Source organism: Variovorax pasteuri (assembly GCF_051216435.1).
Lineage (GTDB): Bacteria > Pseudomonadota > Gammaproteobacteria > Burkholderiales > Burkholderiaceae_C > Variovorax.
Window position 1 is genome coordinate 57,007 of the sequence record NZ_JBPJZS010000016.1, and the last position, 56,721, is coordinate 113,727.

At 64.3% G+C, this 56,721-nt stretch carries 43 protein-coding genes and 2 pseudogenes (1 of these 45 only partly in view); 36 read left to right on the forward strand and 9 right to left on the reverse strand.

The genetic code is table 11. The features are described from left to right. The 15 genes from tssA to ACSFBM_RS32960 form a co-directional block, all read left to right on the forward strand. Positions 1-594: the 3' portion of a type VI secretion system protein TssA gene (tssA, locus tag ACSFBM_RS32890; RefSeq protein WP_435488135.1), read on the forward strand. 504 nt of this gene lie to the left of the window's left edge; 594 of the gene's 1,098 nt are visible here — the last part of the coding sequence; its start codon lies off the left edge, out of view; it ends in the stop codon at positions 592-594. Positions 595-681: 87 nt separating this feature from the next. After that, positions 682-1,260 (forward strand): type VI secretion system contractile sheath small subunit, encoded by a 579-nt coding sequence (gene tssB / locus ACSFBM_RS32895; RefSeq protein WP_435488136.1) that lies wholly within the window; start codon positions 682-684, stop codon positions 1,258-1,260. Between the two features lie 24 nt (positions 1,261-1,284). Further along, a complete protein-coding gene (tssC, locus tag ACSFBM_RS32900; protein ID WP_435488137.1) occupies positions 1,285-2,793 on the forward strand; it encodes a type VI secretion system contractile sheath large subunit in 1,509 nt (502 codons plus the stop codon). Positions 2,794-2,840: 47 nt separating this feature from the next. After that, positions 2,841-3,323: an Hcp family type VI secretion system effector gene (locus ACSFBM_RS32905; RefSeq protein ID WP_435441482.1), complete on the forward strand. Its 483-nt coding sequence runs from the start codon at positions 2,841-2,843 to the stop codon at positions 3,321-3,323. Positions 3,324-3,470: 147 nt separating this feature from the next. Further along, complete coding sequence (locus tag ACSFBM_RS32910; RefSeq protein WP_435488138.1) at positions 3,471-4,334, forward strand: type VI secretion system accessory protein TagJ; 864 nt, start codon at positions 3,471-3,473, stop codon at positions 4,332-4,334. Then, positions 4,331-4,870: a type VI secretion system baseplate subunit TssE gene (gene tssE / locus ACSFBM_RS32915; protein WP_435441484.1), complete on the forward strand. Its 540-nt coding sequence runs from the start codon at positions 4,331-4,333 to the stop codon at positions 4,868-4,870. Before ACSFBM_RS32910 ends, tssE begins: the two co-directional genes overlap by 4 nt. Further along, positions 4,871-6,751: a type VI secretion system baseplate subunit TssF gene (gene tssF / locus ACSFBM_RS32920; protein WP_435488139.1), complete on the forward strand. Its 1,881-nt coding sequence runs from the start codon at positions 4,871-4,873 to the stop codon at positions 6,749-6,751. A gap of 152 nt (positions 6,752-6,903) precedes the next feature. Next, on the forward strand, positions 6,904-7,956 hold the full coding sequence (tssG, locus tag ACSFBM_RS32925; RefSeq protein WP_435488175.1) for a type VI secretion system baseplate subunit TssG: 1,053 nt from the start codon (positions 6,904-6,906) through the stop codon (positions 7,954-7,956). Continuing rightward, positions 7,953-10,703, forward strand: a complete 2,751-nt coding sequence (gene tssH, locus ACSFBM_RS32930) for a type VI secretion system ATPase TssH (protein WP_435488140.1) — start codon at positions 7,953-7,955, stop codon at positions 10,701-10,703. Before tssG ends, tssH begins: the two co-directional genes overlap by 4 nt. 20 nt (positions 10,704-10,723) lie before the next feature. Further along, positions 10,724-13,093, forward strand: a complete 2,370-nt coding sequence (locus ACSFBM_RS32935) for a type VI secretion system Vgr family protein (RefSeq protein WP_435488141.1) — start codon at positions 10,724-10,726, stop codon at positions 13,091-13,093. Positions 13,094-13,107: 14 nt separating this feature from the next. Beyond that, the gene (locus tag ACSFBM_RS32940; RefSeq protein ID WP_435488142.1) at positions 13,108-13,536 is read left to right on the forward strand and encodes a hypothetical protein; all 429 of its coding nucleotides are present in this window, start codon (positions 13,108-13,110) and stop codon (positions 13,534-13,536) included. A 17-nt stretch (positions 13,537-13,553) separates the two neighbouring features. Continuing rightward, positions 13,554-16,265: a DUF2169 family type VI secretion system accessory protein gene (locus ACSFBM_RS32945; protein ID WP_435488143.1), complete on the forward strand. Its 2,712-nt coding sequence runs from the start codon at positions 13,554-13,556 to the stop codon at positions 16,263-16,265. Next, complete coding sequence (locus tag ACSFBM_RS32950) at positions 16,262-17,311, forward strand: pentapeptide repeat-containing protein (protein WP_435488144.1); 1,050 nt, start codon at positions 16,262-16,264, stop codon at positions 17,309-17,311. Before ACSFBM_RS32945 ends, ACSFBM_RS32950 begins: the two co-directional genes overlap by 4 nt. A 53-nt stretch (positions 17,312-17,364) precedes the next feature. Then, a complete protein-coding gene (locus ACSFBM_RS32955; RefSeq protein ID WP_435488145.1) occupies positions 17,365-18,009 on the forward strand; it encodes a DUF3540 domain-containing protein in 645 nt (214 codons plus the stop codon). A gap of 15 nt (positions 18,010-18,024) precedes the next feature. Beyond that, positions 18,025-18,405, forward strand: a complete 381-nt coding sequence (locus ACSFBM_RS32960) for a DUF4150 domain-containing protein (RefSeq protein ID WP_435488146.1) — start codon at positions 18,025-18,027, stop codon at positions 18,403-18,405. A gap of 12 nt (positions 18,406-18,417) precedes the next feature. Here ACSFBM_RS32960 and ACSFBM_RS32965 read toward each other — a convergent pair whose 3' ends face one another. From ACSFBM_RS32965 to ACSFBM_RS32975, 3 genes are all read right to left on the reverse strand, one after another. After that, the gene (locus tag ACSFBM_RS32965) at positions 18,418-19,233 is read right to left on the reverse strand and encodes a PP2C family protein-serine/threonine phosphatase (RefSeq protein ID WP_435488147.1); all 816 of its coding nucleotides are present in this window, start codon (positions 19,231-19,233) and stop codon (positions 18,418-18,420) included. Continuing rightward, positions 19,226-21,244, reverse strand: a complete 2,019-nt coding sequence (tagH, locus tag ACSFBM_RS32970; protein ID WP_435488148.1) for a type VI secretion system-associated FHA domain protein TagH — start codon at positions 21,242-21,244, stop codon at positions 19,226-19,228. Before tagH ends, ACSFBM_RS32965 begins: the two co-directional genes overlap by 8 nt. Positions 21,245-21,308: 64 nt before the next feature. After that, positions 21,309-21,719: a TssQ family T6SS-associated lipoprotein gene (locus ACSFBM_RS32975; RefSeq protein ID WP_435441495.1), complete on the reverse strand. Its 411-nt coding sequence runs from the start codon at positions 21,717-21,719 to the stop codon at positions 21,309-21,311. A gap of 130 nt (positions 21,720-21,849) precedes the next feature. On the opposite strand from ACSFBM_RS32975, the gene tssJ reads away from it, so the two are divergent. From tssJ to ACSFBM_RS33010, 7 genes are all read left to right on the forward strand, one after another. Then, positions 21,850-22,368, forward strand: a complete 519-nt coding sequence (tssJ, locus tag ACSFBM_RS32980) for a type VI secretion system lipoprotein TssJ (RefSeq protein WP_435488149.1) — start codon at positions 21,850-21,852, stop codon at positions 22,366-22,368. A gap of 174 nt (positions 22,369-22,542) precedes the next feature. Next, on the forward strand, positions 22,543-23,922 hold the full coding sequence (gene tssK / locus ACSFBM_RS32985) for a type VI secretion system baseplate subunit TssK (protein WP_435488150.1): 1,380 nt from the start codon (positions 22,543-22,545) through the stop codon (positions 23,920-23,922). Positions 23,923-23,930: 8 nt separating this feature from the next. Continuing rightward, the gene (locus ACSFBM_RS32990) at positions 23,931-25,343 is read left to right on the forward strand and encodes a DotU family type VI secretion system protein (RefSeq protein ID WP_435488151.1); all 1,413 of its coding nucleotides are present in this window, start codon (positions 23,931-23,933) and stop codon (positions 25,341-25,343) included. After that, positions 25,343-28,999 carry a type VI secretion system membrane subunit TssM gene (gene tssM / locus ACSFBM_RS32995; RefSeq protein WP_435488152.1) on the forward strand — a complete coding sequence of 1,219 codons (3,657 nt, stop codon included), beginning with the start codon at positions 25,343-25,345 and terminating at the stop codon, positions 28,997-28,999. The genes ACSFBM_RS32990 and tssM overlap by 1 nt, the downstream gene beginning before the upstream one ends. A 2-nt stretch (positions 29,000-29,001) precedes the next feature. Beyond that, positions 29,002-29,715 carry a type VI secretion system-associated protein TagF gene (tagF, locus tag ACSFBM_RS33000; protein WP_435488176.1) on the forward strand — a complete coding sequence of 238 codons (714 nt, stop codon included), beginning with the start codon at positions 29,002-29,004 and terminating at the stop codon, positions 29,713-29,715. A gap of 49 nt (positions 29,716-29,764) precedes the next feature. Further along, positions 29,765-31,780 (forward strand): serine/threonine-protein kinase, encoded by a 2,016-nt coding sequence (locus tag ACSFBM_RS33005; RefSeq protein ID WP_435488153.1) that lies wholly within the window; start codon positions 29,765-29,767, stop codon positions 31,778-31,780. Positions 31,781-31,909: 129 nt separating this feature from the next. Next, positions 31,910-34,561 (forward strand): hypothetical protein, encoded by a 2,652-nt coding sequence (locus tag ACSFBM_RS33010; RefSeq protein WP_435488154.1) that lies wholly within the window; start codon positions 31,910-31,912, stop codon positions 34,559-34,561. Positions 34,562-34,697: 136 nt separating this feature from the next. Here the strand turns inward: ACSFBM_RS33010 and ACSFBM_RS33015 are convergent. Continuing rightward, positions 34,698-35,384, reverse strand: a pseudogene (locus ACSFBM_RS33015) (ATP-binding protein); the annotation flags it as partial. A gap of 909 nt (positions 35,385-36,293) precedes the next feature. Here ACSFBM_RS33015 and ACSFBM_RS33020 point away from each other — a divergent pair. From ACSFBM_RS33020 to ACSFBM_RS33050, 7 genes are all read left to right on the forward strand, one after another. Next, positions 36,294-36,677, forward strand: coding sequence for a hypothetical protein (locus ACSFBM_RS33020; RefSeq protein WP_435488155.1), 384 nt, complete (start codon positions 36,294-36,296; stop codon positions 36,675-36,677). A 100-nt stretch (positions 36,678-36,777) separates the two neighbouring features. Next, entirely contained in the window at positions 36,778-38,508 is a 1,731-nt protein-coding gene (xseA, locus tag ACSFBM_RS33025) for an exodeoxyribonuclease VII large subunit (protein ID WP_435488156.1), read from the forward strand. Between the two features lie 2 nt (positions 38,509-38,510). Next, positions 38,511-38,846, forward strand: coding sequence for an exodeoxyribonuclease VII small subunit (gene xseB / locus ACSFBM_RS33030; RefSeq protein WP_435488157.1), 336 nt, complete (start codon positions 38,511-38,513; stop codon positions 38,844-38,846). Between the two features lie 348 nt (positions 38,847-39,194). Continuing rightward, entirely contained in the window at positions 39,195-39,440 is a 246-nt protein-coding gene (locus ACSFBM_RS33035; RefSeq protein ID WP_435488158.1) for a hypothetical protein, read from the forward strand. Then, positions 39,437-40,249, forward strand: coding sequence for a Hachiman antiphage defense system protein HamA (locus ACSFBM_RS33040; protein ID WP_435488159.1), 813 nt, complete (start codon positions 39,437-39,439; stop codon positions 40,247-40,249). The genes ACSFBM_RS33035 and ACSFBM_RS33040 overlap by 4 nt, the downstream gene beginning before the upstream one ends. Positions 40,250-41,114: 865 nt before the next feature. Next, complete coding sequence (locus ACSFBM_RS33045) at positions 41,115-41,834, forward strand: TniQ family protein (RefSeq protein WP_435488160.1); 720 nt, start codon at positions 41,115-41,117, stop codon at positions 41,832-41,834. Positions 41,835-42,288: 454 nt separating this feature from the next. Further along, a complete protein-coding gene (locus ACSFBM_RS33050) occupies positions 42,289-42,591 on the forward strand; it encodes a putative quinol monooxygenase (protein ID WP_435488161.1) in 303 nt (100 codons plus the stop codon). A 474-nt stretch (positions 42,592-43,065) separates the two neighbouring features. On the opposite strand, the gene cml is transcribed toward ACSFBM_RS33050, so the two are convergent. The 3 genes and pseudogenes from cml to ACSFBM_RS33065 form a co-directional block, all read right to left on the reverse strand. Then, positions 43,066-44,259 (reverse strand): CmlA/FloR family chloramphenicol efflux MFS transporter, encoded by a 1,194-nt coding sequence (cml, locus tag ACSFBM_RS33055; RefSeq protein ID WP_435488162.1) that lies wholly within the window; start codon positions 44,257-44,259, stop codon positions 43,066-43,068. Between the two features lie 201 nt (positions 44,260-44,460). Next, positions 44,461-45,324: pseudogene (gene tnpC, locus ACSFBM_RS33060) on the reverse strand (IS66 family transposase); the annotation flags it as partial. Between the two features lie 71 nt (positions 45,325-45,395). After that, positions 45,396-45,539 carry a hypothetical protein gene (locus ACSFBM_RS33065; RefSeq protein ID WP_435488163.1) on the reverse strand — a complete coding sequence of 48 codons (144 nt, stop codon included), beginning with the start codon at positions 45,537-45,539 and terminating at the stop codon, positions 45,396-45,398. A gap of 371 nt (positions 45,540-45,910) precedes the next feature. Between ACSFBM_RS33065 and ACSFBM_RS33070 the strand changes: the two genes are divergently transcribed. The 5 genes from ACSFBM_RS33070 to ACSFBM_RS33090 all read left to right on the forward strand — a co-directional run bounded on the left by ACSFBM_RS33070 (position 45,911) and on the right by ACSFBM_RS33090 (position 52,316). Then, positions 45,911-47,173 (forward strand): HlyD family secretion protein, encoded by a 1,263-nt coding sequence (locus ACSFBM_RS33070; protein WP_435488164.1) that lies wholly within the window; start codon positions 45,911-45,913, stop codon positions 47,171-47,173. Between the two features lie 2 nt (positions 47,174-47,175). Then, a complete protein-coding gene (locus ACSFBM_RS33075; protein ID WP_435488165.1) occupies positions 47,176-48,300 on the forward strand; it encodes a JmjC domain-containing protein in 1,125 nt (374 codons plus the stop codon). A gap of 255 nt (positions 48,301-48,555) precedes the next feature. Further along, a complete protein-coding gene (locus ACSFBM_RS33080; protein WP_435488166.1) occupies positions 48,556-48,858 on the forward strand; it encodes a hypothetical protein in 303 nt (100 codons plus the stop codon). Positions 48,859-48,921: 63 nt separating this feature from the next. Next, a complete protein-coding gene (locus ACSFBM_RS33085; RefSeq protein WP_435488167.1) occupies positions 48,922-51,003 on the forward strand; it encodes a peptidase domain-containing ABC transporter in 2,082 nt (693 codons plus the stop codon). Next, positions 51,003-52,316 (forward strand): TolC family protein, encoded by a 1,314-nt coding sequence (locus tag ACSFBM_RS33090; RefSeq protein WP_435488168.1) that lies wholly within the window; start codon positions 51,003-51,005, stop codon positions 52,314-52,316. Before ACSFBM_RS33085 ends, ACSFBM_RS33090 begins: the two co-directional genes overlap by 1 nt. A gap of 337 nt (positions 52,317-52,653) precedes the next feature. Here ACSFBM_RS33090 and ACSFBM_RS33095 read toward each other — a convergent pair whose 3' ends face one another. Next, the gene (locus ACSFBM_RS33095; protein WP_435488177.1) at positions 52,654-53,682 is read right to left on the reverse strand and encodes an IS110 family RNA-guided transposase; all 1,029 of its coding nucleotides are present in this window, start codon (positions 53,680-53,682) and stop codon (positions 52,654-52,656) included. 356 nt (positions 53,683-54,038) lie between these two features. Then, entirely contained in the window at positions 54,039-54,254 is a 216-nt protein-coding gene (locus ACSFBM_RS33100; protein ID WP_435488169.1) for a hypothetical protein, read from the reverse strand. Between the two features lie 248 nt (positions 54,255-54,502). Here ACSFBM_RS33100 and ACSFBM_RS33105 point away from each other — a divergent pair, with 248 nt between their 5' ends. Beyond that, the gene (locus tag ACSFBM_RS33105; protein WP_435488170.1) at positions 54,503-55,540 is read left to right on the forward strand and encodes an IS110 family RNA-guided transposase; all 1,038 of its coding nucleotides are present in this window, start codon (positions 54,503-54,505) and stop codon (positions 55,538-55,540) included. Positions 55,541-55,911: 371 nt separating this feature from the next. After that, entirely contained in the window at positions 55,912-56,481 is a 570-nt protein-coding gene (locus ACSFBM_RS33110) for a hypothetical protein (protein ID WP_435488171.1), read from the forward strand. Positions 56,482-56,721 lie beyond the last annotated feature (240 nt).

Below are 56,721 nucleotides of genomic sequence, written 5' to 3' on the forward strand. Positions count from 1 at the left end.
ACCGACCACCAGATCGACTACCCCGGCGGCATCGGCCGCCTGCGCGACGCGGCACGGCGCGCGCATGAAAAATCGGCGCCACCGGTGGTGGCCCTGCGTGCGGCGCTGGAGCTGCTGCAGCGCATTCGCGAGACCTGCGAGCGTGCCCTGGGCCAGAGCTGGGCACCCGATTTCTCGCGCCTCGAACGTTCGCTGCGCACCGTGATGCAACTGCTGCCGGAGCAGGCGCCGGCCGACATGACGAAAGTCATGGAGGCCCACGCTGGAGCCGATCCGACGGGTGTTGAACTTTCCACTACAGCTGCGCAAAGTACCGCCGCAAGTCAAGCAAATGGCGGTATCGGCCTACGCGCCGCGCTTGTTAAAGATATTGAAATATCCAGTCGTGATGATGTGCAAGTTCTGTTGGAAAAAGCTTGCCGTTACCTGGAGCGTGCGGAGCCCAGCCATCCCGCGCCCATGCTGATACGAAGAGCACAGCGACTTCTGGACCTCAATTTTTTCCAGATCATCGAAGAACTCGTGCCCGAGGGGTTGCAAAAGATAGAGAGCCTTGCGGGGCGACCGTCCAGCGGCGCCGGCAACGCCGAATAGCCGCGCCGCAGGGCCCGTGAAAGGGCGACAGGCGTGGCAGGGAGAGGGGCGCATCCCCCACGCATTTCAGATTCAAGAGGAAGCTTTATGGCAGACAACCGTGTCAGAAACAGTGGTCAGAAGTTCATTTCGCGCAACCGTGCGCCGCGCGTGCAGATCGAGTACGACGTGGAGATCTACGGCAGCGAACGCAAGATCCAGCTGCCCTTCGTGATGGGCGTCATCGCCGACCTCGCGGGCAAGCAGACGGACCCGATGCCCGACCTCGCGGAGCGCGAGTTCATGGCGGTGGACATCGACAACTTCGACGAGCGCATGAAGGCCATCAAGCCGCGCGTGGCCTTCCAGGTGCCCAACACGCTCACGGGCGACGGCCAGATGAACGTGGACATAACCTTCGACAGCATGGACGACTTCTCGCCCGCGCGCATCGCGCGCCAGGTCGATGCGCTGCAGCAGCTGCTGGAAGCGCGCACCGAGCTGTCGAACCTGTTGTCGTACATGGACGGCAAGAACGGCGCGGAGCAGCTCATCGCGCAGGCACTGCAGAACCCGGCGCTGCTGAAGTCGCTGGCTACCGCGCCCAACCCGGCCGTGGCCAAGGCGGTGGAAGCCGCGAACGAGAAGTCGGGCACGCCCGGCAACCCCGGTACCTCTTCAGAGTAAGCGCGAGCAGCAAGGACAGCCACCATGAGCACCGCACCCCAAAAGACCGCCGCGCAGGCGCAGGCCACCATCGAGGCGCTTGCGCCCAACGAGTTCTCCGACCTGCTGCAGCGCGAGTTCAAGCCCAAGACCGACCAGGCCCGCGAGGCGGTGGAGAACGCCGTCAAGACGCTGGCCGTGCAGGCGCTGGAGAACACGGTCACCATCTCCAACGACGCCTATCGCTCGGTGCAGGCCATCATCACCGAGATCGACCGCAAGCTCTCCGAGCAGATCAACCAGATCCTGCACCACGAGGAGTTCCAGCAGCTCGAGGGCGCATGGCGCGGCCTGCACTACCTGGTGAACAACACCGAGACCGACGAGCAGCTCAAGATCCGCGTGATGTGCGCGTCCAAGCGCGAAGTGGCGCGCTCGCTCAAGCGCCACAAGGGCATCGGCTGGGACCAGAGCCCGCTGTTCAAGAAGATCTACGAGGCCGAGTACGGCCAGTTCGGCGGCGAGCCCTTCGGCGCGCTCATCGGCGACTTCCACTTCGACCACAGCCCGCCCGACGTCGAGATGCTCGGCGAGATGGCCAAGATCGCCGCGGCCGCGCACTGCCCCTTCATTGCGGGCGCATCGCCCACTGTGATGCAGATGGACTCGTGGCAGGAGCTGTCGAACCCGCGCGACCTGACCAAGATCTTCCAGAACACCGAGCACACCGCCTGGCGCTCGCTGCGCGATTCGGAAGACGCGCGCTACATCGGCCTGGCCATGCCGCGCTTCCTGGCGCGCCTGCCCTACGGTGCGCGCACCAACCCGGTCGACGAGTTCGAGTTCGAGGAAGAGACCGACTCGGCCGCGCACAACCGCTACACCTGGGCCAACTCGGCCTACGCCATGGGCGTGAACATCAACCGCTCGTTCAAGCAGTACGGCTGGTGCACCTCCATCCGTGGCGTGGAGTCGGGCGGCGCGGTGGAGAACCTGCCCACGCACACCTTCCCCACCGATGACGGCGGCGTGGACATGAAGTGCCCGACCGAGATCGCCATCAGCGACCGGCGCGAGGCCGAGCTCGCCAAGAACGGCTTCATGCCGCTGGTGCACCGCAAGAACTCCGACTTCGCGGCCTTCATCGGCGCCCAGTCGCTGCAGCTGCCGGCCGAGTACTACGACGCCGACGCCACGGCCAACGCCAACCTGGCCGCACGCCTGCCGTACCTGTTTGCCTGCTGCCGTTTCGCGCACTACCTGAAGTGCATCGTGCGCGACAAGATCGGCTCGTTCCGCGAACGCGAGGACATGGAGCGCTGGCTGAACGACTGGATCATGAACTACGTCGACGGCAGCCCCGGCACCTCGTCGCAGGACACCAAGGCCATGAAGCCGCTGGCCGCGGCCGAGGTTCAGGTCGAAGCCATCGAAGACAACCCGGGCTACTACGCCGCGAAGTTTTTTCTCCGGCCGCACTACCAGCTCGAAGGGCTGACCGTGTCGTTGCGGCTGGTTTCGAAGCTGCCGTCCAACAAGAAGGACAGCAGCTAATTCAACGGTGTCCCGAATCCGGGCGCAAATCACTCTGGGAGTTGACTATGGCAGTAGACATGTTCATGCGCGTCGAAGGCGCAGGCGGTGAATCCAAAGACTCGAATCACAAGGACTGGACCGATATCAAGTCGTTTGCCTGGGGCGCGACGCAGCCTGGAAACATGGTCAGTGGCGGTGGCGGCGGTGTGGGCAAGGCGAGCTTCAACGACCTGCAGGTGCTCGCACGCATCGACAAGGCCGCGCCTGCCGTGCTGAAGAACTGCGCCAGCGGCAAGCACCTGGCAAAGATCGAAGTGTCGGTGTGCAAGGCCGGCGGCGGACAGATCGAATACACGCGCGTCACGCTCGAAGAGGTGCTGGTCACCTCGGTGCAGTACACGGCCGAACAAGGCTCGGACGCCGTGTTCGTGCAGTACAGCTTCCAGGCCGCGAAGGTCAAGCAGCAGTACTGGGAGCAGACCAGCTCCGGCGGCAAGGGCGCCGAGACCGTGCTGGGCTGGAACATCAAGGAAAACAAGGAAGCCTGATTTCCTTGGCCGGTTTCCGGTGATGTGTGCGCGGCCGGTCTGCCCGACCGGTCGCCATGTTTTCTCGACGGCCCGCATGCGCTGCAGGGTCGTCTTTCGCACCGTGGCCTTGCGTGCCACGTGCCAGTCAGTCAGTGAGGACGCTTCATGGGAGATGGCTTTGCAGTGCTCGGCGAACGGTCCGTGGCCGAGCACACCGAATGGGTGCAGCGGCAGATCCGCGCCAGCCCGCAGAACGCCAGCCTGCGCCTCGCGCTGTGCCACTTTCTTGCGCTGCGCGGCGAGTGGCAACGCGCCGAAGACCAGCTCAAGCTGGCCACCAAGCTCGACCCCACCTTCACACCCGCCAGCGTCACCTGCGCGATGGCGCTCGCGGGCGAGCGGCATCGTGCCGAGTTCTGGCGCGGCGCACGCGCGCCGGCCCTGCTCGGGGGCAATGCGGAATGGGTCGAGCAGCTGATCGCCGCGGCCGCGCTGCCGGCCGACCGCGCCGACGAAGCCGCCGCGCTGCGTGACAGCGCGCGGCAGTCCGCACCCGCGCTGCAAGGCGCGCTGACCAGCGTGGACCGCAGCGATTCGCGTGCCGCCCATTCGCTCGATGACGAGCCCGTGGAACGCAGCGGCTTTGCCTGGCTGTGCGACGGCGACGTGCGCATCGGCCCGGTGCTGGAGCTGCTCACGCCCTCGGGCTACGCCTGGCTGCCGTTGACGGAGGCGCGCCGCATCAAGTTCTCGCGCCCGCAGCACCTGGTCGACCTGCTGTGGACGCCCGCGCAGATCGAGCTGCACGACGGCCGCGCGCTCAACGGCCTGGTGCCGGTGCGCTACCCCGGCACGCTGGAAGGACAGGACGACGCCATCACGCTGGGCCGCCGCACCGACTGGCTGCCGCTGGCCGGCGAAGAGCAGTACGCCGGCGTGGGCCAGCGCACGCTGATCAGCGAGGCCGGCGACCATTCGCTGCTCGACGTGCGGCTGATCGAGTTCACGCCGGAGGGCGCCGAGGCATGAGCGCGATGCTGGACACCGACGGCGAGCAGCAGGAAAGCGTTGCACGCGACCGCCTGCAGCCGGTGCTGCTCGACCGCCTGACCGACAAGACGCCGCAGACCCGCCAGGAGCGCGCGGGCGCCTTCCTCATGAGCGGCAAGCTGCTGCGCGACTCGGTGCTGCGCGACCTGCAGTGGCTGCTGAACACCGCCAACTTCGGCGCCGACCACACCATCAACACCATGCCGCGCGCGCGCGGCTCGGTGGTGAACTACGGCGTGCGCGGCTGGGCCGGCGGGCGCATGTCGGAGGTCGACTTCGCCGACGTCGAGGCCGCCATCCGCGCCGCCATCATCGACTTCGAGCCGCGCATCATGAAGGACAGCATCGACGTGCGCTGCGTGACCGATGCGAACGACCTGGAGCACCACAACCTGCTCGCGCTGGAGATCCGCGGCACGCTGTGGTCGGTGCCGTACCCGATCGAGTTCATCCTGCGTTCGGAGCTGGACCTGGAAAGCGGGCACATGGTGCTGCGCCCCACCGGAGGCCTCTGAATGGACGCCAAGCTCCTCGACTACTACAACCGCGAGCTCACCTACATGCACGAGCTCGGGGCCGAGTTCGCGCAGCGCTACCCCAAGATCGCGGGCCGCCTCGGCATGCGCGGCATCGAGGTCAGCGACCCGTACGTGGAGCGCCTGCTCGAAGGCTTCAGCTTTCTCACCGCGCGCATCCAGCTGAAGATGGACGCGGAGTTTCCGCGCTTCTCGCAGCGGCTGCTCGAGGTGGTGTACCCCAACTTCCTCGCGCCGCTGCCCGCCATGGCGGTGGTGCAGATCGACGGCAACCTCAACGAAGGCTCGCTGAAGGCGGGTTACGAGTTGCCGCGCCACACCATCCTGCGCGGCCGCATGATCAAGGGCGAGCAGACGGCCTGCGAGTTCCGCACCGGCCATGCCGTCACGCTGTGGCCCATCCGCATCGCGGAGGCCGGCATCGGCCCGGTGCCGGCGGACATCGGGCATGCCATGCCCATGGTGGCGCGGCAGGCCAGGAGCGCCATCACCCTCAAGCTCGAAGCGGTGGGCGGCGCACGCTTTGCCGACATGCCGCTCGACCGCCTCGAGTTCTTCCTGTCGGGCGCCGAGCTGCATGCGTTGCGCGTGCTGGAACTTGCCGCGCACCACAGCGTGGGCGTGGTGTGCCGCAGCGGCCCCGGCGCATCGGGCGGCACCGCGCGCATCGTGCCGCTGGGCGACGACGCCATCAAGCACGAGGGCTTCGACCCCGAGCAGGCCCTGCTGCCCTACGACGCGCGCTCGTTCCAGGGCTACCGCCTGCTGCACGAGTACTTCGCGTTCCCCGAGCGCTACCTGTTCTTCAGCGTGAACAAGCTGCGCGCGGCGGCCGCGGCCATGGGCGGCACCACGATGGAGATCGTGATCCTGCTCGACCGCGCCGACGCCGACCTCGAACGCGTGGTCGACGCCAAGCATTTCTCGCTGTTCTGCACGCCCATCATCAACCTGGTGCCGCGCCGCAGCGACCGCATTCCGGTGGGGCCGGGCCAGCACGAGCACCATGCGGTGATCGACCGCACGCGGCCGCGCGACTTCGAGATCTTCACGGTGGAGCGCGTCACCGGCCACATGGCCAACGGCTCCGAAGAGCGCGAGTTCCGGCCCTTTCTCGGCTCGTTCGCGGCGGACGACGGTGACTTCGGCGCCTACTTCTCGCTGCGCCGCGAGCCGCGCCTGGTGTCCGACCGCGCCCGCGCGCAGGGCACGCGCACCAGCTACACCGGCAGCGAGGTGTACGTGTCGCTGGTCGACCAGCACGACGCGCCCTTCGCGCACAGCATGCGCCACATCACGCTGGACGCGCTGTGCACCAACCGCGACCTGCCGCTGCTGCTGCCTACCGGGCTGGAGTCGGACTTCACGCTGCGCGTGTCCGCGCCGGTGCGCGCCATCCGCATCCTGCGCGGGCCGTCGCGACCCTACCCGGCGCTGGCCGAAGGCGCGCTCACGTGGCGCCTCATCAGCCACCTGGGCCTGAACTACCTGAGCCTGACCGACGTGGATGCAGCGCAGGGCGCGTCGGCCTTGCGCGAGATGCTCGACCTGTACGGCAACCTCGCCGACCCGGCGGTGCGCCGGCAGATCCAGGGCGTGCGCTCGATGGCGCTGGCACCGGTGTTCCGCCGCCTGCCCGAGCCGGGCCCCATCGTGTTCGGCCGCGGCGTGGAGATTGCGCTGAAGATCGACGAGGTCGCATTCTCCGGCGCGAGCCCGTACCTGTTCGGCGCCGTGCTGGAGCAGTTCTTCAGCCGCCACGTGTCGCTCAATTCGTTCACCGAGTTCGCGCTGTCCAGCCTGCAGCGCGGCGAGATCGCGCGCTGGATTCCGCGCGTGGGACGCCGCCCGGCCGTATGAGCGACACCGGCATCACCGACCGCGCCGAAGGCCTGGAAGGCCGGGAGGGCATCGACAACACGCCGCAGGCCATGCAGAACCCGCAGGCCGTACAGAACCTGCAGACCCTGGAGGTCGTGCAGCCCCTGCAAGCCACGCCGGTGCCGCGCGGCATGCCCGAGCTCGACCCCGAACTGTGGGCCGCGCTGGTCGAGCAGCCCTTCGAGCACGACCTGTTCATGCTGCTGCGCCGGCTCGACGCGCAGGGCGGCCATCCGCTGCTGGGCCGCGCCCCGCGCCCGGCCGACGAGCCGCTGCGGCTGGGGCAGGAACCGTCGATGGCGTTCGCGCCGTCGAACGTGTCGGGCGTCGACGTGGACGGCGACGGCCCGCCGCGCATTTCCATCTACGGCTTCGGCCTGTTCGGCCCCAACGGCCCGCTGCCGCTGCACCTGACGGAGTACGCGCGCGAACGCAAGCGCCACCACGCCGACGACACGCTCAGCGCGTTCGCCGACCTGTTCCATCACCGGCTCATCCTGCTGTTCTACCGGGCCTGGGCCGACGCGCAATCGGTCAACAGCCTGGACCGCCCCGACGGCCACCGCTTCGTCGACTACGTGGCCAGCCTCATGAGCATGGGGCAGCCCGGCCTGCAGGAGCGCGACCGCATTGCCGACCATGCGCGCACCTTCATGGCCGGCCACCTGGTGCGCCAGACGCGCAACCCCGAAGGGCTGATCCAGATCCTCAGGCTGTACTTCGGCGTGCCCGTGCGCGTGGAGGAATTCGTGAGCGACTGGGTGATGCTCGAAGAGCGCGAAGTCAGCCGCCTGGGCCTGTTCGGGCGCAACCACCGGCTGGGCGGCGGTGCCACGCTGGGGCTGGCGGTGCGCGACGCCCAATCCAAGTTCCGCCTGGAGCTCGGGCCCCTCTCGCAGGACCAGTTCCGCGAGTTCCTGCCCGGCAGCAAGCGCCTGCAGCAGGTGGTCGACTGGGTACGCCAGTACATCGGCATCGAGTTCGCCTGGGAGCTGCGCCTGGTGCTCAGGAAGGACGACGCGCACGGCTCCACGCTGGGCGGCAGCCAGCGCCTGGGCTGGGGCAGCTGGCTCGGCACGCGCCTGGCGGACACCGACGCCGGCGACATGGTGTTCCAGCCCGAAGCATTGTTTTCCCGTCACCCATCGGCCGCGCCCGCGGCCCGCCCTGTCAACGCTCTATGACCGACATCCGCCGCGTCTCGCTTTTCTCCAAGCTCAACCCGATGCTCTACAAGGCATTGGAGACCGCCACCGCCTTCGCCAAGCTGCGCGGCAATGCCTACGTGGAGCTGGTGCACTGGCTGCACCAGATCCTGCAGCTGCAGGACAGCGACCTGCGCCGCATCGTCAAGCGCGCGGGGCTGAACCTCGACGCGCTCGAACAGGACGTGGTGCGCGCGCTCGACCGCCTGCCGCACGGCGCCACCTCGATCAGCGACATCTCCGAGCACGTCGACAACGCCGTCGAGCGTGCGTGGGTGTATGCCAGCCTGCGCTTCGAGGCCACCTCGATCCGCGGCGCCTACCTGCTCGCGGGCATCGTCAAGACGCCGGGGCTGCGGCAGGTGCTCTCGGGCATTTCGCGCGAGTTCGACAAGCTGGTGCCCGACGTGCTGGTGGCACAGCTCGCGGCCTGGACCGAAGGCTCGCCCGAAGACGACTTCGACGCCGTGCAGAGCGCGGCTGGCGGTGCCCCTGCGGCCGCGCACCAGGGCGACGCGCCCGCGGCCGGCGGCTCGGCGCTGGCCAAGTACGCGAGCGACCTCACGGCCAAGGCGCGCGCGGGCGAGCTGGACCCGGTGTTCGGCCGCGACGACGAGATCCGCCAGATCATCGACATCCTCATGCGCCGCCGCCAGAACAACCCGCTGCTCACCGGCGAGGCCGGCGTGGGCAAGACAGCGGTGGTCGAGGGGCTGGCCTCGCGGCTGGCCTCGGGCGACGTGCCGCCTTCGCTGAAGGACGTGTCGCTGTGGGTGCTCGACCCCACGCTGCTGCAGGCCGGCGCGGGGGTGAAGGGCGAGTTCGAGCAGCGCCTGCGCCAGGTGATCGACGAGGTCGAGAAAAGCCCGAAACCCATCGTGCTGTTCGTCGACGAGGTGCACACGCTGGTGGGCGCGGGCGGCACGGCCGGCACCGGCGACGCGGCCAACCTGCTCAAGCCGGCGCTTGCACGCGGACGGCTGCGCACCATCGGCGCGACCACCTGGTCGGAGTACAAGAAGTACATCGAGAAAGACCCGGCGCTCACGCGGCGCTTCCAGACCATCCAGGTGCACGAGCCCACCGAGCCCAAGGCGGTGATCATGCTGCGCGGCATCTCGGCTGAGCTGGAGAAGCACCACGGCGTGCTGATCCTCGACGCCGCGCTCGAAGCGGCCGTGAGCCTGTCGCACCGCTACATTCCTGCGCGCCAGTTGCCCGACAAGGCCGTGAGCCTGCTCGACACGGCCTGCGCGCGCGTGGCGCTGAGCCAGCATGCATTGCCTGCCGCGCTGGAAGACCTGCAGCGCCGCATCGAGGTGCTGGGCATCGAGTCGGGCATCGCGGGGCGCGAGGCGGCGATCGGCGTGGGCGCGCACCAGCGTGTCGAAGACATCGCGGCCCAGGTGGCCGCCGCGCAGGCCGAACTCGATCTGCTGGAGCAGCGGCGCGTGGAAGAGAGCACGCTGGTCGAGCGCATCGTGGCGCTGCGCAAGCTGCTGTCGCCCGCGGCGGTGCCGGTGCAGGCCGAAGCCCAAACCGACACCGAAGAGGACGGCGATCCGGTCGGCGAGGCGCCGCAACCGACCGCCGCGGCCGAACGAAGCGAGCCCGCCGAGCCCGAACGCACACCCGAAGAAATTCGCGCCGAACTCAATGCGGCGCAGGACAAGCTCGTGCAACTGCAGGGCGAGTCGCCGCTCATCCTGGCGGCCGTCGACGCGCAGGCCATCGCCACCGTGGTGGCCGACTGGACCGGCATTCCCATCGGCCGCATGGTGCGCGACGACGCGCAGTCGGTGCTGCGCCTGGGCGAGATCCTGTCGGCCCGCGTGGTCGCGCAGCCCGATGCGCTGGAAACCATTTCACGGCGCATCCGCACCGCGCGCGCGCGGCTGGACAACCCGAACAAGCCCGTGGGCGTGTTCCTGCTGTGCGGCCCCTCGGGCGTGGGCAAGACCGAGACGGCGCTGGCGCTGTCCGAAGCGCTGTACGGCGGCGAGCAGAACCTCGTGACCATCAACATGAGCGAGTTCCAGGAGTCGCACACCGTCTCCACGCTCAAGGGCGCGCCGCCGGGCTACGTGGGCTACGGAGAAGGCGGCGTGCTCACCGAGGCCGTGCGCCGCCGGCCCTACAGCGTGGTGCTGCTCGACGAGATCGAGAAGGCCCACACCGACGTGCACGAGATCTTCTTCCAGGTGTTCGACAAGGGCTGGATGGAAGACGGCGAGGGCCGCCACATCGACTTTCGCAACACCGTGATCATCATGACCTCCAACGTCGGCACCGACCTGGTCATGCAGCTGTGCGAAGACCCGAGCCTGCGGCCCGACCCCGAGCCGTTGGCCGCGGCCCTGCGCGAGCCGCTGCTGAAGGTGTTCGCGCCCGCGCTGCTGGGCCGCCTGGTTGTAGTGCCTTATTACCCGTTGCACGCCGAGGCACTGCACCGCATCATTCACCTGCAGCTCGACCGCATCGCAGCGCGGCTGCTGGCGAACCACGGCATCGCGCTGGTCTACGACGACAGCGCCGTCGCGCTGGTGGCCCGCCGCTGCACGGCCATCGAGTCGGGCGGGCGGATGATCGACGCGATCCTCACGCACACCATCCTGCCGCGGCTGAGCGAGGAAGTCATCGGTGCGACGGTCAGTGCGCGCAAGCTTGCGAGCGTGCGGCTGAGCGCGGCCGATGACGATTTCCGCTACGAATTTTCTGAACATTGAGCGCAGAAAGGGAGTACCACATGGCCAGAGTAGTCACGGCACATACACCGCTTGCACCAGACCAGTTGCTGTTCCGTTCGATGCACGGCAACGAAGGGCTGTCGGAGCTGTTCGAGTTCGAAGTCGACCTGCTGAGCCCCAACACTTCCGTCGACATGAAGGCGGTGCTGGGCAAGCCGCTCACGCTCGAGATCGTGACCATCGACGGTACCCCGCGCTATCTCAATGGACAGATCACGCGCTTCACGATGATCGGGCGTGAAGAGAGCTCCTCGCGCTACGTCGTGTACCGCGCTTCGGTGCGGCCCTGGCTCTGGTACCTCACGCGCACCAGCGACTGCAAGATCTTCCAGAACAAATCGGTCGTCGACATCCTGGACGAAGTGCTGGGCGAGTACGGTTTCGCTTTCGAGAAGAAGCTCAGCGCCGCCTACCGCCAGCGCGACTACTCCGTGCAGTACCAGGAGACGGACTTCGCATTCGTGAGCCGCATGATGGAACACGAAGGCATCTACTATTACTTCAAGCACGAGAAGAACCAGCACACCCTGGTGCTGGCCGACGACATGGGGGCGCACGACATGCTGCCGGGCTATCCGCGCATCGGCTACCTCGCCACCGATCGCGTGGGCGAGACGGGCCGCGAAGTGATCGACCAGTGGGAGGTGACCGAGGAGATCCGCCCCGGCACCTTCGTGGTCGACGACTTCGACTTCAAGAAGCCCAAGGCCGACCTGCTCAACACGCGCAGCCAGCCGCGCGACAACGATCACGGCCGCTACGAGATGTACGAGTGGCTCGGCGGCTACAGCGACGCCGGGCAGGGCGAGCACTACGCGCGGATCCGGCTCGAGGAAGCGCAGGCGCAGGCCGAAGTCGACACCGGCCACTCCAACGTGCGCGGCATGGCGCCCGGCTACCGCTTCAACATGCAGAACGCGCCGCGCGAGGAGGACAACAAGGAATACCTGGTCGTCTCGGTGACCTACAACCTGCGCGAGGGCGGCTATGCGACGGGCAGCCCCGACGGTCTCTACAGCTTCAACTTCGGCGTGCAGCCCACGTCGTTTCCGTTCCGCGCGCCGCGCGTCACGCGGATGCCGACCACGCACGGCCCGCAGACCGCCACGGTCGTGGGCCCGCCCGGGGAAGACATCTGGATCGACAAGTACGGCCGCGTGAAGGTGCAGTTCCGCTGGGACCGCTACGGCCAGCGCAACGAGGACAGCTCGTGCTGGGTGCGTGTGTCGAGCGCGTGGGCGGGCTCCAACTTCGGCGCGGTGAACCATCCGCGCGTGGGGCAGGAAGTGATCGTCGATTTCATCGCCGGTTTCCCGGACCGGCCGATCATCATCGGCCGCGTGTACAACGCCGACCAGATGCCGCCGCTCGAACTACCGGCCAAGGCAACAGTCAGCGGCTTCATCAGCCGCACCATCAAGGGCGACGGCGAGCTGGCCAACCACTTCGTGATCGACGACGACCCCAGCAACGAGTCGATCAAGATCCACGCGCAGAAGGATTTCAGCCTCAACGTCGAGAACAATGAAACACACACCGTGGACGGCACGCGCGAGACGCTGATCGAAGGCTCGGACACCTACACGACCAATACCTCGCTCGACGAGACGGTCAACGGGCCGCACACGCTGACGGTCAACAAGGGCGGGCCGCAGAAGATCACCGTCAACGGCGGCGACCAGTTCATCAAGGTGGATGGTGGCAACCAGCAGGTCGATGTCATCGGCAACCAGACCATCCATGTCACCGGCAAGCGCAAGGACACGGTCGACAGCGGTGAAGAGCGGATCATCGGTACGTCGCTCAAGGAAGACATCGCGGGTCCGCAGACCACCAAGGTGGTCGGCCTGTACACCGAAGAAACCAAGGGGAAGAAGGTGACGGTCCACGGCGACGAGGACTATCTCGTCGAGGGGGCACAAAAGGTGCACGCGAACACGTCGTTGAGTGCGACGACGGATGGCCCCATGAACCTGGAAAGCACCGCGGCAGACATCTCGGTCAAGTCGCCGACCAAGATCGTGCTGGATGCGCCCCATGTCGAGGACAAGTCGGCAAAAAAGGTGACCTTCACGGACTGGGGTATTGCCTTCAAGGGCTTCAACATGGGGGTCAACGGGGCCAACGTGAGCCTCAACGGCACTTCGCTGTTCGTGAACGGCCTGGTGACCAGCATTGCCGGGCTGAACCTGGGGTTCAACACCTACTCGCTCACGGGTGCGTTCATAAAGCTCGACCTGTATTCCGTCAGCCTTGCGATGGGCACATTTTCCACAACCCAGACGGCTTTCACGTGGGACAACGAGGCACAAAAAATCGATAACAACGGATACAGGGTGAACCTCTCGGGCTTCACCGTCTTTGTCTGAGCTTGGAGCGCGTGTTGGATCTTTTCGCTGTGTGGTTTACCAAGTACTGGTATCTGATTGTCCCCATCGCTGTCGTCGTGCTGCCGGCGTTCGTGGCGATCACGCTGGCCAAGCGCCATGCCTCCCACGTGATGCATATGCAGAGTGTGGTCAACCGCCGCGCGATGGGTGCGGATCTCGCCGAGCGAGTGCTTCGTACGGGCCAACCGGCCGTAGCGACGGTGCTCGAGAGCCATGACACGGGCATGCGGGCCGCGCGCATCTATATCCTCGTACGGCTCAAGTTCCAAGTACAGCCTGAGGGCGGATGGCCTGCCTACGAGGCTGAACTGGTCGCCCCGATCAGCCCGGTGAAGCTCGCCGACTTCGCACCGGGGCGCTCCGTGAAGCTGCGCTTCGACCCGGTCTCGCACGAGATCGCCATCGATCAGCCGGTGCGCTGAAGCGGGTCCGCTGCCCCATGAAGACCATCAAACCCTTTCGCCTGAGCATCCTCACGCGGCCCTTCCGGCGGCAGCGGCAAGACCACCTGGGCGTCTCGGTCTTCGCGATGGCCAGCCTGGCGCCCGAGCCCCTGCTGATGCCCGACCAGGATCTCTGGAAGCTGGCGGCCGACGAAATCGGGCCCGGCAACGTGCTGGACCTGTGCGTGCCCAAGATCGAGCCGGAGTGGCTGGTCAGCGGCTATGCGTACACGGCGCATCAGGACGACAAGACACTGTGTGCGGCCAAGGCCGTCTTCAATGGCCAGGCCAAGCCATTGCTGGTGAGCGGTGATCGCTACTGGCTTGGCGGCCGCGCCACGCCTGCGCAGCCTTTCGAGCGCCTGAGGCTGGATTGGGCGCATGCCTATGGCGGCCCGAGCGAGCCCGAAAACCCGGAAGGCATCGGCAGCTTCGATGAAACGATCAACGGCGTACAGACGCGCCGGCTTCCCAATGTCGAGTTGCCCGGCGCGCGTCAGGACGCACCCGGGCGGCGCATCGTGCCTGCGGGTTTCGGCGCCGTGCCTCCCGATCGGCCGCAGCGGCTCGCGCTGATGGGGCGCGCCTACGACCAGCAGTGGCTGCAGCACGAGTACCCGGGTTTCGCCGATGACATGGACTGGCGCTACTTCAATGCAGCACCTCCCGACCAGCGCCTGCCCGGCCAGCGCGAATTGCCGCCGGGCGCCGCCTACGAACTGTGGAACATGCACCCTCGGCAGCCGGTGATGCGTGGCCAGCTGCCCGATTGGCAGGCGCGTTGCTTCGCCAGCTTTCAGAAAGACGGTGGCGCGTTGTCGGAAATTTCGCTGCACCTGAGCACGGCCTGGTTTTTTCCGCACGCCGAGCGCGTCATCCTGGTCTGGCACGGCGCATCGCCCATCGCAGAGGATGACGCGGCCGACGTCAAGCACGTCATGCCCGCGCTCGAGTTGCGCGGGCAGCCGCGGCCGCTTGCCCACTACCAACAGGTGCTGCAGCAGCGCCTCGATCCAACCAAGGCGGTGCTGGTCCTGCGCGACAGCGACCTGGTCCCCAAGGCGATCATGGGGCCATGGGCAGGCGACCAGATGCCCGATATCGCTTCGCTTCCGCTGGCGCGCAATCTGCACGCAGGCCGGCAGCGCGAGCGCGAACGCATGCGTGCCCATCTGCTGGCGCAGGGCGTGGATCCCGAGCAGTATCTGCCGCCCGTGTCCGAACCGGATCTGCGGCCGCCTGCCTCCGCGGACGATCTGCCCGACTTCGCCGAGAGGGCCGATCAAGCCCTCGAGCAAATGCGCCAGGCGGCCCTTGCCCGCGGCGCCGAGGACCGGGCCAAGGCCGTCGCACACGGGATGCCCGCTGCCATTCAACCCGATATCGATATCCCGCCGCTGTCGCAGATGGAACCGCGCAAGCTGTCCGACGAGATCAAGGCGAGCATCGACAAGGCCATGACCGAGGTGGAGGCGCGGACCGGCAAGCCTGTGCAGCGCCGATTCGACCCGGACCGCCTGCTGCGTGACCTCGCGCGCCTCGAGGAAGACGCGGCGCGCGAGCGCCGAACACCCCCCACGCCTGACGAGGCCGCCGAAAGCGCGCGGCTGCGCGAGCAGGCCGGGCGCAACATGCGCATGGGGCACCTCCATGGCGCACACCTGCTCGAGCCGGCGCCGCCGGCCAGCAGCCTGCGCTCCAGACGGCTGCGTCGGCGTCTCGAGGCCGCAGCCAGCGGCGAGCGTCGTTTCGCAGGCATGAGCTTCGTCGGCGCCAACCTCTCGGGTCTGGATCTGCGCGGTGCCGACTTCACGGGAGCGAACCTCGAAGACGTCGACTTCAGCGACGCGCGGCTCGATGGCTGCAACTTCACGCGCGCGGTGCTTGCGCGGGCGCGGCTTGTCCGGGCGTCGCTCACCGATGCGCGGCTGGACGAGGCCAATCTGGGCGGCGCGCAATGCGAAGGGGCGAACTTCACGGCGGCCAGCTTCGTGCAGACGTGTTGCAGCAAGACCATTTTTCGTTCCTGCGTGCTGGCGAAGGCCGCGTTCAAGCAAGCCGATCTGTTCGAAAGCGAATGGGCGCGCTGCGATGCGCGCGGCTCGCACTGGGAGCAAATGGCGATGGTCAAGCTGGCACTGGAAGACATCGCTTTCGACGACGCCGCGTTCAAGCAGGTGAGCTGGGTCGAGTGCAGCTTCAAGGGAACATCCTTCGTACGCGCCTCGCTGAACGCCTGTGCTTTCGTCGCCGTCGATGCGCGGGAGGGGGTCGACTTCACCGAGGCCAGCCTCGTGACCTGTTCCTTCGTCCATGGCTGCAGCTTTGTGCAGGCGGTGTTCTGCGCCGCTTCGCTCAGGCAGTGCGGCCTGCGCGGCGCCATATTGGTCGGCGCCGACCTCGCGAAGGCGCGCCTTGAAGGCTGCGACTTCTCCGAGTGCGACCTGCGGCGCGCGCGGCTGGAGGGATCGCATGCCGGCGAGAGCCTGTTCATTCGCGCGGACTTGCGCGAAGCCTCGTTGCGCGGAGCCAACCTCATCGACGCCAATCTTTCCAAGGCCGACCTGCGCTTTGCCAGCCTGCAGGATGCCAATCTGTTTCGCGCCGACGTGTCACAGGCCGCCATCGACGGTTCGACCACCTTCATCGGCGCCTACACCCAGGGAGCCAAGACCTTGCCTGCAAGAAAGACTGAGCCGGTTCGATGACAGTGGAAGAACTTCTGGACAAGATTCGGCATGCCCAACCGGTGGTCAAAGTGAGTCTCGCGGGTCAGGACCTCAGCGGCATCGACTTGTCGGGGGCGCAGATGGAGCACGTCGACTTGAGCCGGACGAATCTGCGCGGCGCCTGCCTCGACGACAGTTCGCTTGCGCAATGCAACCTCGATCAAGCCGACCTGTCGGCGGCCAGCTTGAAGGGCGTGCGCGTGTTTCGGTGTCGGTTGGAGGCCGCGCAACTCGGCCGCGCGTTCATGCAGGACACCCAGTTCGTCGAATCTTCGCTGGCTCACGCGGATTTCGAGAAATCGCAAATGGAGCGCGTGGCTTTTCTCAGATGCGAGCTCGGGCATGCGGTGTTGAAGCCCGGCATCTGCGATCAGATCATCATCACCGAATCACGGGTCGACCAGCTCGATTGCCGTGGGGCGAAGCTGCTGCACCTGATGTTCTTTCGCATGGATCTGCGCACGGTGGAGTTCGCCCAGGCCCAATGCGATGGTTCGATCTTGATGGAGTGCAATCTCGAAGGTCAGCGCTTGCCGCACACCGCCTTCCTGCGCTGCCAGTTCACCGACAGCGCGATGGCAGGTGTCGATTTCAGCGGCGCCGTGCTGACCCAGAGCAACTTCAAGGGCGCCACGCTGACCAGGGCTAACTTCAGCGCAGTGGATGCCGCCCAGACGATGTTCCCGGAGGCCGATCTGCGTGAAGCGAATTGCAGCGATGCCATCTTCGACCAGTCGATCTGGGCCGACGCCAAACTCGAAGGTGCCGATTTCAGCCGCTCGCGCCTGCCGCTGAGCGTGTTCCATCGCGCGCAGGCGAAGGGTGCCAGCTTTCGCGACGCGAACCTGCACGATGCTGATTTTTCCTATGCCGCACTTCATGACGCGGATTTGCGCAATGCACGTTTCTTGCGCACTCGCTTTCATCGGGCCGCGCGCGCAGGTGCGCGTTTCTCGGGAAGCGGTGGCATCATCGAAAACGATCCGGAGCTGTTCAAGGCTCAAGAGATTCATCCGCCGCGCTGATGCCGCCAAGCCAGTCCGTTCCACTGTTTGACCCATCGAAACAAGGAGACTCCATGTCAGTCGTTTCACTGCACAAAGCCTCGAAGCTGACGGCTCCGGTTCACTTCCAGGGGGTGGTCGCCGCGTTGCTGCCGGATGGACGTGTCACCGTCGACGACGAGCAGGGTGCTGTCTGGGTTTGCCGGCGCGCGGCGAGCTGCCTGCTCAAACCGGCCAGCGGCGATACCGTGCTGGTGTCCGGTCCCGACAGCGCGCGCGCCTACCTGATCGCCGTGATCGAGCAGGCCGATGCGTCGTCAAGCTGCATCGAGGCGGCGGGCGACGTCACCTTCGCGCCTACGGGCAACGGCCGGGTGACCATCGCGAGTGCCTCGGAGCTCAGCCTTCGCGCGGACAGGCGCTTCGTACTCAAGACAGAAGAGGGCGAGTGCGACATCGGTGAACTGCGGCTGGTGACGCGCTCGGTGCAGGCCGCGGCCGGAAGCGTCCGGCTGGTCGGCAAGGTGTTCGAGACCGTGGCTGATCGCATCGTGCAGATGGCGCGTCAGACGCTGCGCCTGACGGATGAAGTCGACCAGGTGCGTGCGGGCCACATGGACTACAAGGCCAGCGAGACGGTGCGCATTCATGGCCACCACACGATGGTCACCGGCCAGGAGCTGGTGAAGGTGGACGCGGCTCAGATCCACATGGGCTAGGCGAGGAGGTACCAGATGTTTGCCAATTGTCAGCTCATGGGAATGGACATGGCGTTCCCCGACGTCTGCAGGTCGCCGGTGCCCATTCCATACCCGAACATGGCCATGGGGCCGATGGCCATTCCGAATGCCTGGAACATCCTCTTCATGGCGATGCCGGCACACAACATGGCCACGACCACGCCAATCACCCTGGGGGATCAGCCCGGGGCACTGGGCGGCGTTGTGTCGCAGACGTTCATGCAGCAATCGCGTCATGTGACAGGCGCGTTCACCGTGCTTATCAGGGGGACACCGGCCACGCGGGTCACCAGCATCACGATGCAGAACCGTTGCAACATCGTCGGCATGCGAATCGTGCCGAGCCAGTTCAAGGTGCTGATGCTGGCGCCCTGAGGGCGCGTCGATTCAGACCGTTCCCGCCAGCGTCACCTGCTGCGGAAACCCCACCCACACGGCCAGCGCCGAGTAGTTGTCGCGCGACTCGTCGGCCTTGGCCTCGGCGGCGCGGCGGATCAGCGCGAGCCACTCTTCCGCGCTGTCGGCCAGCTGCAGCGAGCGCTCCATCACCTGCTGCGAGATCAGCTGCCAGAGCCCGTCGGTGCACAGCAGGAAGGCATCGCCGTCGGCCAGGCGCCGCGACGCGGTGAGCGTGGCCTCGGCCGTGGCGCGTGCGCCGAGTGCGCGGTACAGCAGGTTGGTTTTCACCAGCCGCTCGCCGCCGTTCTGGTGGCTCGCGGCGGCGTCGCCGGAGCGCTCCGACAGGCTGTGGTCTTCGGTGCGCTCCATGAGCGCGCCGCGGCGGAACCAGTAGAGGCGGCTGTCGCCCACGTGGGCCCAGCAGGCCTGGTTGGTGGCGCGGTCGACGAACAGCGAGACGAAGGTGGCGCTCATGCGGCTTTGCTCGGAGAGCTCGCGCTGCCTGGCCAGGATGGCGTCGTTGGCCGACTTCACGCAGCGCTGGATGCTGTCGGGCGCCAGCGAGGGGTCGTCCACGAAGGCGTTGAGGGCGGTGTCCACGGCGATGCGCGAGGCCAGCTCGCCGCCCGCATTGCCGCCCACGCCGTCGCTCACCACGAAGCAGGCGTTGCGATCGTCCAGGTGGTAGCCGATGGCGTCCTGGTTGCCACTGCGCTCGCCCACGCAGGAGAACTGCGAGGTCGACACGGGCACGGCGAAGGAGCGGGCGGCCTGAGCCGCAGGGTCGGGCATGGTGTCAGGCACGGCGGGCCTCCTTCAACCGTTCCATCTCCTTGTCGTAGGCCTGCTGGAACGCGCGGCCGAAGACGGCCTGGAAGTCGTCTTCCACGGCCGCGGTGGTCTCCGTGTGCAGCGCCTGCAGCCGGCGCCACAGGCGCGCCTCGCGCCCGCCGGGCAGCAGCTTCTCGCCCAGGCCGCCGTCGTGCGGCGTGTCGCGGGCGAGCGCGGCGGGGTCGAAGCTCTTGAGCAGCGTGAGCAGCGCGGCGCGCATGCCGGCGACCATGCCGAGCTGGTGCGACTGCAGGTCGCCCAGCGCGTCGTGCACAGCGGCCTCGGGCGGCAGGAAGCCGGGCATGCGCGCGCCGAACATCTGCATCAGCACGGCGCGGCCGTTGGGCAGGATCTTGAACGGGTTGTTCTCCTCGTCCACGATCATGGTGATCTCGGCGCGCACCTCGCGCTTGAGCATGGCGCGCGACGACAGCAGCTCGATGGTGCCGTCGGTGAAGGCCCGCATGATGCGGCCCAGGCGCTGCATGGCCTCGAGGTCCATCGGCTGCTGGCCGGCCAGCTCGGGCACGCCCGCGCCTTCGAGGAAGGCCTTGAACAGGGCTTCGGAGGCGGGCGAGGGCGGCGCAGTGGATGCGGGCGATGCAGGCGTTGGCGGTGTTGCAGGCGTGGCGGCGACAGGTGCGGCCACGGGTGCCACCGGCGCTGCGACGGCGGGAGGCGGTGCCACGGCGACCGGCGGCGGCACGACCGGCGCGGCCACCACGGGAGGTGGTGCGGGAGGCGGCGGCGGCGGAGGCGGAGGTGGAGGTGGAGGTGGAGGTGGAGGTGGAGGTGGTGCCTCCAGCTTCACCGGTTCCGCCACGGGCGCCGGCGCGGCCACGGGCATCGGCGGACGGAACTGCGCCGACACTTCGCGCGCATGGTTCGGCTGGCTGTAGCCCTGCATGGCCGGCTTGTTCCGCAGCAGGTCGAGCGCGGGGTGCGGCTCGCCCGGCAACAGCGTGTCGTGGTGCGCGAGCGATGTGGGGCGGGGGTCGGCCAGCGGCGAGTGCGCGCTGTCGTCGGCTGCGAAGAACGAGAGCGGATCGACCCCGCGCTTCAGTGCGATGTCCGACATGCCGACAGCCGCGTGCGGGTTCAGTTCGGCGAGCGGGTCTGCCGGGTTCCTGCGCGCCTGCGAGGGCAGCTCGAAGGGCTCGTGCGCCATCGGGTCGGGCATGGGCGCGGGTGTGCTGTCGACGCGCCGCGGCGCGTTCGCGAGGATGGCGTCCCAGTCGGCCGCCGACGGCATCTGCGCTGCCGGCGGGGTACTGCCGATGTGGCTGCTGTTGTTGCTCGCCTCCGGTGGCGCTGCGGGCGGCTGCAGAGGGGCGATGAAAGGCGCGGGCGGTGGCACCGGCGCGGGCATGAACGCCGGTGAAGGTGAAGGTGCCGGTGCGTGCGCGGGCTCCGGCGCACGCTGGGGCGTCGGCACGGCCGCCGCAGGCTGCGCATCGCCGATGGGCAGCGCGCCTTCGCCGAACAGGTCTGCGAACACATCGGCGCCAGGCGATGACGGCAGCAGGTCACCGATGGGGCTCGCCTGCACCGGTGCGGCGCCAAGTGCCGGGGACAGCGGCTGCACAGGCGGGGGAGAAAAGGGTGGTGGAGGTGGCGGTGGAGGAACGACTGCCACCGTGGGCTCCAGCGGCGCCGCAGGCACCGCACGCTGCGCGCTCGCGGCTTCCAGCACGTAGCTGCCGATCGTCACGCGGTCGCCATCGGCCACGCGCGACTCCTGCTCGTGCGCGAGCGTGCTGCCGTTCACGCCGATGGGCAGCACCGCGCTCATGTTGCGCAGCACCACCGCACCGTCCTCGTCGAAGCGCACCGTGGCCTGCAGGCGCGAGATCTGGCGCTGTTCGTCGGGCAGCACGAGGTGGTTGTCGGGGCTGCGCCCGATGGTGCCGCCGGGCGCCGCGAGCCATGCAGAGGGCCCCGCGGTCACCGGCCTGCCGGCATGTTCGATCACTGTCCAACGCATCGCATCTCCCTGGTCGTCGTTTCTCGCCGGCCGCATCGAGGCGCGCCATTGGCGATGTCCATCATCAACGCTTCATTCGTTTCGCTGCCTCGAAGGCCGGGCCCCACACCGGATGCTTGCGCTCCGCCACGCTGAGGTCGAAGGTGGGGAACGCGTCGAGGAGCTTGCGGAACTGCGCGCGGCACTCGGGGATCTGGTTGGCCACGCAGTAGCTGAAGGCCTCGAGCTTCATGGCCTCGAGCCGCGTGTTGGCGTCGGCACCGTCGAACACCGACACGCCGCCGCTCTTGAGCGTGCTCACGGCCTTGGCGTAGTCGCCTTCGTCATAGGCCTGTTGCGCGCGCTCCAGCGTGGTGCGCGCTACCTGCTGGCTGAGTCGTTCGGGTTGCGGTGCGGGATCGGGTGCGGGCGGCGGGGTGGTGCAACCTCCGACCATCAAAAGAGTGAACGCCAGAGCTGGCAGACATGACTTCAATCTTTTCTCCTACCTGCTGAATGCAATGTTCGAGATAGTGTGCCGCTGAGTTGCGACAGGCACGCGATGCGCCATCGTAAATGCGCATGCTTTCGATAATATAGGTCGCAACCATATCGGGGAGAACTCAATGCATCGAAGAACCTTGCTACAAGGCGCACTTGCAACGACACCTTTGTTTGCAGGCCTGGTCAGTGGATGCGCATCGACGGCCAAGTCGATGCCCACGCCCTACGCGGTGACCATCAAGATCGACGAGGGCGTGAACCCCGACGGACGCGGGCAGGCGGCGCCCATCCTCGTGAAGGTCTTCGAACTGAAATCTTCCGGTAACTTCGAGACGGCAGACTACTTTGCACTGCAGGACCGCGACCGCGAGACGCTCATGACGGAGCTCGTGAACGCCGACCAGGCCATCATGCGCAGCGGCGAAGAGCGCGTGTTCAAGCGCGAAGCCGGACTCGACTCGCGCGCCATCGGCATCATCGCGGGCTATCGCAAGCTGGAAGCCTCTCGCTGGCGCATCGTGCTGCCGCTGAAAGAGCCAAAGCAAACCAATCTCTACAAGGTGTGGCAGTTCTCGCCGAGCGACCAGGCGGTGCAGGTGGCCATTCGCAAGACCGGCATCGAGCTGATACCAAGTCGTTAGTTTTCTCGGCGTCTTGCTGTCTTGCTAGTACGAAAGTGCGTGTCGTCGACGAATGAAAAGCCATGCCGTATTCAAGACACGCCGTGTAGCATCAGACGCATAAAAAAGCAGATCGATCGGGAGGTCGTTCATCAACGCACCTCCCGCTTCCGTTGAGCAATTCCAGGAGGTTCTTTGGTGACAGTCCGCAATCCGGGCGCCGGAAGAAATGGCGCCCAACCGCAGGCATTGGCGAATCGCGTGGTGTGGTCCGAGGGCATGTACCTCCGGCCGCAGCACTTCCAGCAACTGGAACGCTATGTCGAGCAGTACGTGACCCGCCGCACCGCCGGCCTGCAAGGCGCCTCCTGGGGCTGGCTGCATCTGGAGATCGACCGCGATGCCTACGCGCTCGGCCGCGTATCGCTGCAGAGCGGTGCAGGCGTGCTGCCCGACGGCACGCCGTTCGCGTTCGGCGCCGAAGACGCACCGCTTCCCTACGAAGTACCCACCGACCTCACCGACGAACTCATCGTGCTCGCGCTGCCGCTGCGCAGGCCGGGCAGCGAAGAGGTCATCTTCACGGAAGAAGAAGGCTCGGCCGCGCGCTACGGCGTGATCGAGCGCGAGGTGAACGACGGCAACGCCGTGGCCCTGGGCCCTGCCACGCTGCAGCTCGCGTCGCCGCGCCTGCGCCTGGCGCGTGCCTCGTCGCTCACCGCCGAGTGGCAGGCCATCGGCGCGGTGCGCGTGATCGAGCGGCGCACCGACCACAAGCTGGTGGTCGACGCCAACTACATTCCGCCCGTGCTCGACGCGTCGGCGCACGCCATGCTGCGCAGCATGATCGCGGAGCTGCACGGCCTGCTCACGCAGCGCTCCGAGGCGCTGGCCTCGCGGCTGTCGCAGCCGGGCCGCGGCGGCGTGAGCGAGGTGTCCGACTTCCTGCTGCTGGAGCTGGTCAATCGCTATCTGGCGACCACCTGGCACGCACAGCAGGCGGTGCAGGTTCATCCCGAGCACCTGTTCATCGACTGGCTCAAGCTGGCCTGCCACCTGGCCACGCACACCTCGCCCACGCGCCGGCCGGTGGTGTGGCCGGTGTACGACCACGACAACCTCAACGAAAGCATTCGTCCGCTGATGGAAGAGCTGCGCCGTTCGCTGTCGGCCGTGCTCGAACAGAGCGCCATCTCCATCGAGCTCGAGGAGCGCAGCCACGGCGTGCGCGTGGGCCGCATGCCCGACCCGGTGCTGGTGCGCAACGCGGGTTTCGTGCTCGCGGTGCATGCCGACCTGCCGGCCGAGGCCATCCAGCAGCGCTTTCCCACGCAGGTGAAGATCGGTTCGGTGGAGCGCATCCGCGACCTCGTGCAGCTGCAGCTGCCCGGCGTGGTGGTGCGGCCGCTGCCGGTGGCGCCGCGGCAGATTCCGTACAACGCGGGCTACCACTACTTCGAGCTCGACAAGAGCGGCGACATGTGGCGCCAACTCGAGAAGTCGGGCGGCGTCGCGATGCACCTGGCCGGTGACTTTCCGGGTCTGGCCATGGAGTTCTGGGCGATCCGTCCGTGAGGGACCCTATGAACAACGACATGGCCGTCGGCCAGGGCGGCTTCGTGCCGCCGAATCCGGGCGGCGGCGCCACCGGGAACGGCATGGGCAACGGGATGGGCAGCGGCATGGGGGATGGCTCCGCCCCGCGCGGCCTCGGTGCGCAGCCCGAGTCCTTCACCGCATGGCACGACACACGTCGCCCGCATGCGGGCGACACGGCCATTGCCGGCAACAACCCGCTGGTGGCCGCGGCCAATCCGCTGCTCGACCTGATCCCGCAGATCCGCGCCACCGGCCACCACCCCGCGCCCGCGCAGCTGCGCGAGCACCTGGTCGACGAGGTGCGCCGCTTCGAGACGCGCGCGCAGCAGGCCGGCATCGCGCCCGAGGTGATCATCGGCGCGCGCTACTGCCTGTGCACGGCCGTCGACGAGGCCGCCGCACTCACGCCGTGGGGCGGCAGCATCTGGTCGTCCCAGAGCCTGCTGGTGATGTTCCACAACGAGACCTGGGGCGGCGAGAAGTTCTTCCAGCTGCTGTCGCGCCTGGTGCAGAACCCGCAGCAGCACCTGCACCTGATCGAGCTCATCTACTTCTGCCTGGCCATGGGCTTCGAGGGGCGCTTTCGCGTCATCGACAACGGCCGCTCGCAGCTTGAAACCCTCAAGCAGCGGCTGCTGCAGATCATTCGCCAGACGCGCGGCGAGATTGCGGTGCCGCTGTCGCCGCACTGGCAGGACGCCAGCGCACCGGTGCGCCGCGCGCGCAACTGGCTGCCGGTGTGGGCGGTGGGCGCGGTGGCGGCGGTGCTGCTGGTGCTGGCCTTTGCGCTGCTCACCTTCAACCTGGCCGGTACGTCAGACGGCGCCTTCGCGGCCGTCAACGCGGTGCGGCTGCCGCAGACCGCGCGCGCCGTGGTCATGCCCGCGCCGCAACCGCGCCTGCAGCGCTTCCTGGAGGCCGAGATCCGCGACGGCCTGCTGACCGTGCGCGACGAGGCCGACCGCAGCGTGGTGGTGCTGCGCGGCGACGGCCTGTTCGCCTCGGGCTCCGACCGCGTGCTCGACCGCTACGCGCCGGTGCTCGCGCGCGTGGCCGATGCGCTGAATTCGGTGGAAGGCAATGTGCTGGTCAGCGGCTTCAGCGACGACCAGCCGATACGCAGCGTGCGCTTCCCTTCCAACTGGCAACTTTCGCAGGCCCGCGCCGACGCGGTGAAGAAAATGATTTCGCAGCGCATCGCACGGCCCGAACGCCTGCGCGCCGAAGGCCGCGGCGATGCCGAGCCGCTGGTGCCCAACGACTCGGCCGCGAACCGCGCGCGCAACCGGCGCGTCGAAGTCACGCTGCTGGTGGCGCCGGTGGCGGGAACCTCGAATGCGCAGGGGCAGCCTTCGTTGCCTGCATCGCAGGCACCGCAAGCAGGAGGTGCCCGCTGATGCTGCGCGCCCTCTTCCGTTTTCTCATCAGCCGCGACCTGTGGGTCTTCCTGGGCCTTGTCGCGGTCGCGTTCCTGATCTGGGTCATCGGTCCGGTCATCGCCGTGGGCCGCTACCGCCCGTTCGAAGACGAGATCGTGCGCATCGCGGTCATCGTGCTGATGTTCGCGGTCTGGATCGCACGGGTCATCTACCGCAAGTGGCGCGAGCGCCGGCTCAACGCACAGCTGCTCAACCAGCTGCGCACGCCCTCCAAGAAGGAAAAAGAGGCCAAGCCCGAAGACGCGCCCGAAATCAAGGAACTGCAGAGCGGCTTCACCGACGCCACGGCCATCCTGAAGAACATGCGCTTCGGCGAGGGCGCCGACGGCAAGGGCGCCGGCCGCTTCTCGCTGTTCGACCGGCAGTACCTGTACCAGCTGCCCTGGTACATCTTCATCGGTGCGCCGGGCTCGGGCAAGACCACGGCGCTGGTCAACTCCGACCTCGACTTTCCGCTGGCCGACCAGCTCGGCAAGGCCGCGGTGCGCGGCATTGGCGGCACGCGCAACTGCGACTGGTGGTTCACCAACGAGGCAGTGCTGATCGACACGGCGGGCCGCTACACCACGCACGAGAGCAACCGCGAGACCGACGAGGGCGAGTGGAAGGGCTTCATCGAGCTGCTGAAGAAGTTCCGTCCGCGCCAGCCGATCAACGGCGCCATCCTCACCATCAGCATCGCCGACCTTCCCCTGGCCGACGACGCGCAGCGTGCGCGCCACGCCATGGCGCTGCGCAAGCGGCTGCTGGAGCTGCGCCAGGACCTGGGCATCGACTTTCCGGTGTACGTGCTGGTCACCAAGACCGACCTGCTGGCCGGCTTCAACGAGTACTTCGGATCGCTGGGCCGTGCCGAGCGCCAGCAGGTGTGGGGCTTCACCTTTCCGATCGCGGGCACTGCGGCAAAGAAGACGGCCAAGGGTGCCGCCCCGGTGGCCGGCGACCTGCGCGAGCGCTTCCACCAGGAGTACAAGCTGCTGCACCAGCGCCTGGACGAGCGCCTGCCCGAGCTGCTCGCGGCCGAGTCCGACCCGATGCGCCGCGCGCAGGCCTACCTGCTGCCGCAGCAGTTCGCGAGCTTCGAGGACATCCTGGGCACCTTCCTGGCCGATGTGTTCAACCCGTCGAAGTTCGAGGCCGCCTCGATGCTGCGCGGCGTGTACTTCACCAGCGGCACGCAGGAGGGCACGGCCTTCGACCGCGTGATGGGCGCCATCAAGCGCTACCTGCAGGTCAACGCGCCGCCGGCACCGCCGCCGGGCCCGGGCAAGAGCTACTTTCTGAAGGAGCTGCTGCAGCAGGTGATCTTCCGCGATGCGGGCGTGGCGGGCACCAACCTGCGCTGGTACCGGCGCAAGCGGGCCATCGACATCGCGGGCTACAGCGTGATCGGCGTGCTGCTGGTGCTGCTGCTGGGCGCCTGCGTGAACAGCTGGCGCAACAACAAGGACTACGTGGCCGAGGTCGACGGCAACGCCAAGGCCTTCAACAAGGCGGCCGCGCGCGGCGAGCTGCCGACGGTGGTCGACTCCAGCGGCGACATCGCGAGCTCGCTGCTCATCCTGGACAAGCTGCGCGACCTGCCGAAGTCGACCCGCTTCGACATCGACGAGCCGCCCGTGTCCTACCGCTTCGGCCTCTACCAGGGCGAGAAGCTGCAGGCCGCGACCGACGGCGTGTACCAGCGCGCGCTCGAAACCGTGCTGCTGCCGCAGGCCGCCCAACGGGTCGAACAGTCGCTGCGCGATGCGGCGAAGAACGACACGGAGTACAGCTACGAGGCGCTCAAGGCCTACCTGATGCTGTTCGACGCCGAGCGCTACGACGCCGACTTCCTGCAGGCCTGGCTGCTGAGCGACGTGGACCGCAAGATCGGCGCCTCGCTCACGCGGGAGCAGCGCACCCACCTCGAGGCGCATCTGAAGGCGCTGTTCACGGGACGCGTGCTGACCTCGCCCTTCGCCAAGGACGAGCGGCTCGTCACGCAGACGCGCGAGCGCCTGGCCGGCATGCCGCTGGCGCAGCGCTCGTACGCGCGGCTGCGCCGCATCCTGCTGCAGACCAGTCCGCCCAATGCCTTCACCATCGCGGAGGCGGGCGGGGCCGAGTCGGCGCTGGTCATCCGCCGGGCCAGCGGCAAGCCGCTGACCGACGGCATCTCCACGCTGTTCACCTACCGCGGCTACTGGGACATCTTCGACAAGCGCATGGCCGAGACCACGCTGTCGCTGGAGCAGGAAGACCGGTGGGTGCTGCAGATCCGCGCGCCGGGCATCGCCGACATCACCTCGCGCGAGCTGCTGCTGCGCGAGGTGCGCCGCCTCTACCTGACCGACTACATCAAGGTGTGGGACGAGTACCTGGTGGACATTCGCCTGGCCGACAGCCGCTCGCTGCTGCAGAGCATCCAGATGACGCGCGTGCTGTCGACGTCGGAGTCGCCGATGTCGCGCATCATCCGCGGCGCCGCGCGCGAGACCGACCTGCTGCGCAACCACGACGAGGCCGCGCGCAGCCTGCTCGACCAGGCGCAGAACCGGGTGCAGACCACGCGCGAGCGCATCGAACAGCTCATCGGCCAGCCCGACGGCAGCCAGCGCCGCAACACGCAGCTCGACCGCCCCGAGTCGCTGGTGGACAACCACTTCGAGCCGCTGCGCCGCATGGTCACGGCGCCCAAGCAGGGCGGCCAGGCGCCCATCGACGCGACGGCCGCGCTCATCAACGAGCTCTACACCTTCCTCACCGCCACCGACAGCGCATTGCGCAGCGGCAACATTCCGCCGTCGAGCGATGCGGTGACCAAGGTGCAGGCCGAAGCAGGACGCCTGCCGGTGCCGTTCCAGGGCATGCTGAACGACCTGTCGGCCACGGCGTCGTCGAAGGCGGCGGCGGTGACGCGGCAGAACATCGGGCAGAGCGCGGCGGCAAGCATCGGCTCGTTCTGCAACCAGGCGATCGCGGGGCGCTACCCGTTCACGCGCGGCTCGAACCGCGACGTGGCCTCGGGCGACTTCGCGCAGCTGTTCGCGCCGGGCGGGATGATGGACGACTTCTTCCAGAAGAACCTCGTCACGCAGGTCGACACCTCGGTCAACCCGTGGGCCTTCAAGCGCGGCGTGGACGGCAGCGCGTCGGGGCGCTCGGGCTACCTCGATTCGTTCCAGAAGGCGCAGGCCATTCGCGACGTGTTTTTCTCGGGCATGGCGGGCGGGCGCACCCCGTCGTTCACGCTGGACATCCGGCCCGAGGACATGGACGCCGCGCTCACGCAGTTCACGCTCGACATCGACGGCCAGACGGTGCGCTACGCGCACGGCCCGCAGGCACCGTCCACCGTGAAGTGGCCGGGCCCGCGCAACAGCAACCAGGTGCGCCTGCAGGTGACCACCGCCAACGGCACGCCGGCGGGCGGCATCGTGACGGAAGGTCCGTGGGCCCTGCACCGCCTGTTTGACAAGGCCTCGATCTCGGCGGGCAAGTCGCCCGAGTCTTTCAATGCGACCTTCGACCTGCAGGGCAAGAAGGTGGTGCTGGCGGTAACGGCCAACAGCGTCTACAACCCGCTGCGTCTGCCGCAGATGAACAGCTTCTCGTGCCCGGGGAAGTCATGAGCATGAACAGCGCCATGCCCCCGCAGGCCTGGGTCCCCGTCGACGAGCAGATCGGCTGGTACGGCAAGCTCCCGGGCGCCGGTGACTTTCTCTACCGCCGCATGCCGCGCGAGTTGCAGGCCTGGTGGGACCGCTGGATGCAGAACGGCCTGGGCAGCTTCAAGCGCTGGCCCGACGCCATGACGCGCCACTACGCCGTGGCACCCGTGTGGAACTTTGCGATCCCCGCCACGCAAGGGGTGGACGCCGTGCAGTTCGGCTGCCTCGCCCCCAGCTGCGACCGCGTGGGCCGTTACTACCCCGTGTGCGTCACGCTGCAGGTGGCCGCGCACAACTACCGGCCGTCCGTGCTCGAGGGCTCGGCCGCCTGGTACTGGCAGTGCGGCACCGCGCTGCTGCAGGCCATTCGCCACGGCGTGGCACCCGACCAGTTCGACGCGCAGGTGCTCGCCGCGGGCCGCGCCGGCTTTCACACCGCCAGCGGCGGCTCGGACGACATCCTGTCGATCCTCGGGCCTACAGCCGGTGGCGAGAGTGCCCAGCAGCGCCTGGGCTGGCCCGAGCTTCCACTGTGTTTCGACCCCTTCGGCAGCACCAGCTACTGGTGGACCAACCAGGCCGACGGGTCGCCGTTGCGCACCGCCGCCCATGGCGGGGGACTCAACACACCGCTGTTTTCGAAATTGTTTTCGCAGGGGCATGTGCCATGGGCATGACGCGTCGAACGAGCCACAAGAGCCACGGCCCCGCAGGAGGAGGAAACGCATGACGACCACGAACGGCACAGGCGCAGGCACAGGCCTGGGCAGTCCGCCGGCCGACCCGCAGGAACGCCCGCACCCGCTGGGCGTGGGCCATCGGCTCGACGAGTTCGAACTGCTCGAGGTGATCGGCGAAGGCGGCTTCGGCATCGTCTACCGGGCCTACGACCACTCGCTGCTGCGCGAGGTGGCCATCAAGGAGTACATGCCCTCGATGCTCGCGCGCCGCGTGGGCGACAACAGCGTGCACGTGCGCTCCGAGCGGCTCACCGCCACCTTCGAGGCCGGCCTGCGCAGCTTCATCAACGAGGCGCGTACGCTCGCGCAGTTCAGCCACCCGGCGCTGGTGCGCGTGCATCGCTTCTGGGAGTCGAACTCCACCGCCTACATGGCGATCCAGCTCTACAAGGGCCGCACGCTGCGCCGCCTGGCCGAGGAAGACCCGGGCAAGGTCACCGAGACCTGGCTGCTGGGCATGCTCGGGCCGCTGCTGGGCGCGCTCGAGACGCTGCACCGCAGCCAGTGCTTCCACCGCGACATCGCGCCCGACAACATCTTCATCCAGCATGACGACCTGCCGGTGCTGCTCGACTTCGGCGCCGCACGCAAGTCGATTGCCGACATGGTCGACGAGGTGGCCGTGATGGTGAAGTCGGGCTACTCGCCCATCGAGCAGTACGCCGACGACAACACGCTGCTGCAAGGCCCGTGGACCGACCTGTATGCGCTGGGTGCCGTGCTGTACCGCGCGGTCACCGGCAACCCGCCGCCTTCGGCCGTGGTGCGCAGCGTGCAGGACGCCTACGTGCCGCTGTCGTCGATGGGCCGTGCCGACCTGAGCCCGGCCTTCTGCGCAGCGGTCGACCACACGCTGGCCGTGCACAGCAAGGACCGCACGCAGACCGTGGCGGCGTTCGCCGCCGAGCTGGGGCTGCTGAAGCTCGGCGACATCTACGTGAACGGCATGGCCGCGCCGACGGTGATCATTGCCGCCGCGCCCGTGCCGGCCGCGCCGCCGCCGCCGGAGCTGGCGCCGCACCAGTTCGCGCCTGCGTCGGCACCGGTGCCGCTGGAGCCGACCGGCGCGCCCAGCTTCGCGACGCCGCCGGTCGCGGCGGCCGAGCCCGTGATGGTCAAGGCCGCGAACCCCGTAAAGGCTGCAGCAGCCGCTTCGCGACCGGCGTCACCGGCACCGAAGAAGAAGTCGTCGGGCAAGTCGTCTGGCAAATCGTCGGGCAAGTCGTGGCTGCTGGTCGGCGGCCTGGTGGTGGCGCTGGTGGCGGTCGGCAGCTGGATCGGCCTGCGCCTGACCACGACCAAGCAGGACACCTCGACCGCGATGGTGCCGGTGCCGCCGCCGGGCGCGCCGATGTCGAACACCGCGTCGCCGCCGGCCGCCATGCCTGCGGGCACGGCCGCCACGCCAACCGCGACCGACGGCGTGCCCGTGGCCGGTGGCGGCGCGGTGGCCGGCGCAACGCCTCCCGCCGCGCCCGCCAGCGCCCCCGCGGCGTCCACCGGCCCGCTGACCCCGCTGGACAACGTGCCGGTCAACCCGCCGCCGACGACCATCCCCCCCGAAGCCGCGCTTGCCACGGCCGAGACCGAGGACTGGAACCTGGCCCAGGCCGAGAACACGCGCGAAGGCTACGAGGCCTACCTGCGGCGCTACCGCCGCGGCCTGCATGCGCGCGAGGCCCGCAACGCGATCGCCGAGATCAACCGCGTGTCGCCGCCCACCGTGACCGCCGATGCCGGGGCGTTGCCTGTGACCCCCGTGGCGGGTACTGCGCCTGCCGCACCGCCGGGCATGGGCCGTGTGAACTTCAACATCCGCCCGTGGGGCCAGGTGTTCGTCGACGGCGCGGACCGGGGCGTGAGCCCGCCGCTCAAGTCGCTGCCGCTGCGCCCGGGCATCTACAACATCGAGGTGCGCAACGGCGACCTCGAGGTGTTCCGCCAGCGCGTGACGGTGCAGGACAGCAAGTCGGCGCCCGTGGTCGCGCACGAGTTCAAGTAGGCGCGGGGCGCCGCATCCAGCGGCCGCCGGTCGCCGCTAGGCCGTAGGCGGTAGGCCGCCTCCTGCGTTTGCGGGATGGCGCTGTCTCGCGCCGCGGCAGAACAATGCGTCTCCCCGCAGGAGCACGCCATGAGCGCACCGCTTGAATCGCCACCGCCCGGCACGCCACGCGCCGAGCGCGTGGCTGTCATCGCCGAGCGCGCTGAGCGCGTGGCCGTCGTCGCCAAGCGCGCCGAGCGCGTCGCCGTCATCGCCATCCACGGCGTGGCGGACCAGAAGGCCGGCGACACGGCGCGCGCGATCGCATCGCTCATGGTCAATGCAGGCGGCCCGCGGGCGCGCTACAGCCGTGGTGATTGCGACAGCTACATCGTGGCCGTGCCGCCGCTGCTGTCGATGGTGGAAAGCGGCTCCCACGGCGAAGGCGCGGCGCGCAAGCGCATGGCGCCGCGGGACCCTGCGTCCGGCGATGCCGCCGCGAAGAAGCCGCAGGCGTCGTCGCTCGGCAAGGCCCTGCGCCAGTCGGTGCGCTCGGACTTCCTGCGCGAGAACTGGAGCACCGGCCCGACGACGGCGACGGTGACGGCGCCCGCCGCAGATGCGGGAACCGCGCCGGCCATGGCGGCCACCGCCGCAGCCAAGCCCGACAAGCCGCAGTCCGCCCCCGCGCGCCTCATGGCCGCGGACGCCGGCATCGCTTTCAGCGACTACCTGCTGTTCAAGTGGCAAGGCGCCGGCAAGGAAGCCTACGAGGCCACGCGCATCCGCATGGTCCGGCAGGAAGCGGCCACCGGCACGGCGCAGCATGTGGACGTGCACGAGATGTACTGGGCCGACCTGTCGCGCCTGTCGGGCGTGCTGCCGCGCATCGTCACCGAACTCTTCACCATGGTGTTCCGCCTGTCGCAGCTGGGGCGCGACGCGGTCGACCGCGCGGGGCTCTACGCCGCACGGCACAAGACGCCCGGTGCCTTTGCGTGGGACTGGCTCGCCAAGCTGCAGATGGCGCTGGACTGGGCGTTTTCCGGCGTGCTGGCCAACCTGTTCCTGCAGTTGCTGCTGGCCGGCCTGGTGATCGCCGGGCTGGGCCTGGCCGCGCCGCACGCGGGTGCGCTGCACATCGTGCTGGCGCTGCTGCTGCCGGCGCTGGCGGCGTGGTGGTATTGCTACCTGCATGGGGTGCGGCCGGTGAAGCGTGGCGGGGCGCTGGTGCTGGCGGTGGGGGCCGCGGTGCTGCTGTGCCTCGTGCCGGCGCCGTGGACGCACTGGCTCATCGGGCTGACCTGGCTGGCGCTGCTGGGCGTGCTTTTCAACTACGGCCTGCGCGTGGCCGACAGCCGCTTTCCCGCGATGCGCGCGGCGGGCCTCGTGTTTCTGGCCGCGATGGCGGCGACGCTGCTGGTGCATGTGGCCATGGCGTCCTTCGCCGCGAACGGCGCGGCCGACCTGCACGCCTGGGTGCAGGCCGGCCTGCGCACGGTCGAGTACCTGCTGCTGGGCATCGTGTGCTGGTGGCTGCTGGCGGGCGGCCTGCTCATCGCATGGGCGGTGTTCGGCCAGCTCGCGGCGCGCGACGGCCCGGCCGAGCGGGCCAGCGTGGCCACCGGGCGGCTCGGCTTGCTGGTGTCGATTGCCTCGTTCGTGACGCTGGCAATGGCCATCTGGGCGCTGGTGACCACCTTCGTGGAGTTCGGCGCGGCCCGCACCGACTACGAGCCGCTGATCTTCACGAGCGGGCAGCTCTGCTTTCTGGACGGCGCGACCTTTCTGCACCTGCGCTACCTGCGCAGCACCGAGACCTTCGCGCTGGCGGCCGGGCTGACGCTGGTGCTGGCGCTGTATCTCGTGGTGGTGCTGGCGCCCAGCGTGCTCGCGGAAGTCAGGAAGACCGTGGGCACCTCGTTCACACTGGGCCGCTGGCTCACCGGCGGTTACCGGCGGCTCGACGGCTTCGTGACCGGGCTGACCTTCGCCAGCGTGCTCGTGGCCTGCGGCGTGGGCCTGCTGCTGGCGCTGGCGCGGCTCGATGTGCCGGCCGACAGCTGGATCGGCGCTGTCGTGCGCAGCGTGGACACCCTCACCGGCCGCATCGGGGAGGTGTCGGAGTTCGTGCTCAAGCCGCTGGTGCTCACCGCCGCCACCGCGGCCGCTGCGCTGTCGGCCTTCGGCGGGGTGCTGTCGCGCTATGTGCCGTGGCTGCGCCTTCCGCTGGACGTGGCGCTGGACGTCGACAACCACTTCCGCGAGTTTCCGCGCCACGCCATTCCGCGCGCGCGCATCTTCTCGCGCTACGTCGCGCTGCTGGAGAGCATCGCGGCGCAGGGCTACGACCGCGTGGTGATCGTGGCGCACAGCCAGGGCACGGTGATCTCGGCGGAGTTGCTGCGCTACCTGCAGCACCGCGCGCGCTGGCTCGCGCAGTCCTGCCCCGAGGACCGTGTGGTGAAGCTGTGGTCGAAGCTGGAGGGCCGGGTCGACCTGCTCACCGCGGGATGCCCGCTGCGCCAGCTCTATGCGGCGCGTTTTCCGCGCCTGTACGAATGGGTGCTGACGGCCGAGGCGAGCGACGTCGGCGTGCAGCGCTGGGTCAACGCCTATGCCACGGGCGACTACGTGGGCCGGTGGCTGTGGGCCGATCCGCCGCTGTACAAGCCCTCGCCGCCGGTGACCCTGATGACCGCGGCCGAACACGACGTGTGCCTGGGCAGCGGCGCGCACACGCACTACTTCGACCAGGAGCAGGTGCTGGTGGCGCGCTGGATCGATGCGCTGGTGCGTTGACAAGGTATGAATAAACCTGCTGCGCGCCCCGATCTCGCACCTGCGGTCCTCACCGTACAGCGTACGGCTCCGGTCCTCGGCGCAAGCTCGGGGCGCTCGCGACGGTTTCTTCACACCTCGTGAGGCCGCGGCGTTCTCAGGCCGGGCCGCGGCTCAGCGCCCGGCGGTACTGCACCGCTTCGGCCACGTGCGCGGCCTGCACCGTGCCGGCCCCCGCCAGGTCGGCGATCGTGCGCGCCACCTTCAGCGCCCGGTGCGTGCTGCGCGCCGACCAGCCGAGCTTGCTGGCGGCGTTGAACATGAACTGGCGCGCGGCGTCGTCGAGCGCTGCATGCCGGTCGATGGCGCTGCCCTGCAGCGCCTGGTTGGCATGGCCCTGGCGCTGCATGGCGCGTTCACGCGCGGCGACCACGCGCGCGCGGATGCTGTCTGTCGACTCGCCCGGTGGCGCGTCGAGCAGCAGCTGCGCCGACACCGCGGGCACCTCGATGTGCAGGTCGATGCGGTCCAGCAACGGGCCGCTGAGCTTGCCCTGGTAGCGGGCGACCTGCGCCGGCGTGCAGTGGCAGGCCTTCAGCGAGGAGCCCAGGTAGCCGCAAGGGCAGGGATTCATGGCGGCGATCAGCTGGAAGCGCGCGGGAAACTCGGCACTTCGCGCGGCGCGCGAGATGGTGATGGTGCCGGTCTCCAGCGGCTCGCGCAGGGCTTCGAGGGCGGAGCGAGCGAATTCGGGGAATTCGTCGAGGAAGAGCACGCCGTGATGCGCTCTGGAAATCTCACCGGGCCGCGGCGGAGAGCCGCTGGTCAACAAGACGCTAGTTGAGAAAATTGTGCATGCTATTTGAGAATTTCACCCCCGCCCGGCGTTACAGGCGATGCCCTTCGCAAACCGACTGACCAGGGTTGTCTAGTTGAACGAACTCATCTCAAACTACTCGGACTGTTTGGGTCGAGGTATATGAAACCGGGTGGTGGTCCCGCGTTTGCGCGCACGAGTCCGTGGTGACCCTGAGGCGGGATAGAACGTTGCGGGAACGGTTCGCTATGCGCAAATGTGGTCAGTCATTGTTGAGACGTTCGGGGCGGGCCCTCGTTGGAAGGGCAGGGTGCAATGTCTGGCGGGAGTTCAAGTATGAGTACCCAGCGACTCGCGCTTTCTGCATTGCTGAAGCGACTCGTTTCGGGCGGCACATCTTCGGACACGACGCGATGCTCATCCTGATCCCAGTACGAGCGGGTCCATCCCGCCGATTTCTCCCAGACTTGGTAGCCCGACGAAGTCACGCCATCTCGGTCTGTAAGCAGTGGCTTCCGCTCGCATGTAGCCATGGCTCGCAAAAGAGCGGATGACAGACCTTGGCCGCGGAGCTTCGGAAACACCCAGGCTCGGTCCATTTCTAGGGCGGGGCGCTCATTTGGAAGTTCTATTTCTTCAGCGATTCGGTAAGCAAAAATCCGCGAGACTTCCCCTTCCAAGGTGCCCACCCAAAAGGCTACGAATCCCGGCTTTTGATTTACTGACGATCGCCAAATCGGCACGTCTGCCCCGAATACAGAGACACTGCCAACAGTCTCGGCTCCCTTCGTAACTATTGCCGCGGCGGCGGCTTCCATTTCGCATTCAGGAAAGTCGGTACGATGAGTAACCACTGGAACTCCGGATTAGAGGGCGGCCATGGGAAAACCGCCCACCGCGCTATATTGCATTGACTTCATGAGAAAGGATTCAACAGTGAAGTATCGACTGGATGGGATTTTGAAGAGAACGAAAGGGATGGATGGTGAGGTCTATCTTCGTCTCTGCATAGAAAGAAAAGAAGCACCGGAGCTGCTGTCAGATTTTTGCCATGGCACCGGAGAGATCCAGAGTGGCTATGCCGGGCAAAATGCAAAATTCAAGATTGAACCAGATGACGATCATCGCGTTGTACTCGTGAAATTCGAGGACGGAGGATCCGCGCGACTGTCTTCAGAGTCGGAGCGAAGCGGAGATCCAAACAGGCCATGGCGTGCGATGCCATTGAAACAGGGCCGAATGCTTAGCCTCCGTCTTGGTGATTACGATCATCATCCCTCGGATGACTATGAAATCTCCAGAATCTATGCAATTGCATAGTCCTTATCGCTGATCTAACGGCGCGCAGGCACTCTAGTTCGTTGATCAGGTTAGCAAGCTCGGCTGCACCGTCGTGCGAAATGCCGTATGAATACGCACCATGTCCCGCCAGTACCTCAACGTCCCCTACCGCTCCAAGGATGCCGCGAAGGCGCTCGGCGCGCGCTTCGACGGCACGGTCAAGCGCTGGTACGTCGAGGCCGGCATCGACTTGGTCGCGTTCGGTGCCTGGGTGCCCGGCACTGCTTCGGCTGGTAGCGGTTTCACGGACGTCGCGCTCGCGGACATAGCGGCGGCCGGCATGGCCACCGTCAAGAAGGGCATCTCGCTCTCTCGCCTGCTCAACGGCGTCGAGGCCGCGGTGGCCCAAGCCTTCGCCAGCGGCGTCTGGACATTGGTCGAGGTCAACGAAGCCAGTGTGCGCAACGGCCATGTCTATCTGGAGCTTTCCGAGCGCGACAGCGCCGGCCAACCGATCGCCAGGGCACGAGCCATGATCTGGGCCGGCACGGCCTCTCGCATTCTCCCTGACTTCGAAAAAGCCACAGGCGCCGTAATCGCCGCCGGCATCAAGCTTCTGGTGCGAGCGAAGCCGATTTTCAAGGCCCAGTACGGCCTCAGCCTCGAGATCGATGCCATCGATTCCGAGTACACCCTCGGTGACCTCGAAGCCCGAAAGAAGGAAATCCGGGCCCGGCTGCAGCAGGAAGGTGTGTTTGATCGCAATCGTCGACTTTCGCCGCCTTGGGACTACCGCATCGTTCTGGTCGTCGCGCCGCAGGAAGCCGCTGGCCTGGGAGACTTCAGGAAAGAGGCCGAACGACTAGAGCGATTCGGTATCTGCCGCTTCATCTATGCACACAGCCGCTTCCAGGGCGAGGGCGCGGCACGCGAGGTGGTCGCGGCCGCGTCGACCGCGCTGCGAGAGCTGGGAGAAGCCGAGCGTCCAGACGCGATCGTTGTCATTCGCGGCGGCGGTGCAGTGAATGACCTTGCATGGCTGAACGACTACGAGCTCGCCCGCTTCATCTGTGACCAGGACATCCCGGTCCTCACTGGCATCGGCCATGAGCGCGACAGTACGTTGCCCGATGAAGTGGCTCATACCCGCTTCGACACGCCCAGCAAGGTTATCGGTGGCATCGAGCAGCAGATCTCGCGCCGCGTACGCGAAGCCCGTACAGCTTGGGATGCGATCCTTGCGGCTGGTACGCAAAGCGCTCGCACCATCCAACTCGCCGTAGAGCGCAGCGAAGCGGCAATCCGGGCTGATGCCCGTGAGCATCTGGCGCGCGCGAAACAGGAAAGTTTGGCAACCCTGAACACGATCGCGGTCGGCGCGGTGAGGCGCGTCCATGACGCCTCCGCGCAAAGCCTGGCGTTGGTGAACGAGGTGCGCGCCGATGCGATGCAAGCTGTCGCAACGGCCAAGCAGGAGGTGCCGGTCTTGATGACCGCTATTCGCATTGATGCGCTCTCGAACATCGGCGAGGCAAGGTCGGCCACAGGTCTTGCCCTCAACACCGTCATCGATCGCACGGCTGCGGCCACTAGGACAGCAGCGCAGGCTCTGGACAACCGTCTGCAACGGGTCGCGGAACGCGCTGCAGGCGTTTTGCAGCAGGCCCGCAGCAATGCCCAGGCGCTGATGCGCGAGGTGACAGGACAAGGTCCCGAAAAAACATTGACACGTGGTTTCGCGATCGTGCGCACCGGTGAGGGAAGACCGGTGACCTCGAGCGAGCAAGCCCAGAATTCATCAACGCTCAATATTCAGTTCAGGGACGGGTCGACCGAAGTGCAAACCATCCCTGCCGAAGGAAGGAAATGACCATGGCCCAGAGAAGCTTCAAAGACGCCTATGGGGTCCTGCAGAAGCATGCAGAGACCCTGCGTGATCAGGACGAACCTAATATCGATGACCTGTTGACGATCGTCACGGAGTCAGTCGACGCGTACAAGGTCTGCAAGGAGCGCATTGATGCGGTCGAAGCGGCACTCAAGGCTGCGTTGGATGGAACAGGCGTTGGGGCAGCGACGCCAGGCAGCGCCGCGACCGAGAGGGCTGCAGATGCGCCTGCGACGAGGACGGCTTCCAGCGCTCGTCCGGGGCGAGCGGCCCCTCCTCCTTCAGGATTTGAGTCCGGCGACGACGACATCCCGTTCTAGCTGCCACTGGAAACAGCGACGGTAGTAAAGAGGTCCAGTGACGAGTTTGAAACTTGTCTATGACCGCGTGCGGTGGTAACTGTCGCACGGTGGACGGGAATCCAGGGCAGGATCCTCCCTCGGGCGTGGTCAGATGGGTGCTGAAGTTGAACAATACGGCTGCGACGCCAGTAACTCAGTGATGGTCTGAGACAAGTTTGTGGTGTCGTGCCCGACCGTGAAGGTGTTGGTGAGTGCTGCCAGTTGAGCGGCAAGCCGGAAGCCTGAAGGGGATTTACGAACCTCTTGGCCAGGCTGGGTGTCAATCACCGTGCGACCGACGGCGGCGTCTACGGCGTCCAACACCACTTGACCACCAGTTATCTTGAACTCGTCCAGAAACGCGGTGACATGGCGGAGCTACCTGCGCAGCCGGCCTTAGATCGCCGACGCATGCGACACTGGCAGCACGGCAAGGAGGAGAACATGATTGAACGGCCTAGATGTCGGCTGCTGCGGATTGATATTCTCGAGGAGGAAATAAAAATCGACGGCGGCTTGCTCTTCTGCTCGACAGAGAGATGCCTCGGCTATTCGCTAGAGGTAGAGGCATGAGCGACGACATCGGCTTGTCGTTCGCCGCTACGGCGTCGTGGTTTCCGACAGAACCACAACCGAAACACGTATTCATTCGCATAACGCAGGCTCAAGCGAAGGCTTGGCCGGGGACCCTTGGACTTGCATTGAGGCGGTGCTACCTAAGCGACAGCGTTGTGAACGCAAAGGCAAAGGAACACACGTTGCTGCATACAACAGTCATTGCTGCAGGGTTGCCGGATCCGGGTTCGACAATGGCAGGTGACTTTGGCGAGATCCTCGTGTATTTTTATCAAGGCGCTGGTGCCCTCCCAGAAGCCGCAATCGGTCTCAAAAAGTGGCGCCTCAAGCAAGACCGAACCAAGCCGGCTCCGTATTCAGACGTAGTGCATTTGGTCTTGCCCAGCTGGCCTTCTGCGTCCCCCAATGACGCGGTGCTCTGTTCCGAAGTCAAGACGAAGTCGACGACAGGAGCTTCTGAGCCAATCAAGAGCTCAATCGAGGACTGTGAGAAGGATCGCACTAGCAGGCTGGCAGGTACTTTGCTCTGGCTTCGAGACCGAGCGATTACCGGATCGGCTGAAGGCGCCACGGTCGCGCAGTTGAATCGTTTCATCCACTCCGCGGGGTTGCCTCAAGCGACCAAGCGGTTCCAGGCCGTTGCTGTCGTTTGCGAATCCCTCGTGGCCGCCGAGGTGAAAGCTGCGCCGGCTCAGCTTTCACCTGACTACACACTGGTTGTAATCGCCGTGCCTGACCTAAAAGGTACCTATACGGCGGTTTTTGACGCAGCGAAAAATGCTGTACCGCCTTTGGCGGGCGTCTAGAAAACGATTGTCTAGGGCGCTGCCATGAACGAGGACCTCGCACGATGGATCGCGGACGCGGATGCACTAAGGCACATCCAGCAGTTTCGGGTTCCGCAACTCACCATTGATCTTGCGCACATTCACAGGCGCGCGGATGACTACTACCTTTCGCTCGCAGGAGAGTTATTCACTCGAATGCACTACGGCTCAGAGGATGCCGACGGCTGGGCACGTTTGGGGAACGCGCTCGCTCTAGTGGCGGCACCTGGACAAGAAGCTGAGCTCAAGCGCGTTGGCATATCCCAATCCGAAGCAACGCTTTTTGCCGCTGCCGCGTTCTACTGCGGGGGCTTTCCAGCTTCAGCCTATCTGACAATTCGGGCCCGCCCGATCGAGTCGAGCGGATCTGAAAGCTATCTGGCTTGCACGGACCTACTGGCCCGTCCTGTTGCGATGAGGTCACGGCTGGGGCAGGCTCTTGTCGACGCAGTGGAACGCGGGGACATGAATCAGCTATCCGTCATGGAGGCACTTACCGCCGAGCAATCCTCGGATGCACTGGACCGAAGCCCGACGGAATGGATACCGGCAAGGTTGTTGGAGAAGCTCATTGACCGTTTCATCAGCACCAATGTTCGAGCTGTGCTTCCTTTCGGCAGCAACCCGTTATGGACACCTTTTGTCAAATCGCTACTGCACCGCCATACGCCAATCTGGGAGTTTTTTCCTTCCCAGATTGATGCAATCAAGCGCGGACTGATCGAAAGCGAGGAAACGTTCTCTCTACAGATGCCGACTAGCGCAGGAAAAACTGCGTTGCCTTGGCTCGCGCGGACGAAGAGATCGGATCCATTGCCGCCGGTGGCGACTGACCGATCCCATCGTGCTTGCTCATGGTCTTGGCGGCGACGTTCTGCCGTTGCATCCTCGAAGAAAGCCCGAAGAGCTACTGAGTTCGTGGCTTGTGCGATTAGCGCGGGCCAATCGAATCAAGGTCCATGCCTTGTGCGCTCGCCTCGGCGGGAACATGGCCCCTGTGTGGAACAGGGACATCGATCGCATGGCGCCGCCCTGGCTGATCGAACGGCTCTCCACTTTGACCGGTAGACCTCCCGAGGAGATTTACCAGACTACGTTGGCAGACCTCGCGGACAAGATCGACTCCGATCATCATCCGAATGGAAGCTCAACCTGGATCCTTCCGCTCGGGATCTGGCATCGCCAGCGATTGAAGTTCGGCCTTCAGTTCTGCCCGATCTGCCTGCGCATGGATGAAGACCCCTACATCCGACGGTCATGGCGCCTGGCGCTCTACACGGAGTGCGAGCATCACCACACGCTGCTGGTGGATCGCTGCCCGTCATGTAGCAAGCCGCATGTCTATTTCCGCGGCGAACTCGGCGATCGGAATGCTGTGAAGGCTCCCTCTATGGCCATCTGCAGCCATTGCAGGTTTGACCTTGGTTTTGCGCCGGTCGATCGGTTCGAGTGGCCCGATTGGCAGTCCGTTCCAACTGATGGACCACACCACAACCCTGCACACAACGCCGTGGGGGACGACGCAGCAGTTCGTTTAACCGACACGACACTGCCCATGCGATGACGTAGTTCGACCTCGTAGCGGTGTGCTTATCCGCGTGCGTGCCGATCACCGCGCGGTGCTTCCCGGCGCCAGTGGTGTGCCAGCACCTGTAACTCCGCTTCGGACAGCCCACTCGGGTCCATCATCGCGCCGAGCCATCGAGGTCTTCAGACACTGGCGCCAACCACTGGGCAACAGCCTTCGAGGGCAGCATCGCGCGCCTATGCGTGTCTCGCCAAAGATGCACGGCCACCGCCCTAGGTTCGCCCGGTCCACCGTGCGCCAGCGGGCGTTCAGCCGCTGCGCACATTCGGAAATCCATTGGGTTGCAGGCAACTCATACATGTTGCCATGATACTGTGAATAAATACAGTGATCGTCTACAATCCGGTAGTACTCTGCCGTAGGTGAAGATCGCCCGGCAACTGCACAGTGCCGCCGCAGATGGATCGCACGCAACGCAAAGGAAGAGCCCATGCTCAAGGTCATCGCAGAAGACTTCATCTATACGGATCGCCTTGAGGAAGTCATTCCGCTCTACCGCGAACTGGTCGAGAAGACGAAACTGGAACCGCTGTGCATTGCCTACGATCTGTTCGTAGACCAGAAAGACCCCGGACACTTCGTCTTCATCGAAGAATGGCCCGACCAGGCCGCCTTGGATGCGCACTGCCAAAGCGAGCACTTCCGACGCCTGGTGCCCCTGATCAATGCGCATCAGAGGAAGGAATGCGCTTTCATTCTGATGAACGCTTTTGGCGCAGCCAACACCAAATAGGCCCCGCGCCTGCTTTGGACACGACGCTTATGCCCGCCTCACAAGATTCGCCTGGACCATCGCTCATGACGACACTCCTCGATGACATCTACCTAACGGGGCCAAATGAGCCTGTTGGCGTTTTGTCATGGGGCAAGTCAGGGACCGACGCAGTGCAGCGGATTGCCGGTAGCGCGAAACTCATCTGACGAACTGCATGACGAGTTCGGCAGTCCGTTCCAACTGCTGGACCACACCATAACCCTGCACACAATGCCGTGGGGACGACGCAGCAGTTCGTTTACTGCTATTGCAGACGTGAGCACTGAGTCACAGCGATTGGGCCGTCGGTCAACTTGACCGCGTCAGGATCGAAGTGACGGCGAATCATGGCCGTTCGAATCAGCTAGTCGCGTTGGGCTTGTTGCGGAGTGGGTCAGTTGTCATGACCTACAGTTTTCTAGGCCACGCTGGCGGCGCAGATTGGTGCGAGGTCTAGCGCCTCACCAATCGGTCGATTGCAATCGCAAGGATAGTTACGACTACCAATGTCAGGCAGTACGCTATCAACGGCCACGCGCTATCGCCGGGAAGCGCCACGATCACTGTCGTGCCCAAGCCACCAACGATCAGGCTTTGAATGCAGTAGTAGAGCGCCACGGCTGTGCCGGCGGCGTTACTGAAATCCTGTAACGCGCCATTGGCGGTGACCGATACCACGAGCACCATGCCGACGGCGATCAGCCACATTGGAAGTACAAACGTCAGAACGGAGGGCTCAGTCGCAAGAGCGCATCCGGCTAGGACGCAGGCGCCAATCAGAATGACGAACAACCCTCGTATGAGGCTGCCTTCAATTCCCCAGCGCGACACGAAAATTCTCGCGAAGCGCGTCGTTACGATCATGACGAAAGCAACCGTGGCGAAGATGGCGCTGAACGCTATTTGGGAGAGGCCCAGACGTTCAATCAAAACTCGCGGGGCGGTGGAGAAGAAGACGAAGAACGCTCCCATTGCCGTGCTGAAGCCGAGTGTGTAGATCCAGAAGGATGAGCTTCCAAGGATTGAGCAAAGGACGGGGCCTTCTCTACTTTTCAGGCGCGGACGTGTTTCGTGCCATCTAGGCAGCGCGTGGCCGAAGGCGAGCAATCCCAGGACGCCAAGCACCACGAAGATCGCCCGCCACCCAAATCCAACTGCGACGACCGCGCCGACGATGGGGCCGAGCGCAGGTACGAAGGCCAGCATTGAACCGAAGAGACTGTAGATCACGCTGCTCTCTGGGCTATCGGCGTAGACATCGCGGACAGTTGCGAAAGTCGCAACGAGCGTAGCCGATGCACCGAGCGCCTGCAGGACCCGCAGCGCGACGAATAGCGGCCCGTTACTGGTCATCGCCAGGGCGAAGGATGAGGCGGCAAAGAGAAATGCTCCACCCAAAACAACTGGTCGCCGGCCAATGCGATCAGACATAGGACCGAAGAGAATCTGTCCTAGACCGAGCACGATCATGTACACACTTAGCGTGAGCTGGACAATGGCGGGTGAAGTGCCAAGTGCCGCCGGCATCTCCGGAATGACCGGTAGATACACGTCCATGGCTAGCGAGGAGAGAAGATCGAAGGGGGCCATCAGCAAGAGCGCCGACGGCAGGGAATACGCCCAAAGGGGCGTCGATTTATTAGGCATGGCAAAACATCCGCACAGATGAAGAAATCTGGCGGCGATCTGCTTTTTTAGTGAATCACTGGATCAGCATGGATCGCCGCAACAACGACAAGGGTTGTTGCGGCTTAGCGATCTGCGGACTTACCGTCTCCCACGAGCTTGCCTTTGAGATTGAATCTAACGTTCAACTATAGCTTGTCGGACCCAGTCGAGCTAAAGGCGGTACGGGGTGTAGGCCCACAGATAGGCACGATGCGTCTTGCCCGTGCCGGGCTTAAACATTGCCACCGGGGTCTCGTCGGCATGCAGTACGCCGTGAGCGAGGATGGCGCCCCTGAGTGCGTCGACCAGGGGTTGCAGGCGTACGCCGCATGCGCCGACCCACGCACCAAACGTCGAGCGCGGGATGGCCAGGCCGGCACGCCCGAAGATCGTTGCCTAGCGGTACAGCGGCAGGTGGTCGGCGTACTTGGCCACCATCACCTGCGCCAGGAGGCCGGCGGTGGGGATGCCCTTGTCGATCACCTGAGCCGGCACCGGCGCTTGGATCAGCGTCTGGCACTTCGCGCACGCCCACTTGCCTCGCACATGCCGCTCGACGGTGAACACACCGGGAACGCAATCGAGCTTCTCAGCCACGTCTTCGCCGATGCGCTTGAGCGCGCAGCCGCACGTGCAGGTGGTCGACTCGGGTTCGTGGCGAACATCGACGCGCGGCAGGTCTGCCGGCAGCTGCATGCGACGCGGCTGTTGCTTGTCCTCGGTCTTGGGTGGCGGGCGAAGCTGCTTCAGCTCTTCTTCGATGGCCGCCAAGTCGGCGTCAAGCGTCTCTTCCAGAAGGCTGGCCTGTGCAGCGTCGAGCTTCTCGCTGCTCTTGCCGAAGCGCAGGCGCTTGTACTGTGCGAGCTCGTGGGTGAGTTGGTCGACCTTGGTGGACTTGAAGGTGACCTCGCGCGTGAGCGTCTCGATCGATCGGTCCTTGGCCTCGAGCAGGCTTTGCTGCTCAGTCAAGTCCTTGAGAAGCCGGAGGGTCACCTCGCGCAGTTGCTCTGCATCGAGGCCCTTCAGTTGTTCGGCATCCACCATAAGCACGGATGGTGCCGCCCGAGCGTGTGAATGTCATCGGCGTTTGCCGCAATTGCATGGCCGCCGTGCGATCACACCACGGTGATAACGCCTGCTGAACCTATGCGCTGCCAGGGCAACCCGAGCACGAGCGCGTCGAGTTGCTCACGCGTCATCACCAGCTGCGAGCCCAGGCTCTTGTCGAAGCGGCCCGCGGCCTTGGCGTTCGATGTCATCGGCTTGGGCACGAAGGCCGTGATGCCGTCGTCCTCGCAGGCCTTGAGTTCCGTGCTAGGGAAGTCCTAGGTGCTACGGGCGGCTGAAGAAAGGTGCTAACTCAATCGACGTGGGAAAGAAATGTTTTGGCAAGAGGTGCGTCGTCCAAGGCCGCTTGCCAAAACATCGTTTCGAATTGGCGACCGCGAAGTACTCATACAACTTTTGGCTAATAAAACTTTAATCTATACGGGTTTTTTCTCGATATATCAATGTACAAGCGTCCTTTGATTGGATAGAGTGTTAAAAAAAGCGTCAACTGCAGTGGCTGCGGTTTCAAGATCCTTGGTCCGACGCATAACTAATAACACAGTGAGTGAGGGCGGAAAAATTGAGCGCGGCGCAGTTCCTGTTTAGACAGGAAGTTATTAAAAAGCAGCTGAGGCAGCGCGACGGCCAGATTCATTTGAGCCGTGCGAATTACACATCAGTGCTCTTGTGTGCTGCACTGGCAATTGTAATTCCCGTAGTGGTGTTCATAGCATTTGGCTCTTACACCAAACGAACCGCTATTTCCGGCGTCACGTCGCCAGATCTGGGCCTGCTAAAAATAGTTCCTAATCCGCCAGGAACGATCGCCACAATTCACGTATTCGATGGCCATCTTGTCAAGAAGGGTCAGCTTCTTTACACGATTCGCGATGAAAGAAGAATGCGCGAGCGCATCGGGCAAAACCAGATCGACGAAAACCTTCGTCAGAACAGCGCGACCAAGAAAAAGACGATCACGGAGAATATTCAGCTCGCGAGAAGCGCATTGTCTCGACATGAATCGGATTACATGGCGAGGATTTCCAGCATCGAAAGCCAGTTTCAGTTCGGCAAGACAGAACTCGAAATAATCCGAGAGCGCCTTGCGAAGGCCAAGAGCGACGTGGCGAAATACGAACGCCTTGCGAAGAATCTATATGTGACGGACGACGCGGTCAAGGATCGCTTGGACGCCGTGGCCCTGCTCAGAACCCAGGAAGTATCCAATTACAGGCAAGCCCTGGAATTGCAGCGCATGCTGGCAACGGCCAAGCAGGAAAAAGAAGACGGTGTCTTCAAGTTCAAGACCCAGCTCAACGAGCTTTCTATTCAGTTGAATTCCGTCGAACGGGAGAACATAGAGGACGAGGTGCGCTCTGAGTATTCGATCGTGGCACCCGAAGACGGCGTCGTTTCGGCAACCGCCGCATATGTTGGGCAAGTCGTGGGTGGAAAACCCATTGCGATGCTGATGCCGGCCAGCGCCGAAATGCAAATTCACCTCTATGCGAATTCAAAGGCAGTCGGCTTCGTCAAGCCAGGCCAACTCGTAAAGCTCCGCTATCAGGCGTTTCCGTTCCAAAAGTACGGGCAATTCGAGGGCGTGGTCAAGAATATTTCGCTTGTCCCCATCGATGCGGGCGAACTTCCGATTGAGCAGCAAGCGACCCACGAGGACAAATATCGCCTTGTGGTTACTCCTGAAAAAAGGGAATTTCTCATAGATGGCGAAAAAAGGAGGCTAATTCCGGGAATGATGGTTGATGCAAATGTCTACCAGGAAACACGAAGACTGTATCAGTGGATGTTTGATCCTTTGAAAATAATATTTCACACGCTCTAAAAATGATTAATCTCGATATTTCAAGAGAAGAATTCAAGACCCATGTTGCCGGGAAGACCTTCAAATTCTTCCCGGCGTCCCACCGCGCTCGGCTCGGTTGGGCGGAGGTCGACCAAGCGCTGTTTTCCTGGGATCCGTCCGATAATTTTCTTAAGGTCGTCAAGGGTGGCGAAAACTTCACGCACAAGGTTGTCGAGTCCTTCCAAGACATTGGACGGACCCGGGCGCGCCTAGTCAAGGACCTGCTCTACGCCGAATTGGCCGACGGAGCGACGCTGTTGCTGAACAGACTTGACCTCAAAAATCAGACTGTCAACGAACTGACGTTTTCGCTGGGCCAGTTCTACGGCGAGCGGGCGATCAGCAATGGTTATGTCTCTTTCGGCGAGGAGCGAGCCTTCAACAAGCACTGGGACACACACGATGTCTTCGCTGTGCAATTGGCGGGTAGAAAGCACTGGAAAGTGTTTGAGCCGACCTTCAAGGACCCTCTGGTTCATCAGAAGAGCAAGCCTTTCATTAAGGACTGCCCGCCGACGCCGGTCTTCGAGAGAACGTTAGAGGCCGGTGACATCCTGTACATCCCCAGGGGATGGTGGCACGAAGTCCTCCCGGTCGATGGAGAACCGACATTTCACATCGCTGTGGGCATCCACGCCTCAAGAGTGCGCGACTACCTGTCTTGGTTGTGTTCGACCAAGTTGGACCAGCACCCGGTGTTCAGGCTCGCCCTGAACAACGCGGTCGACCAGGTGCCTGATGAGGATGCGGTCATCGAACAGTTGAATGCACTGCTGGTTGACCCGCAGAACATCGAGGAATTCAACCGCGAAATCAGGAATGCGGAGCGCACCAATAGCCCCTTCCAGTTAGAGCGGCTCGCGCTCAAGAAGGATGTCGGAACGGCCTTGCCCCCCGACGAGACGCTCAAGTTCAACAGCGTCTATCCCATGTACGCGGTTGGCCGGAAGACAGCAGTCAATGGATTCAACATCGAATTCGACCAACGGAGCTTTGATGCCGTTCAGGGCGTCATCGAGTCACGAAAGATGAGCGGCCATGAGGATTCGAATCTGATCATGAAATTGCTGCAGGCGGACGTCCTGTCTATCAGAAGGAGTATGTGATGAGAGGCGCTCATATTTTCTTTTTATTGATGTCGATTTTCGGTGTCGTCGCCTTTGTATTCCTAGCTTATTTCGTGGAAGCCTTCTCGGATTCAAGCGGCCGAATCGTGCTGGGTATTGCGATATTGGTGGTTATGGTTTTTGTTTATTATTTCGCAACTTCGAATGAGGAGAAATTAATAAGAATCAGTAAATTGACAACCGTCTCGGAACAAATCAAAAGTCTTTTTGGTAAATAACATTTAGGAGAAACCAATGAGAGAGCTAAGTGTGCTTGACATGGAGTTGGTGTCGGGCGGCATGAGTTACGGGGATGCGGTTGCGCTGGGTTCTGCCATCGGAGGAGGCATCGGACTGAGCGTTGCTGCGCAACTGGGCGTGAGCGCCGAAATGGGACTTGCACTGACGGGGTTAGCCGCTGGTACGGGCGCCGCACTAAGTGCCGCTGGTGTCGTTGGTTGGGCCATCGGGAATGGCCTGAATGAATACACGCCCATCCAGTCTTGGATTACGAACATCATCAATACGATGAACGGCGAGGACAGCGACGGATCTTAAGCTCCACGAAAAATAAAGAGTCCCGATCGCTACGGTTCAGGGTGGGTTAAGCCACCCTTTTTTATGCAATCCTATCTTCAGTCCACCACGTCCGAATGCGGACTTGCGTGCCTTGGTTATGTCGCTGCCGCACACGGCAAAGAATATTCCATGGCCGAATTGCGAGGAAAGTTCTCCCTATCCACACGAGGGCTGAACCTGCGCAGCCTCGCACGACTTGCGGATCTCATGGGATTCACCAGTCGGGCACTGCGACTGGAGGTCGAGGAACTGGATCTCCTGGCCAAGCCCTGCATTCTTCATTGGGATCTGGTGCACTTCGTCGTCCTGGTGTCAGTACATCGCTCCAGAATCCAGGTCTACGACCCCGCTTACGGGATTAGAAGCATCAGTCGCGAAGAAGTGGCTTCAACGTTCACAGGTGTCGCGCTTGAACTGACTCCCGGAGTTTCATTCGAGGCCGTTAAGCCCCCCGCGCCGCTGAAATGGCATCAACTGACGGGCAGGATCTCGGGACTTGGGACAAGTCTCCTGCGCATTCTGGTGTTGGGTGCGGCCATCCAACTGCTGTCGATGGTGTCGCCGATGTTCACGCAATGGATTGTCGACGGCGCAATCCTCTCCAACGATGCTGACCTGCTGTGGACGCTCCTTCTCGGAGTGGGACTGCTCGGGCTATCGAAAATCTTCATGGAAGCGGCGCGTGGATGGTTCACGATTTCGCTATCGACGCAGTTCGCCGTGCAGTGGTCGATGCGAATGAAGTACCACATGCTCAAGCTTCCACTGAAATGGTTCGAGTTGCGGCACATCGGGGACATCAGCGCCAAGTTCCAATCCATTCAAACGATTCAGTCCACCGTGACGGGGAAGTTCATCGAGGTTCTCTTCGATGGCGTCTTCTCGGTTTTCACTCTCGCGCTCATGGCTGTTTACTCATGGAAGCTCGCCCTGATCGCGATCGCGGCCTTGCTCGGCTATGCCGCGCTTCGGCTTTTCCCGCACCATGTCTACCACAAGGTCAACGACGAGATCATTTCCCTGGACGCGAAGTCGCAAAGTGTGTTCATAGAAAACATCCGCGGAATTCAAACTATTAAGCTCAATAACATCGAGGGCGTGCGCGGGGCGCTTTGGCACAACGGAATCATTTCTGCCTCAAACAAGAAGATCAAGTCGCAGATCATCACGCTGATCTTCACTTCCGGCTACGGCTTGATATTCCTGATGGAGAACGTGTCCGTGCTCGGAATCGGCGCCTCGATGGCAATGGAAGGCTCGATCACCGTCGGGATGCTGATGGCCTACTTGGCCTACAAATCCGACTTTTCCGGACGGATGCAGCGACTGATCGACAACTCCATGTCGATCCGGCTGCTTCGGTTGCACATCGATCGTGCCGCTGATATCGCCCTGTCCAAGAAGGAACCAAGCGAAGACGGTCACCTGCTCGCGCTCGATGCGGAAGAGGGGCCCTCGGGCGGGATCGCCATTCGTTTGGAAAACGTCGGATTTCGCTACTCCGAGGACCTGCCTTGGGTGTTCCGCGGGGTGAGCTTGACCATCGAGCCCGGACAGCATGTGTGCTTTCACGGGGCCACCGGCTGCGGAAAGACGACGTTGGCGAAGATCATCCTAGGCCTGCTGGAGCCGACGGAAGGGATCATCTACATCGACGACGTCCCTTTAAACCAATTCGGAATCGTCGCTTGGAGAAACTCGGTTGCCGCAGTGATGCAGGACGATCAGTTGCTGTCGGCATCGATCCGGGAGAATGTTTCCTGCTTCTCCAGCGAGGTGACTCTCGAGAAAATCTCGAAGGCGCTGCGACAGGCCGAGATCATGGACGAGGTTTCCCGCATGCCGATGGGAATGAACACTTTCATCGGCGACATGGGCAGCAGCTTGTCCGGAGGACAGCGTCAACGCATTATGTTGGCGCGGGCACTTTGCAAGGTACCGCGTGTGCTGGTACTCGACGAGGCAACCAGCCATCTGGACACGGCGACGGAATCGAGGATCAATGCGACGATCAATTCGCTCAACATCACCCGAATCACGATCGCGCATCGGCCCGAGACCATCACGTCCGCGTCAGTCCAGTTCGATTTTTCCAGGCTTGGCACGTTAAAGGTTCCCGGGTGATGAGGGGTGCAGGCAAACACCTGCGGAAACTGCCAGCGGTCGTCGCCGCGCTGGCTTCGCCGGTCCTGTGGGCGGCGCCCCTTTCTACTTTTGTCCAGTGCGCGGCGTCCTCCGATGGCGGTTATGCGGCTGCACGCGCAGACTACGAGGCAAGGGTCGCCAATAGCGCGCAACTCAGGACGCAGATTCTTCCCCGAGCTGAGATGACGTCCTCGCTCAACGCGACAAAAGGGGAGTTCGAGACCCGGGGAGAGTCGACCGACCGGCGTTTCCAAAGCTACGAAGTCGGTGCCCGGCTCGTTCAGCCGATCTACAACGCAGGCGCGCTCATCTCCCACGATCAAGCTGATATCCAGGGACGGATTGCGGAAAATTCGCTAAATGCCGAAAGGCAAAACCTGGCCGCGAAAGTCAGCGGCGCCTACCTTGATGTGCTGGCCGCCGCGGAGCAACTCGAGGTGATCGATGCGGAAATCGCGGCGAACAAGGCCCAGTTCGACCAGACCCATGCCAGGTATGCCGAAGGACTCACCTCGTCTGCCGATGTGCTTTCCGTGGAACTTCGATTGAAGTTCCTGCAGCTCAACGCGAGTCAACAACAAGCGGAAATCGAAGCCAGGAAATTCTCACTCGCCGCGCTGTGCCCGCGGCGTATCTCTCCGGACGCCTCGATCTATAACGAACTGGAGAAGGAAGACGTTGGAAAGTCGCTCGACGCGCACCTGCACGCCATGAGAACCAGCAACCCCGAACTCCTCAAACTGCAGCAAGCCGTCGCCTTCGCTGAGCTTGAGGTCAGGCGTGCCGAAAAGCAGTACGCCCCCGTCCTCAATGGTGTGCTGGCGGTGAACTGGCAGAAGCATCCACGCGGCGTCATCGACGTCCCGTATGAGCGAAGCATCCGCACCGCCTCCGCCGGTGTCCAGCTGACCGTACCGCTCTATTCGGGTGGAGCGACCGAGTACAAGATCAGGGAAATGTCGGCGCTGCGCGACAAGGCGGCCGGCTTGCTGGGTCAACGCGAACAGGAACTGGAGGCGCAGTTGCGCGCTGATTTTCTTCGCCTGCAGTCAGCAAGGCGCGACCTCAAATCCGCGCGCGTTGCGCTCGAAGTGGCCGAGTCGGCCTACCAGGCTAACGTACTGGGATACACCAACGGCGTGCGCCTTCTTTCGGAACTTCTGATCGCCCAGACCCAGGTCGCTGAAGCCAAGCAGCGGATCCTTCTCACACGACAACTGGTTGCGAAGACGGTCTTATCCATCCGCAGTGCCGATGGGCGCCTGGCGGAATTCGGCGACGGACCTCCTTAACGGCGCTGCCCAAGCCGCTCGCTTGTATGAATACATGAACTACCTTGTATAGATGCCTCCCGGCCATGAGTAGTAACCCGCAACGCTCTGCGAAGAAGTCGGTTGCTGCCTTGCATCCGGCCTGTGATGTGGATGGTGGGTTGCCCCTTGTCCACTGGCCCCGATGTAATCCGCTGACGAGCACCTCATCTCTTAGGACGGACTTTTGAAGTCCGGTAGTTCATCCAGGTTTAGCTCGTCCCGGTCTGACCTGTTTCACATCACGCTACTTCGTTGCTGCCTCATCGCCTTCAAAGGCTCACGTCCTCCTTTCTTGGGTTGATGTTTGACTATCAGTTCAAGACGCAAGCGGCCTGGTGCTCTGGTGGCCGCGTTCATAGTCCTGCTGTCGGGCCGTGACGGCCCAGATTGTTCGCGCCATCTTGGCCGCCTGTGCCACGATCACGACGTTCGGCGGCCTCCTGGTTTGGAGTTTCTCCAGCCATGGGCCGGGCTCTTTCGCATGTCTCAGTACCGCACGAGCGCCGTGAACAAGCAAGGTGCGCAGGTAGGTGTCGCCCCGCTTGGATATCCCCAGCAGAGTCACCCGGCCACCTGTGCCCCGTTGCTTGGGCACCAGACCCAGCCAGGCACAGAATTCGCGCCCAGACTTCAATGCCTTGGCTTCTCCCATCGTGGCGATAGCCGCTGTAGCCGAGAGCAGGCCGACTCCGGGTATCGCCAGACGCTTCATGTCCACGTCAATGCGCAGAACCTCAGCAAGCCTCACCTCGATGGCCCTAATGTCTATCGCGAGTTGCTTGATGCGCTGGGCCTGCTCGCGCAGGCTGTCGGCAACATACTGTGGAATGCTGTTGGCAAGCGCCTCCAGCGCGAGCTCCAACTCGCCCAACAGCGCTTTCTTGCCTCGCGCGAAGGTGGCCCCAAACTCATAGAGCAGCCCCCGCAACGCATTGATCTGCATGATCTTCACCCGAATCAACATCTCGCGCTGACGATGCAAGGTGGGCGTGGCTTGTTGCGCGAGCGTCTTCACGCCCACGAATTTGGTGCCCGGCTGTTGGAGCGCCAGCCAGATGGCGCGTGCGTCCGTGGCGTCGGTCTTGTTGCCGTTCACGAACGAGCGCACGGCCTTGGCATGAATCAGCCGCACGGCATGGCCCTGCGCCGTCAACGCACGGGCCCAGTGGTGTGCTCCGCCGCAGGCTTCGATACCGATCAGGCAAGGCGCACGATTGGCGAAGTGCCCTAAAACCTTGGCCCGCTTGAGCTGCACGTTCACGATCTCGCCTGTGCTCATGTCCACGGTGTGAAGCTGGAACACATTCTTGGCGATGTCCAGCCCAATGACCTGCAGGCCGCTCATCTGGCCGATGATTTGCCCCGCGCTTTGTGCAGTACGACGATGCATGACGGAACCTCGCTGGTGTTTGTGAAGACATTGGTCTATCACGACGCCATGGGCACTTTGATGCCGTATCCAGTCGAGGGGCCAGCTTGTCTAGCGGGCAAGCCACACGCCCACAACGGTCGCGCTGTTCATCTCGGTACTCCTGGCGGCGTTTGAGCTGCCCGTAGGCAGGGAGGCATCCATTACATCTCCTGGTAGTCCAAGTTTTTGTCCGACCCCCCTTTTTGCGGTTTAGCTGGTCAAGATTGCATCGGCACTAACAGCCATGACCGGCCGCTCGAAGCGACCTGCCAGTGCAGGTCCGCGAGGGCTTAGGTTCGCGCAACCTCACTTAGGATCTCGTCGAAATCAAGTTGAAGCAGCGCAACGAGCTTGTCTATGTCCTTTAGTCTGATGCTCCCATCGGCGATTGAGGCCTGAACCTGCCGCTCGGACATGCCAATCAAGTTTCCTACGTCGGCAAAAGTGATCCCTGCCTTCATCATCTCTCTCTGAAGAATCTCAAGTAGGCGCAGGCTTTTTTTCATCTCGGAATTAACCTGGTGCAGGACTTGATGCCCTGAAATTTCAAGCAATTGTGGCGAGCGTAGGCGACGGCTAGCCCGCCTTCTTGCAAGGTAGCTTCTGCTCGTCCGATTGGTATCTCGGTATCACGGGGCGATTGAAAAGGCAGAATGCGGACACAACCAACGGGATGGACGCCCCCACCCGTACCGGCATCGATGTGCCAAAGTGGAAGTGTCACCAACCACTTGAACCGAGAGGGGCGTCCACCATGAAAATTACTACTGTTGGCATTGACCTGGCAAAGAACGTGTTCCAGGTTCACGCAGTGGATGAGCATGGCAAGGTAGCGCTGCGCAAGCAGCTGCGGCGCGACCAGATGACTGCGTTCTTCGTGAACCTGCCACCGTGCCTCATCGGCATGGAGGCATGCGGCAGTGCCCACCACTGGGCGCGCACCCTGCAAGGCTTCGGCCACACGGTGCGCTTGATGTCGCCACAGTTCGTCAAGCCGTACGTGAAGAGCAACAAGAACGACGTGGCCGATGCCGAGGCCATCTGCGAGGCGGTCACCAGGCCCAGCATGCGGTTTGTGCCGGTGAAGAGCGTCGAGCAGCAGGCGGTGCTGTCGCTGCATCGCGCACGCCAGGGCTTCGTCATTGCCCGCACCGCGCAGGCCAACCAGATTCGCAGCCTCCTGGGCGAGTTCGGCCTGGTCATCCCGAAGGGCATCTGCCACGTCGCCAAGCAAGTCCCCGAGCTGCTTGAAGACGCGAGCAACCAGCTGCCCGGAACGTTCCGCCGACTCATCGCTCGCCTAACCGAGCACCTCAAGGAATTGGACAAGCTGGTCGACGAGTTCGAGGACCAAATCAAGGCCTGGCATCGCAGCAGCGAGCTCAGCCTCCGGCTCGAGAAGATTCCCGGCATCGGACCGCTTGGAGCCAGTGCTCTGGTGGCCTCCATCGCGGATGCGAACAGCTTCGACAACGGCCGGCAGCTCTCGGCTTGGCTCGGCCTCGTGCCGAGGCAGCATTCGAGCGGAGGCAAGCCAACGCTCCTGGGCATCAGCAAGCGCGGGGATGTGTACCTGCGCACCTTGCTCATTCACGGCGCGCGCTCGGCCATTGTTGCGGCGCAGCGCAAGGCCGTGAACACCAACGTGTGGCTGGCGAGCCTGCTGAACCGACGACATCCGAACGTGGCAGCTGTGGCACTGGCCAACAAGAACGTGCGAACGGTCTGGGCACTGCTAGCCCACGGGCGGGAGTTCCGACCTAACTACGTGCCGCCGCAGCTCGCTGCGTAGCCGACCCAACCCATCAACACAGAAGGCAGGAGACTGAACCACCGGTTGCTCAGGCAATCACGCAGTGATGGCAAAACAGGTTAGACCGTGGTTGGCGAAGCCCAGAACGTCCGAAGCACCGCGGAGTGCGGAGAACCGATAGAGGAGCCGACCAGCAAATCTCATCAGGGACAGCGGCGAAAAGCCGCAGCCGAAAGTCCGAATGTACGGGTGCAATCGAACCTTCAAGCTATCAATAACTGAATGCCTGGCATATTCGGGGGCGTCCATGTACGGTCGTTCGGCGCGTCGGGCAAACTTCAGCCAGAAGCAGTGCTTCGACGCTGGCATCTGAAATAGCGCGTAGGGCTTCTATTGCATAAGGGCTAGAAATGGGAATAGAGTTCTACGGATATTTCCAGGCGCGCATCAATGGTAAATGGAAAGAGGTAGGCAGATTTGATCATTTCAACAGCGCAGTTCAGCACTGGCTCGCGCCGTGGGAAGATCTCCACGTTCGTTGGGGCATCAAACCCATCTCACCATGGCGTGGCGCCCCGCCAGATTTCTCTGTTCCGGGTATGAACGAGGGGGACTATACGCAGCTGTTGCTTCTACCGACCAAGACCTATTGCGAGATCTCGTGGCTTTCAGCTGAAGAAATTTTGGAATCTCTTCCGATCTTGGAAACGTGGATGGAAGAGATGGACCAAGCTGAGTTTGAGAAGAAGAGTAATGAGAGCTACTGGGACTACCGCCACGCGTACTGGGTAGAGGCTCCTCCACGCTTGGTGTCTGCTCGCAAACTCAATGCTGTTCCAGCGGAAGGGAGCCAGAAGTTTGAGGTTGAGTTCATCATCGATAGAAGCGAGGAAGCTCGTAGCTTCACCGGTCAAGTGTCTAAGTTACAACGTGACTATCAACAAGTTCGATTTATCTTCTACTGCGAAGCTGATTGGTAGTGGCACTGGCCTGGTTGCCCTGAACTCGTTCTGCAATGGCTCCCATGCATCTGCTTCCGCATTTTTCATCTCGTTGATCGACTGCTGTGAGCTCCTTCGCCGAGATGGCGGCAGGCTGCAGTCGGCCGAGGCTGTGTGGAAACGCCTTCGGCGCTCCAGTATGCCGAGCATTCACGTCGCGAGGGCCACCGCTAGCCTCGCAGGCCATCCAGTCGTCGTAGACGGGCACGAACGGATTTG

Excerpts from the sequence above, each read along its gene's own strand:
- tssB (WP_435488136.1), top strand. The coding sequence starts at position 682 with ATGGCAGACAACCGTGTCAGAAACAGTGGTCAGAAGTTCATTTCGCGC.
- tssC (WP_435488137.1), top strand. The coding sequence starts at position 1,285 with ATGAGCACCGCACCCCAAAAGACCGCCGCGCAGGCGCAGGCCACCATC.
- ACSFBM_RS32905 (WP_435441482.1), top strand. The coding sequence starts at position 2,841 with ATGGCAGTAGACATGTTCATGCGCGTCGAAGGCGCAGGCGGTGAATCC.
- ACSFBM_RS32910 (WP_435488138.1), top strand. The coding sequence starts at position 3,471 with ATGGGAGATGGCTTTGCAGTGCTCGGCGAACGGTCCGTGGCCGAGCAC.
- tssE (WP_435441484.1), top strand. The coding sequence starts at position 4,331 with ATGAGCGCGATGCTGGACACCGACGGCGAGCAGCAGGAAAGCGTTGCA.
- tssF (WP_435488139.1), top strand. The coding sequence starts at position 4,871 with ATGGACGCCAAGCTCCTCGACTACTACAACCGCGAGCTCACCTACATG.
- tssG (WP_435488175.1), top strand. The coding sequence starts at position 6,904 with ATGCCCGAGCTCGACCCCGAACTGTGGGCCGCGCTGGTCGAGCAGCCC.
- tssH (WP_435488140.1), top strand. The coding sequence starts at position 7,953 with ATGACCGACATCCGCCGCGTCTCGCTTTTCTCCAAGCTCAACCCGATG.
- ACSFBM_RS32935 (WP_435488141.1), top strand. The coding sequence starts at position 10,724 with ATGGCCAGAGTAGTCACGGCACATACACCGCTTGCACCAGACCAGTTG.
- ACSFBM_RS32945 (WP_435488143.1), top strand. The coding sequence starts at position 13,554 with ATGAAGACCATCAAACCCTTTCGCCTGAGCATCCTCACGCGGCCCTTC.
- ACSFBM_RS32950 (WP_435488144.1), top strand. The coding sequence starts at position 16,262 with ATGACAGTGGAAGAACTTCTGGACAAGATTCGGCATGCCCAACCGGTG.
- ACSFBM_RS32955 (WP_435488145.1), top strand. The coding sequence starts at position 17,365 with ATGTCAGTCGTTTCACTGCACAAAGCCTCGAAGCTGACGGCTCCGGTT.
- ACSFBM_RS32960 (WP_435488146.1), top strand. The coding sequence starts at position 18,025 with ATGTTTGCCAATTGTCAGCTCATGGGAATGGACATGGCGTTCCCCGAC.
- tagH (WP_435488148.1), bottom strand. The coding sequence starts at position 21,244 with ATGCGTTGGACAGTGATCGAACATGCCGGCAGGCCGGTGACCGCGGGG.
- tssJ (WP_435488149.1), top strand. The coding sequence starts at position 21,850 with ATGCATCGAAGAACCTTGCTACAAGGCGCACTTGCAACGACACCTTTG.
- ACSFBM_RS32990 (WP_435488151.1), top strand. The coding sequence starts at position 23,931 with ATGAACAACGACATGGCCGTCGGCCAGGGCGGCTTCGTGCCGCCGAAT.
- tssM (WP_435488152.1), top strand. The coding sequence starts at position 25,343 with ATGCTGCGCGCCCTCTTCCGTTTTCTCATCAGCCGCGACCTGTGGGTC.
- tagF (WP_435488176.1), top strand. The coding sequence starts at position 29,002 with ATGAACAGCGCCATGCCCCCGCAGGCCTGGGTCCCCGTCGACGAGCAG.
- ACSFBM_RS33005 (WP_435488153.1), top strand. The coding sequence starts at position 29,765 with ATGACGACCACGAACGGCACAGGCGCAGGCACAGGCCTGGGCAGTCCG.
- ACSFBM_RS33010 (WP_435488154.1), top strand. The coding sequence starts at position 31,910 with ATGAGCGCACCGCTTGAATCGCCACCGCCCGGCACGCCACGCGCCGAG.
- xseA (WP_435488156.1), top strand. The coding sequence starts at position 36,778 with ATGTCCCGCCAGTACCTCAACGTCCCCTACCGCTCCAAGGATGCCGCG.
- xseB (WP_435488157.1), top strand. The coding sequence starts at position 38,511 with ATGGCCCAGAGAAGCTTCAAAGACGCCTATGGGGTCCTGCAGAAGCAT.
- ACSFBM_RS33040 (WP_435488159.1), top strand. The coding sequence starts at position 39,437 with ATGAGCGACGACATCGGCTTGTCGTTCGCCGCTACGGCGTCGTGGTTT.
- ACSFBM_RS33050 (WP_435488161.1), top strand. The coding sequence starts at position 42,289 with ATGCTCAAGGTCATCGCAGAAGACTTCATCTATACGGATCGCCTTGAG.
- cml (WP_435488162.1), bottom strand. The coding sequence starts at position 44,259 with ATGCCTAATAAATCGACGCCCCTTTGGGCGTATTCCCTGCCGTCGGCG.
- ACSFBM_RS33065 (WP_435488163.1), bottom strand. The coding sequence starts at position 45,539 with ATGACATCGAACGCCAAGGCCGCGGGCCGCTTCGACAAGAGCCTGGGC.
- ACSFBM_RS33075 (WP_435488165.1), top strand. The coding sequence starts at position 47,176 with ATGATTAATCTCGATATTTCAAGAGAAGAATTCAAGACCCATGTTGCC.
- ACSFBM_RS33080 (WP_435488166.1), top strand. The coding sequence starts at position 48,556 with ATGAGAGAGCTAAGTGTGCTTGACATGGAGTTGGTGTCGGGCGGCATG.
- ACSFBM_RS33085 (WP_435488167.1), top strand. The coding sequence starts at position 48,922 with ATGCAATCCTATCTTCAGTCCACCACGTCCGAATGCGGACTTGCGTGC.
- ACSFBM_RS33090 (WP_435488168.1), top strand. The coding sequence starts at position 51,003 with ATGAGGGGTGCAGGCAAACACCTGCGGAAACTGCCAGCGGTCGTCGCC.
- ACSFBM_RS33095 (WP_435488177.1), bottom strand. The coding sequence starts at position 53,682 with ATGAGCGGCCTGCAGGTCATTGGGCTGGACATCGCCAAGAATGTGTTC.
- ACSFBM_RS33100 (WP_435488169.1), bottom strand. The coding sequence starts at position 54,254 with ATGAAAAAAAGCCTGCGCCTACTTGAGATTCTTCAGAGAGAGATGATG.
- ACSFBM_RS33105 (WP_435488170.1), top strand. The coding sequence starts at position 54,503 with ATGAAAATTACTACTGTTGGCATTGACCTGGCAAAGAACGTGTTCCAG.
- ACSFBM_RS33110 (WP_435488171.1), top strand. The coding sequence starts at position 55,912 with ATGGGAATAGAGTTCTACGGATATTTCCAGGCGCGCATCAATGGTAAA.